This is a genomic window from Methyloceanibacter sp. (assembly GCF_050728395.1).
GTDB lineage: Bacteria > Pseudomonadota > Alphaproteobacteria > Rhizobiales > Methyloligellaceae > Methyloceanibacter.
In genome coordinates, this window is record NZ_JBOHJB010000014.1 from 1 (window position 1) to 46,338 (window position 46,338).

Annotated in this window: 38 protein-coding genes and 1 pseudogene; 21 read left to right on the plus strand and 18 right to left on the minus strand. The window is 63.9% G+C overall.

What is annotated here, in order from left to right; genetic code table 11:
• On the plus strand, positions 1-415 hold a 415-nt coding region (locus tag ACREC7_RS04125), incomplete at its 5' end, for a hypothetical protein (protein WP_431554427.1).
• Here the strand turns inward: ACREC7_RS04125 and radC are convergent.
• Positions 412-1,104 carry a RadC family protein gene (radC, locus tag ACREC7_RS04130; RefSeq protein WP_431554428.1) on the minus strand — a complete coding sequence of 231 codons (693 nt, stop codon included), beginning with the start codon at positions 1,102-1,104 and terminating at the stop codon, positions 412-414. The genes ACREC7_RS04125 and radC overlap by 4 nt on opposite strands.
• Before the next feature lie 10 nt (positions 1,105-1,114).
• Complete coding sequence (gene map, locus ACREC7_RS04135) at positions 1,115-1,939, minus strand: type I methionyl aminopeptidase (RefSeq protein WP_431554429.1); 825 nt, start codon at positions 1,937-1,939, stop codon at positions 1,115-1,117.
• Positions 1,940-2,150: 211 nt separating this feature from the next.
• Here map and ACREC7_RS04140 point away from each other — a divergent pair, with 211 nt between their 5' ends.
• Positions 2,151-2,930 carry a competence/damage-inducible protein A gene (locus ACREC7_RS04140; protein ID WP_431554430.1) on the plus strand — a complete coding sequence of 260 codons (780 nt, stop codon included), beginning with the start codon at positions 2,151-2,153 and terminating at the stop codon, positions 2,928-2,930.
• Between the two features lie 94 nt (positions 2,931-3,024).
• On the opposite strand, the gene ACREC7_RS04145 is transcribed toward ACREC7_RS04140, so the two are convergent.
• Both ACREC7_RS04145 and ACREC7_RS04150 read right to left on the minus strand, forming a co-directional pair.
• Positions 3,025-3,147, minus strand: a complete 123-nt coding sequence (locus ACREC7_RS04145) for a hypothetical protein (RefSeq protein ID WP_431554431.1) — start codon at positions 3,145-3,147, stop codon at positions 3,025-3,027.
• Positions 3,148-3,606: 459 nt separating this feature from the next.
• The gene (locus ACREC7_RS04150; protein WP_431554432.1) at positions 3,607-7,329 is read right to left on the minus strand and encodes a vitamin B12-dependent ribonucleotide reductase; all 3,723 of its coding nucleotides are present in this window, start codon (positions 7,327-7,329) and stop codon (positions 3,607-3,609) included.
• Positions 7,330-7,703: 374 nt separating this feature from the next.
• Here ACREC7_RS04150 and ACREC7_RS04155 point away from each other — a divergent pair, with 374 nt between their 5' ends.
• From ACREC7_RS04155 to ACREC7_RS04165, 3 genes are all read left to right on the plus strand, one after another.
• Complete coding sequence (locus tag ACREC7_RS04155; protein WP_431554433.1) at positions 7,704-8,093, plus strand: NADH:ubiquinone oxidoreductase subunit NDUFA12; 390 nt, start codon at positions 7,704-7,706, stop codon at positions 8,091-8,093.
• Positions 8,090-8,869, plus strand: a complete 780-nt coding sequence (locus ACREC7_RS04160) for a class I SAM-dependent methyltransferase (protein ID WP_431554434.1) — start codon at positions 8,090-8,092, stop codon at positions 8,867-8,869. The genes ACREC7_RS04155 and ACREC7_RS04160 overlap by 4 nt, the downstream gene beginning before the upstream one ends.
• Positions 8,870-8,983: 114 nt before the next feature.
• Positions 8,984-9,676, plus strand: a complete 693-nt coding sequence (locus ACREC7_RS04165) for a DUF2155 domain-containing protein (RefSeq protein ID WP_431554461.1) — start codon at positions 8,984-8,986, stop codon at positions 9,674-9,676.
• On the opposite strand, the pseudogene aat reads toward ACREC7_RS04165, so the two are convergent.
• The 7 genes and pseudogenes from aat to ACREC7_RS04200 form a co-directional block, all read right to left on the minus strand.
• A pseudogene (aat, locus tag ACREC7_RS04170) lies at positions 9,676-10,266 on the minus strand (leucyl/phenylalanyl-tRNA--protein transferase); the annotation flags it as partial. The gene ACREC7_RS04165 and the pseudogene aat overlap by 1 nt on opposite strands.
• A 30-nt stretch (positions 10,267-10,296) precedes the next feature.
• Positions 10,297-11,631 (minus strand): acetyl-CoA carboxylase biotin carboxylase subunit, encoded by a 1,335-nt coding sequence (accC, locus tag ACREC7_RS04175; protein WP_431554435.1) that lies wholly within the window; start codon positions 11,629-11,631, stop codon positions 10,297-10,299.
• A 13-nt stretch (positions 11,632-11,644) separates the two neighbouring features.
• The gene (locus ACREC7_RS04180; protein ID WP_431554436.1) at positions 11,645-12,121 is read right to left on the minus strand and encodes an acetyl-CoA carboxylase biotin carboxyl carrier protein; all 477 of its coding nucleotides are present in this window, start codon (positions 12,119-12,121) and stop codon (positions 11,645-11,647) included.
• The gene (gene aroQ / locus ACREC7_RS04185; RefSeq protein WP_431554437.1) at positions 12,121-12,573 is read right to left on the minus strand and encodes a type II 3-dehydroquinate dehydratase; all 453 of its coding nucleotides are present in this window, start codon (positions 12,571-12,573) and stop codon (positions 12,121-12,123) included. The genes ACREC7_RS04180 and aroQ overlap by 1 nt, the downstream gene beginning before the upstream one ends.
• A gap of 139 nt (positions 12,574-12,712) precedes the next feature.
• Entirely contained in the window at positions 12,713-13,525 is an 813-nt protein-coding gene (locus ACREC7_RS04190) for a DsbA family protein (RefSeq protein WP_431554438.1), read from the minus strand.
• 27 nt (positions 13,526-13,552) lie between these two features.
• Entirely contained in the window at positions 13,553-14,968 is a 1,416-nt protein-coding gene (locus tag ACREC7_RS04195) for a M48 family metalloprotease (RefSeq protein ID WP_431554439.1), read from the minus strand.
• Between the two features lie 216 nt (positions 14,969-15,184).
• Entirely contained in the window at positions 15,185-17,794 is a 2,610-nt protein-coding gene (locus tag ACREC7_RS04200; RefSeq protein ID WP_431554440.1) for a ribonuclease E/G, read from the minus strand.
• 623 nt (positions 17,795-18,417) lie between these two features.
• On the opposite strand from ACREC7_RS04200, the gene ACREC7_RS04205 reads away from it, so the two are divergent.
• From ACREC7_RS04205 to prfB, 3 genes are all read left to right on the plus strand, one after another.
• Complete coding sequence (locus ACREC7_RS04205; protein WP_431554441.1) at positions 18,418-19,653, plus strand: N-acetylmuramoyl-L-alanine amidase; 1,236 nt, start codon at positions 18,418-18,420, stop codon at positions 19,651-19,653.
• A gap of 250 nt (positions 19,654-19,903) precedes the next feature.
• Positions 19,904-22,423, plus strand: coding sequence for a penicillin-binding protein 1A (locus ACREC7_RS04210; RefSeq protein WP_431554462.1), 2,520 nt, complete (start codon positions 19,904-19,906; stop codon positions 22,421-22,423).
• Between the two features lie 78 nt (positions 22,424-22,501).
• Positions 22,502-23,618 (plus strand): peptide chain release factor 2 gene (gene prfB / locus ACREC7_RS04215; protein WP_431554442.1). Its coding sequence is split into 2 segments (ribosomal slippage): positions 22,502-22,570 and positions 22,572-23,618, totalling 1,116 coding nucleotides; the frame shifts between segments, so codons are not numbered across the junction.
• 26 nt (positions 23,619-23,644) lie between these two features.
• On the opposite strand, the gene ACREC7_RS04220 is transcribed toward prfB, so the two are convergent.
• Positions 23,645-24,181, minus strand: coding sequence for a bactofilin family protein (locus ACREC7_RS04220; protein WP_431554443.1), 537 nt, complete (start codon positions 24,179-24,181; stop codon positions 23,645-23,647).
• Positions 24,182-24,492: 311 nt separating this feature from the next.
• Between ACREC7_RS04220 and ACREC7_RS04225 the strand changes: the two genes are divergently transcribed.
• The gene (locus tag ACREC7_RS04225) at positions 24,493-28,347 is read left to right on the plus strand and encodes an AsmA-like C-terminal domain-containing protein (RefSeq protein WP_431554444.1); all 3,855 of its coding nucleotides are present in this window, start codon (positions 24,493-24,495) and stop codon (positions 28,345-28,347) included.
• Between the two features lie 15 nt (positions 28,348-28,362).
• On the opposite strand, the gene tyrS is transcribed toward ACREC7_RS04225, so the two are convergent.
• Positions 28,363-29,616, minus strand: a complete 1,254-nt coding sequence (gene tyrS, locus ACREC7_RS04230; RefSeq protein ID WP_431554445.1) for a tyrosine--tRNA ligase — start codon at positions 29,614-29,616, stop codon at positions 28,363-28,365.
• Positions 29,617-29,699: 83 nt separating this feature from the next.
• Between tyrS and ACREC7_RS04235 the strand changes: the two genes are divergently transcribed.
• On the plus strand, positions 29,700-30,518 hold the full coding sequence (locus ACREC7_RS04235) for an anhydro-N-acetylmuramic acid kinase (RefSeq protein ID WP_431554463.1): 819 nt from the start codon (positions 29,700-29,702) through the stop codon (positions 30,516-30,518).
• A 326-nt stretch (positions 30,519-30,844) separates the two neighbouring features.
• On the plus strand, positions 30,845-31,384 hold the full coding sequence (locus ACREC7_RS04240; protein WP_431554446.1) for a hypothetical protein: 540 nt from the start codon (positions 30,845-30,847) through the stop codon (positions 31,382-31,384).
• Positions 31,385-31,414: 30 nt separating this feature from the next.
• On the opposite strand, the gene ACREC7_RS04245 is transcribed toward ACREC7_RS04240, so the two are convergent.
• The gene (locus ACREC7_RS04245; RefSeq protein WP_431554447.1) at positions 31,415-32,080 is read right to left on the minus strand and encodes an alpha/beta hydrolase; all 666 of its coding nucleotides are present in this window, start codon (positions 32,078-32,080) and stop codon (positions 31,415-31,417) included.
• Between the two features lie 264 nt (positions 32,081-32,344).
• Here ACREC7_RS04245 and ACREC7_RS04250 point away from each other — a divergent pair, with 264 nt between their 5' ends.
• From ACREC7_RS04250 to ACREC7_RS04280, 7 genes are all read left to right on the plus strand, one after another.
• Positions 32,345-33,502 carry a cysteine desulfurase family protein gene (locus ACREC7_RS04250; protein WP_431554448.1) on the plus strand — a complete coding sequence of 386 codons (1,158 nt, stop codon included), beginning with the start codon at positions 32,345-32,347 and terminating at the stop codon, positions 33,500-33,502.
• A 24-nt stretch (positions 33,503-33,526) separates the two neighbouring features.
• Positions 33,527-34,999 carry a Fe-S cluster assembly protein SufB gene (gene sufB, locus ACREC7_RS04255; protein WP_431554449.1) on the plus strand — a complete coding sequence of 491 codons (1,473 nt, stop codon included), beginning with the start codon at positions 33,527-33,529 and terminating at the stop codon, positions 34,997-34,999.
• Positions 35,000-35,172: 173 nt separating this feature from the next.
• Positions 35,173-35,931: a Fe-S cluster assembly ATPase SufC gene (sufC, locus tag ACREC7_RS04260; protein WP_431554450.1), complete on the plus strand. Its 759-nt coding sequence runs from the start codon at positions 35,173-35,175 to the stop codon at positions 35,929-35,931.
• 9 nt (positions 35,932-35,940) lie between these two features.
• On the plus strand, positions 35,941-37,290 hold the full coding sequence (sufD, locus tag ACREC7_RS04265) for a Fe-S cluster assembly protein SufD (RefSeq protein WP_431554451.1): 1,350 nt from the start codon (positions 35,941-35,943) through the stop codon (positions 37,288-37,290).
• A 12-nt stretch (positions 37,291-37,302) separates the two neighbouring features.
• Positions 37,303-38,568, plus strand: coding sequence for a cysteine desulfurase (locus ACREC7_RS04270; protein ID WP_431554452.1), 1,266 nt, complete (start codon positions 37,303-37,305; stop codon positions 38,566-38,568).
• Between the two features lie 14 nt (positions 38,569-38,582).
• Positions 38,583-38,975, plus strand: a complete 393-nt coding sequence (locus ACREC7_RS04275) for an SUF system Fe-S cluster assembly protein (protein WP_431554453.1) — start codon at positions 38,583-38,585, stop codon at positions 38,973-38,975.
• Positions 38,976-39,014: 39 nt separating this feature from the next.
• On the plus strand, positions 39,015-39,383 hold the full coding sequence (locus tag ACREC7_RS04280) for a HesB/IscA family protein (protein ID WP_431554454.1): 369 nt from the start codon (positions 39,015-39,017) through the stop codon (positions 39,381-39,383).
• 190 nt (positions 39,384-39,573) lie between these two features.
• Here ACREC7_RS04280 and ACREC7_RS04285 read toward each other — a convergent pair whose 3' ends face one another.
• Positions 39,574-41,139, minus strand: coding sequence for a DEAD/DEAH box helicase (locus ACREC7_RS04285; RefSeq protein ID WP_431554455.1), 1,566 nt, complete (start codon positions 41,137-41,139; stop codon positions 39,574-39,576).
• A 197-nt stretch (positions 41,140-41,336) separates the two neighbouring features.
• Entirely contained in the window at positions 41,337-41,858 is a 522-nt protein-coding gene (locus ACREC7_RS04290) for a hypothetical protein (RefSeq protein ID WP_431554456.1), read from the minus strand.
• A 162-nt stretch (positions 41,859-42,020) separates the two neighbouring features.
• Between ACREC7_RS04290 and ACREC7_RS04295 the strand changes: the two genes are divergently transcribed.
• A complete protein-coding gene (locus tag ACREC7_RS04295) occupies positions 42,021-42,488 on the plus strand; it encodes a methyltransferase family protein (protein WP_431554457.1) in 468 nt (155 codons plus the stop codon).
• 124 nt (positions 42,489-42,612) lie between these two features.
• Here the strand turns inward: ACREC7_RS04295 and parE are convergent, their stop codons facing one another.
• On the minus strand, positions 42,613-44,667 hold the full coding sequence (parE, locus tag ACREC7_RS04300; RefSeq protein WP_431554458.1) for a DNA topoisomerase IV subunit B: 2,055 nt from the start codon (positions 44,665-44,667) through the stop codon (positions 42,613-42,615).
• A gap of 328 nt (positions 44,668-44,995) precedes the next feature.
• Here parE and ACREC7_RS04305 point away from each other — a divergent pair, with 328 nt between their 5' ends.
• On the plus strand, positions 44,996-45,550 hold the full coding sequence (locus ACREC7_RS04305; RefSeq protein ID WP_431554459.1) for a thioredoxin family protein: 555 nt from the start codon (positions 44,996-44,998) through the stop codon (positions 45,548-45,550).
• Positions 45,551-45,743: 193 nt separating this feature from the next.
• Positions 45,744-46,145 (plus strand): hypothetical protein, encoded by a 402-nt coding sequence (locus ACREC7_RS04310; protein ID WP_431554460.1) that lies wholly within the window; start codon positions 45,744-45,746, stop codon positions 46,143-46,145.
• A 70-nt stretch (positions 46,146-46,215) separates the two neighbouring features.
• Here ACREC7_RS04310 and ACREC7_RS04315 read toward each other — a convergent pair.
• Positions 46,216-46,338: hypothetical protein (locus tag ACREC7_RS04315; protein ID WP_431554464.1), on the minus strand; the 123-nt coding region annotated here is incomplete at its 5' end.

A 46,338-nucleotide genomic window follows, 5' to 3' on the forward strand; every position in this document is an offset into this window, starting at 1 on the left:
CCTGTACGCCCATATCGCCCACCTTGAGCAGACCTTGCTCAGCCTCAGCACCGACATCGTCGATCTCAGGCACGAGCTGAAAGAGAAGTTGAGCGCCGATGGCGTGTACAAGCTGCAATATGTGGGAAAGGGCAGTTGCCTCAACTTTGCCGACAACAACAAGCCGCCGACGATGGCGAGCTGCGATCACCCCGATTCTTGGAAGCTCTTGCGCGGAACGCAGTCGCCTGGGAAGGAAAGCGCCTCCCCCAAGGCACCGGCCTCGGCCGATCAATCGACTGGCAACGCGCCCGACGATTCAGACGACAAGCCGAAGCGGAAGGGCAAGTCAGCGGACAAGCAGAAGAAAAACTCGACCGAGCAGCCGCAGGGTGAAACGAGCGATCAGCCGAAGGGCGCGCCTCAGCCGAACTAGATCAGCCCGAGGCCGCGGAAGCTCGCATGGCCTTGCTTGCCGACGATGATGTGGTCATGCACCACGATGCCGAGATTTTTCGCCGACGAGACGATCTGCTTGGTCATCTCGATATCGGCGCGCGACGGCGTTGGGTCGCCTGAGGGGTGATTGTGCACGAGCACGATTGCGGTGGCCGACAGCTCGAGCGCCCGCTTCACCACTTCGCGCACATAGACCGGGGTGTGATCGACGGTGCCCTTCTGCTGCACCTCGTCGGCGATGATCTGGTTGCGCTTGTCAAGGAACAGGATGCGAAACTGCTCCTTGGCCTCGAAGCCCATCGAGGCGCGGCAATAGTCGAGCACCTGGCTCCAGGAGGCGAGCACCGGCCGCTCCAGCACCTCGCCGCGCACGAGCCTGAGCGCCGCCGCGCGCACGAGCTTGATCTCGGTGATCGCCGCCTGGCCGAGGCCAGGCACCTCCTTCAAGCGCTCCTCAGGCGCGTTCAGCGCCTCGGTGAAACTGCCGAAATGGGCAAGGATCGCCTTGGCGAGCGGCTTGGTGTCGCGCCGCGGCACCGCGCGGAACAGGATCAGCTCGAGCAGCTCGTAATCGGGAAGCGCATCGGCGCCGGCGTCGCGGAAGCGTCGCCGCAATCTCTCGCGATGGCCGAGATAATGTGGCTTGCCGGCGTCCTTGAAGCCCATTCAGGCCGCTCTATTGCCGAGTGAGTGGTGGCCGGTCCAAACCTTTGGGGGAGAGGGTGAACACCTGGCATCCCGTCTCCGTGACGCCGACCGTGTGCTCGAACTGCGCCGAAAGCGACCGGTCGCGGGTCACCGCGGTCCAGCCGTCGGACAGGATCTTCACTGGCGGCTTGCCAAGATTGATCATTGGCTCGATGGTGAAGAGCATGCCTGGCTTGAGCTGCAGACCCTCGCCAGGCTCGCCGTAATGCAGGATGTTGGGCCGGTCGTGGAACACGCGGCCCAAGCCATGGCCGCAGAAATCGCGCACCACGCTGCACCGCTCTGCCTCGGCGTAGGCCTGGATGGCGGCGCCGATATCGCCGGTGGTGGCGCCCGGCTTGACCGCGGCGACGCCGCGCATCAGCGCGTTGTAGGTAACTTCGAGCAGGCGCTCGGCGGCGCGCGAGATCTTGCCCACGCCGTACATGCGGCTCGAATCGCCGTGCCAGCCGTCGACGATGAAAGTCACGTCGATATTGAGGACGTCGCCCTCCTTCAGCACGCGCTGGCCTGGAATGCCGTGGCAGACCACGTGGTTCAGCGAGGTGCAGATCGATTTCGGAAAGCCGCGATAATTGAGCGGCGCAGGGATGGCGCCATGCGCCATGGCGAAGTCGAACACGAGCGCGTCGAGCGCCTCGGTGGTCACGCCGGGCTTGACCTCGTCGACGAGCAGGTCGAGCGCCTCGGCCACGAGCTGGCCGGCCTTCTGCATGCCGGCGAAGGCGTCGGGGCCATGCAGCTTGATCTTGGTGTCACGCGCCTGGGCGCGGGCGAATTCCAGGTTCGACATCCGGTCACGCTAAAGGAAATGAGTGATCACTTCACTTAAGGTGAAATGCGCCAATGTGCAACGGGGGGAGGTTGCCTATCCGCTGCCAAGGCACCATCGTCATGCCCCCATTGCCTGCCTTCGCCCAAGCCAAACTTTAGGGTAAGACGTGCATAGCCGCGCCGCCCCGGCCATGACGGGTAACAATAGGTAGCCAAGTTCTGCTGAGCTCATGAACAAGCCCGATTCCACCACCGACACCGTCACCGCCGCGCTGATCGTCATCGGCGAGGAGATCCTGTCGGGCCGCACCAGGGACGAGAACATCTCCCATATCGCCCGCTACCTCACTGAGATCGGCATTGCGCTTCAGGAGGTGAGGGTGGTGCGCGACGTGGAGGCCGAGATCGTCGCCGCCGTGAACGCGCTGCGCCCCCGTTACACCTACGTGTTCACCACCGGAGGCATCGGCCCGACCCACGACGACGTGACCACCGACGCCATCGCCTCGGCCTTCGGGGTTGGGGTGGAAATCGACCCCAGAGCGGTCGAGGCCATGCGCCGGGGTTATAGCGGGCTGGAGCTGACCCCGGCCAGACTGCGCATGGCCCGCATCCCCTACGGCGCCGACCTCGTCGACAACCCGGTCTCCAGGGCGCCGGGCTTCATGCTCGGCAATGTGATCGTGATGGCCGGCATACCGCGCATCATGCAGGTGATGCTCGATGCCGTGGCGCCGCGTCTGAAGAAGGGACGGCCGATGCGCTCCCGCTCGATCCGCATCGAAGCGCCGGAAGGCGACGTGGCGCCGGGGCTCGCGGCGATCCAGGCCGCGCACGCCGACGTGCAGATCGGCTCCTATCCGTTTTTCGAAAAGAGCAAGCTCGGCACCTACGTGGTGCTGCGCTCGGTGGATGATGCAGCACTCGACCGCGTGCATGGCGCGCTCAGCGAGCTGATCGCCAAAGAGCGCTTCAAGGCCTCTGAAAGCGAGGCTGACGGGAAGTCCTAAGGCTTTGGGATTGCGCCGATATTTGAGGCTCTTTAAGCCTCGCCCTTCGGCGATGGGCAGGCGCGGGAGCCGGTGGCCCCCGCGCCTTCACCAGTTACTTTCTCTTGGCGGTCTTGCGACGGGCGGTGCCCGTCTTCTTCGCCGTCGTCTTCTTTGCCGCGGCGGTCTTACGCGCGGGCTTCTTCTTCGCTGCAGGCTTCTTCTTTGCTACTGCCATAGTGCATCCCTCCTATCGGGCTGGCTGGTAGTTCACTCTAGCTACATCCACTCGTCGCTTCGCACGCATCGCATTCAAGACACGTGCATCGCGCACGAAGGAAAAGCTCTGCATTGTTCACGCACTTTCCTTCATAGGTCTTAACGCAGGGCTCATCGATAAGATCGTCGAGTCGCGTTCGGTGAGTGATTCGCGATCCGAATTTTTCCTATCGTAATATTTCGCATACTGCATCGCGCGTCGATGTACAACTATTTCTGCACGTCGAGCGCGAGCGCTCCGGTAACCATCCACGCGTGGAATCGACTGACGAGGACGCGCAAAGCGCGTCGATTTCATTTCGGTCGCGAACAAACCGATCGGCGATCGCATGGCGCAACGGACGTCGGCGCGGCAGACCTGCGGGCTGTGCGATTGCAGCAAAGGCGCGGCGATGCATGGCCGACAGCGTGTCTCCATCTAGCTGCACCCGCTCGTCGATCCGCAGGTATCGCATTTGAGACACGTGCCGTTGCGCACGAGCGTGAAGTTTCCGCACTCCTGGCAGGCTTCGCCTTCATAGCCTTTCACCCGCGCCTCGCTGATCAGATCGGATTCGCTGCGCTCGGCCAGCGCCTCGACGGCACGGGCCACACTCTGCGTGACCGCGGCGGTTTCAGCCGCACCGGATCCGGCCTCGAAGACATGGCCGGCGCCGGCCACGCGGGCGGTGGGCATGCGGCTCGAGCTCGCCAATTGCAGCTTGTCCTGGTCCCCGGCACGCTTGCGCACGAAGCCGCGGGAAACCCTGGTCTCGCCCTCAAGCTCGGCGGCCTCGCGCACCTTCTGATCCTCGCCAGAGCCGACGCCGGTATGGCCGTTCTCGTTGGGATTGACGTGCGCAAGCTCCTTCCGATCCAGATAGGAGATGGCGAGCTCCCGGAAAATATAGTCGAGGATCGAAGTCGCGTTCTTGATCGCCGCGTTGCCGCGCACGAGACCGGCCGGCTCGAAGCGCGTGAAGGTGAAGGCCTCGACAAACTCCTCGAGCGGCACGCCATATTGCAGGCCGACCGACACGGCGATGGCAAAATTGTTCATCAGCGACCGGAAGGCGGCACCCTCCTTGTGCATGTCGAGGAAGATCTCTCCCAGGCGGCCGTCTTTGTATTCTCCGGTGTGGAGATAGACCTTATGCCCGCCGACCACGGCCTTCTGGATGTAGCCGGTGCGACGGTCTGGTAGCTTCTCCCGCAGGCCACGCCGATCCTCACGTAAATGGCGCTCAAGCGCTGACTTCTCTGCCTCAAGCTCGGCCACGCGCTGGGTGAGACGTTCGGCCAAGACCATGGCGCGCTGGGCCTGAGGCTGGTCGGCGGTGATGGAGGCCAGAACCTCCTCCTGCTCGTCCTCCTCGTCGGCCAGAAGCTGGGCATTGAGTGGCTGCGACAGCTTGGAGCCGTCGCGGTAAAGCGCATTGGCCTTGAGCGCGAGCCGCCAGGAGAGGAGATAGGCCTCCTTGCAGTCCTCGACGCTAGCCTCGTTCGGCATGTTGATGGTCTTGGAGATTGCGCCAGAAACGAAGGGCTGGGCCGCCGCCATCATGCGGATGTGGCTTTCCACCGAGAGGTACCGCTTGCCCTTGCGGCCGCAAGGCGAGGCGCAGTCGAACACCGGCAGATGCTTGGGGTCGAGCCCAGGCGCGCCTTCGAGCGTCATGGCTCCGCAGGCATATTCGTTGGCGGCGTCGATCTCTCGCTTGGAGAAGCCGATCTCGGCCAGGAGGTCGAAATCCGGCTGGTCAAGGCGCTCGGGCGCGAGCCCAAGCTGGCCGGTCAGGAACGCTTCGCCGAGCGTCCATTTGTTGAAGGCGAATTTGATGTCGAAGGCGGTCGACACCGCCTTCTCTGCCGCGGCGATTTTCTCAGCCGTGAAGCCCTTTGCTGCCAGCGTCTCGTGATTGACGCCTGGGGCGCCGGCGAGCGTGCCGCGGCCGACGGCATAATCGACGATGCGCTTGATCGCGGCCTCGTCATAGCCGAGCACGGCCAAGCCTTCCGGCACCATGCGGTTGATGATCTTGAAATAGCCGCCGCCGGCGAGCTTCTTGAATTTGACCAGGGCGAAGTCTGGCTCGATGCCGGTCGTATCGCAATCCATGACGAGGCCGATGGTGCCGGTCGGCGCGATCACCGTGGCTTGCGCGTTGCGGTAGCCGTGCTCGCGACCGAGCTTGATGGCCCGCTCCCAAGCATGAACGGCGTGGGCGAGCAGCTTCGGATCAGGGCAGGAGGCGTGGTCGAGCGGCACCGGCACGGTCTTTAGGTCCTCATAGCCCCCGGCCTCGCCGCTTGCGGCGCGGGCGTGATTGCGCATGACGCGGAGCATGTGCTCGCGGTTCTGCTCAAAACCTGGGAACGGCCCAAGTTCGCGCGCCATGTGGGCGCTCGTTGCATAGGAGATGCCGGTCATGATGGCGCTGAGCGCCCCGCACAGCGCGCGCGCTTGCGGAGAGTCGTAAGGAATGCCTGAGGCCATCAAGAGGCCGCCGATATTGGCGTAGCCGAGGCCGAGCGTCCGGTACTCGTAGGAGAGCTGCGCGATGCGGCGCGAGGGGAACTGCGCCATGGTCACCGCGATCTCGAGCACGATCGTCCACAGCCTGATGGCGTGCTCGTAAGCCTCGACGTCGAAGCTGCCGTCGTCGTGCCGGAACGCCATCAGATTGAGCGAGGCGAGATTGCAGGCGGTGTCGTCGAGGAACATATACTCCGAGCAAGGATTGGAGGCCTTGATCGGGCCGGAGGCCGGGCAGGTATGCCAGTCGTTGATGGTGGTGTGGAACTGGATGCCTGGATCGGCGCAGGCCCAGGCGGCGCTGCCGATCTCCTCCCACAGTTCGCTGGCCTTCACCGTCTTGGCGATCTTGCCGTCCTTGCGGAAGGTGAGGTGCCAATCTTCGTCGGCCTCGACCGCGCGCAGGAACTCATCGGTGACGCGCACCGAGTTGTTCGAGTTCTGGCCAGAGACGGTGCGATAGGCCTCCGAATCCCAATCGGTGTCGTAGACCGGGACATGGATCGAGGTGTAGCCCTGGCGGGCGAACTGGATCACCCGGCGGATGGCATTGTCCGGCACCTTGGCCTTGCGCGCGGCCTTTACCTCGCGCTTCAGCGCCGGATTGCGTTTGGGATCGAAACAGCCGTCGCCGTCCGACTCGCAATTGACGCAAGCCTTGAGGATGGCGTTAAGCCGCTCCGACAGGATCTTGGAACCGGTGACGAGCGCCGCAACCTTCTGCTCCTCGATCACCTTCCAGTTGATGTAGCTCTCGATGTCGGGGTGGTCGATGTCCACCACCACCATTTTCGCCGCCCGCCGCGTGGTGCCGCCGGATTTGATGGCGCCGGCGGCGCGGTCGCCGATCTTGAGGAAGCTCATCAGCCCTGAGGACTTGCCTCCACCGGAGAGCGGCTCGTTCTCGCCGCGCAGCTTGGAGAAATTCGAGCCGGTGCCGGAGCCATATTTGAACAGGCGTGCCTCGCGCACCCAGAGGTCCATGATGCCGCCCTCGTTGACGAGGTCGTCCTCGATCGACTGGATGAAGCAGGCATGCGGCTGCGGGTGCTCGTAGGCCGACTCCGAAGCCTTGATCTCGCCGGTGGCGTAATCCGCGTAGTAATGGCCCTGGCTCGGACCGTCGATGCCATAGGCCCAGTGCAGCCCCGTGTTGAACCATTGCGGGCTGTTGGGGGCGCCCATCTGCTTGGCGAGCATGTAGCGGAGTTCGTCGAAGAAGGCGCGGGCGTCCTCTTCCGTGGTGAAATAGCCGGCCTTCCAGCCCCAATAGGTCCAGGTCCCTGCCATGCGGTCGAACACCTGGCGGGCGTCGGTCTCGCCGCCGAAGCGGGCATCCTCTGCAAGAGCGGCAAGGGCGTCCTGGTCGGGAACCGACCGCCACAGCCAGGAGGGGAGGGAGGTCTCCTCTATCCTCTCGGCGGCAGCCGGCACGCCGGCTTTACGAAAGTATTTCTGGGCAAGGATATCGGCGGCGACCTGGCTCCAATGCTCAGGCACCATGAGACTTTCGAGCTGGAACACCACCGAGCCGTCTGGATTGCGGATCTCGCTCGCGCTCTCCCGGAAGGGGATGGCGTCGTAGGGCGATTTTCCAGGCTCAGTGAAACGTCTTTCGATCCGCATTTTTGTCCAACCCCCCGCTTTCAGGTCCCCATTCTGAACCAGCGAACGTGAGGCGATTCGGCATCGTCATCAACATTCACATCAATATATAGGAAGCTACTGTTTAATTTCCACTAAATCCTGTGCGCTAACCTGGGGACGAGCTGTGAAAAAAGAGGCCTCCTCGGTTCCGCTTCTGACTCGCTACCGGCCCGCTCGATCAGCCAAGGGGGGCCACCCCAGAGCACTCACAAGAGCACTCTCATATAAGAAGAGTAGCGAGTGAGAAGAGTGGCGAGGCCATTCGTCTCAAGCGCCAATTGGGCCTCCCGTCTGGACAGAGGCTTGGGCTCCCGCCATAGTCCGGCCAACCTCAAGCGGCGCGATCATCCAGCATGAAACTCCTGACCGAGCTTTTCGCCTGGTGGACCGGCAACACGATCGGCACCAGGCTCTTCACCTGGCGCTGCGGCACCCGTGTGGGCGAGGACGGCTTCGGCAACGTCTACTACCAAACCGGGGACGGAAAGCGGCGCTGGGTAATCTATCGCGATCACTCCGAAGCCTCGCTCGTCCCACCGGAATGGCATGGCTGGCTGCATTACACGGTGGATGTGCTCCCGACCGAGGAAAGCTATAGGCCTCAGCCCTGGGAGCTACCCTATGTGCCGAACTTGACCGGCACGCCCGAGGCCTATCGGCCGCCCGGCAGCATTCTCAATCCCGACGCCGGCAAGGCGCCACTGCGCGACTACGAGCCTTGGCAGCCGGGGCCGCGGGAATGAGCGCTGTGCACATGACACCGCCGAAGCCGGTGCAACGCTGGTCGGCCGCCGACTATGCCGTAAAAGGCCGTTTCGTCTCCGAGCTTGCCCGTCCAGTGCTCGATCTGCTGGCGCCGAGGGAGGGCGAGCGCATCCTCGACCTTGGCTGCGGCGACGGCGTGCTGACGCAAGAGATTGCCGCGCGCGGCGCCGACGTGCTCGGCGCCGATTTGAGCGAGGAGCTGCTCGCTGCCGCTGCCGCCAAGGGCCTCAAGGTGCAAAAGGTGGACGGTCATGCGCTTCCCTTCAAGGACGAGTTCGACGCGGTGTTCACCAACGCGGCGCTGCACTGGATGCGCCGGCCAGAGCTCGTGATCGCCGGCGTCCACCGGGCGCTTTGCCCCCGCGGCCGCTTCGCCGGCGAATGTGGCGGCCATGGCAATGTGGCGGCCATCGCCACGGCCCTGCGCGCGGTGGGGGCGCTGCATGGCGGCGATCCGGACAAGGTCGCCCCGTGGTTCTTTCCCTCCGTTGCCGAATATCGCAGGCTGCTCGAGCAGGGCGGCTTTGCGGTCAAGACCATCATGCTCGTGCCGCGCCCGACCCCTCTCGAGATCGGCATCGGCGGATGGCTCGAAACCTTCGGCCGTTCCTTCTTCGAGCAGTTCGAGGAGCCTGAGCGGGCGGAGGTGTTCGCCGAGGTCATCGAGCTATTGCGCCCGGCGCTTTGCGATGCGGACGGGGTGTGGACGGCGGACCATATCAGGCTGCGTTTTGCCGCGGATCGGCTTGGGTGAGGGAAGGCCGCATTGTCCTCGCCACACCGATGCCAGATTCATGGCGGAGGCCTTGACCTGCCAGGGAGCGCCGGCGTGCGACGCGGGACCCGGTCCAGAGGGTGCTTGAGCATGATGCAACGGCCTGACGTGGCTTGCGCCCATTTTGCTCTGCTGTTCGGTCTTATCGCCGCGACCACCGTGCTTGGCGTGACCGCTGCGCGTGCCGAAACCATTCAGAACCAGACCGCCGTGTTTGCCGCTCTCGACAAGGTGACGGGGCGCATCTCGCATCTGGAGATTCCGATCAACGAGACGGTACAGTTCGGCGCGCTGAAAGTGACGCCGCGGGTTTGCGATAGCCGCCCGCCGACCGAGGCGCCTCATACCGCATCCTTCGTCGAGGTGGACGAGATCAAGCTCACCGGAGAGGTCGAGCGCATCTTTACCGGCTGGATGTTCGCCGATAGCCCCGGCCTTCACGCCGTGGAGCATCCGGTGTTCGACGTCTGGCTCACCAACTGCAAGACGAACGAGCCGGTCGCTCCTGCCGGAAGCGAGCAGAATGCTGCGGCGCCCGCCGCGCCTCCCGGCGAGGCACCGGCGGCTGAAGCGCCTGCGGCTGCGGCTCCCGAGGCGCCGGCGCCCGCCGCGGCAGAAGCGGCCCCGCCACCACCGCCCAAACCTGCTCCAGTGGCCAAACCAGCCTCGGCACCCGCGCCGGCCCCAGCCGCCGCGCCGGCTCCGGCAGCGGCAGCTCCTCCCAAAAAGCCGCCGCGGCCCAAGCCTGCTCCGCCGCCCTCGACGTTCCCCATCTTCGGACAGTAAAGCGCTGCTTCGAGCAGGCGCTGGAACTCCGCTCGCCCAACCTCGATCGCCCCGAAACGTGCGAGGTGGCCGGTCAGGAACTGCGTGTCGAGCAATTCGAAGCCGCCGAATTTGAGCCGGGCGACGAGATAGACGAGCGCGATCTTGCTTGCATCTCGTGCCTTGGAAAACATGCTTTCGCCGAAGAACGCCCGGCCGAGATGCACCCCGTAAAGGCCTCCGATCAGCTCGCCGCCGTCCCAGACTTCGACCGTATGGCAATGCCTCATGGCGAACAGCTCGGCATAAAGGTTGCGGATGCGCCGGTTGATCCAGGTGCTGCGCCGCCCGGCGCGCGGTGCCGCGCAACCGGCGATCACGCCGTCGAAATCGTTGTCGATCCTGACCTCGAAGCCGCCTTGCCTGATGGTGCGCGCAAGCCTTCGCGGCACATGCACGCGGTTAAGCGGCAGGATGCCGCGACGCTCGGGCTCGATCCAGTAGAGGGCGTTATCCTCGGCGCTTTCTGCCATGGGAAAGATACCGCAGGCATAGGCCTTGAGCAGCACCTGCGGCGTGATCTCGATCATGACGTCGTCGATTGAGGTCATGGGTTGTCTCGAGACGGGTCTGTCCAAACGTTACGCGAGATAATTCTCCAGCCAATGGATATCATATCGTCCATCGGCGATGTCAGGCTCGGCAATCAGAGCTTTGAACAGCGGGATTGTGGTGTCGATGCCGTCGACCACGAATTCGCCGAGTGCCCGCTTCAGCCGCATCAGGCACTCGTTGCGGGTGCGCGCGTGCACGATCAGCTTGCCGATCAGGCTGTCGTAATAAGGCGGGATGGTGTAGCCGGCATAGGCGCCTGAATCGACGCGCACCCCGAGCCCGCCAGGGGGATGGAAATGCGTGATCTTGCCCGGTGAGGGGCGGAAGGTGCGGGGGTCCTCGGCATTGATCCGGCATTCGATGGCATGGCCGTTGAAGCGGATGTCCTCCTGCTTGAGGGTCAACGGGGCTCCGGCGGCGATGCGGATCTGCTCGATGACGAGATCGATGCCGGTGATCATCTCGGTGACCGTATGCTCGACCTGGAGGCGGGTGTTCATCTCGATGAAGTAGAACTCACCGCCCTCGTAGAGGAACTCGACCGTGCCCACCCCGCGATAGCGAAGCTGGCGCATCGCGTGTGCCACAGTCTCGCCAATGCGCGCCCGCTCGCTGTCGTTGAGCGCTGGCGACAGCGCCTCCTCCCACAGCTTCTGATGCCGCCGTTGCAGCGAGCAGTCGCGCTCGCCAAGATGGATGGCGTTGCCGAGACCGTCGCCCAGCACCTGGACCTCGATGTGGCGGGGATGGGCGAGATATTTCTCGAGATACACGGTGTCGTCGGCGAAGCTCGTCTTGGCCTCGATACGCGCCGTGGCCAGCGCCGCATCGAGTTCTTCCTCGACATGGGCGACCTTCATGCCGCGGCCCCCGCCGCCGGCCGCAGCCTTGACCAGAACCGGATAGCCGATGTCATGGGCGATCTTCTTCGCCTGCTCGAGATCCGTGATTGAGCCCTGCGAGCCTGCAACGAGCGGCAGGCCGAGCTTCTTCGCGGTCTCCTTGGCCTCGATCTTGTTGCCCATGAGCCTGACATGCTCGGCGCTCGGGCCGATGAAGGTGATCTCGTGCTCTTCGAGGATCTCGGCGAAACGGGCATTCTCGGCGAGGAAGCCATAGCCAGGATGCACGGCGTCGGCGCCGGTAATCTCGCAGGCCGAGACGATATGGGGAATGTTGAGATAGCTGTCCTTGGCAGGAGGACCACCGATGCACACGCTCTCATCGGCAAGGCGCACATGCATGGCGTCGGCGTCGGCGGTCGAATGCACCGCTACGGTGGCGATGCCGAGCTCCTTGCAGGCACGTTCGATGCGAAGTGCGATCTCTCCCCGGTTGGCGATCAGGATCTTGTCGAACATGCGTAGGAAGCGCTTAGCCCTTCTCGATGACCGCGAGCGGCTCGGCAAATTCGACGGGCTGGCCGTCATCGACGAGGACGGCGAGCACGGTGCCGGCATGAGGGGCCGGGATGTGGTTCATGGTCTTCATGGCCTCGATGATAAGAATGGTCTGGCCCGCCGTAACCTTGGTGCCGGCTTCGACGAAAGGCGGGGCGCCGGGCTCTGGCGAACGATAGGCGGTGCCGACCATGGGAGAGTGCACCGTGCCGGGACGGTGATGCTCCTCCTTGCCGCCCCGCTCGCCAGCCTCGCGGGCCGCGTGGCCGGCATCGATGGAAAGAGCGCCGGCGCCGACCGTGATGGTGCGCGCCACGCGCACCCGCTTGCCTTCATGCTCGATTTCGATCTCGGTGAGACCTGTTTCCTCGAGCAGTCCGGCAAGTTCGCGGATGAGGTCCTTGTCGAAGGTCCCTTCCTTTTTGGTCACCGCCTTGCGCTCCTCGGCCATCAGCGAGCCTTCTTCGGTTCAAGCGAGGCAGCCAACGCCTCGATGGCAAGCTCGTAGCCGAGCGGCCCGAACCCGCAGATCACGCCTTTGGCGGCCTTCGAAATATAGGAATTGTGGCGAAAGCTCTCGCGCCGGAAGATGTTGGACAGGTGCACCTCCACGCAAGGAAGCTCGGTAGCGAGCAAAGCGTCGAGCATGGCGATCGAGCTATGGGTAAAGGCGCCGGCATTGACGATCAGCCCCGCAGCCTTCTCCTTTGCCTCCTGAATCCAGGCCACCAGCTCGCCCTCATGATTGCTCTGCCGGAAGTCGATGGCAAAGCCCAATTTGGCCGCTTTCCGCTCGCACCGCCCCCGCACATCCTCCAGGGTCTCGCTGCCATAGACCTGCGGCTCCCGCGACCCGAGCAGGTTCAGATTGGGACCGTTCAGGACGTAGATCGGTTTGGTCATGGCGTGAGATAGGCGGGCGGGTGAGCCGCTCCGGTTCGGTGCGAGAGTTTAGGAGCGCAAAGTCAGGCCGCGCCCCTTTAACAGCTTTTGCTAGGTCTAGCAAAAGCCGGAAACGCCCGGTTACCGCCAAGCGACGGCCTTAACAGGTGCTTGCGCAGCCCTTCTCCCTGACCTCGGCGACGTTCTTCTTGAGCTGATCGAAGAGATCGTCAGGGGCTCCGGGGATCACGCGATCCCCGATCAGGTAGAGCGGGGTGCCTTGCAGATTGAGCTTCTGGGCAAGGTCCTTGGCCTGGTCGAGCGCCTTCTTGACCTCAGGGTCCTCGGCGTCCTTCTGCAGCTTGTCGACATCGAGCCCAAGCTCCTTGGCGACCCGTAGGGCCTTCTCCTTGTCGGCCTTGCCAGGCTCCGAGAACAGCTTCTGATGCATCTCGAAATACTTGCCCTGCTTGTTGGAGGCGAGCGCAAGCTTGGCCGCCGCCTCGGAATCGTCGCCGAAGATCGGCAGCTCTTTCAGCACCAGGCGGATCTTGCCGTCGTCGTTGACGAGCTTGACCACGTCGGGCAGCGCGCGGCGGCAATATCCGCAGTTATAGTCGAAGAACTCAACGATGCTCACATCGCCGCTCGGATTGCCGGCAACGTGGGCCACCGGTGAGCGGAAGAGCGCGTCGGCATTGTCGGAGATCGCCTTTGTCTGCTGCGCCGCCTGCTCGGCGGCCTGGCGCTTGTCGAGCTCAGTGGTCATCTCGACGAGGATCTCGGGGTTCTTGGTGAGGTAGTCGCGCAAGATGCCTTCGACGCGGGCCTGGTCGGCCGCGACCGGCCCCGAAGCACCGGCAAGCTTGCCTGCCGGGCTGTAGCGCAGCACGAGATAGCTCGTACCGGCCGCTGTCACGGCGGCGACCGCTGCGGCCACGGCCACACTAAAGAAGACTTTTCTGAGGTTCATGCTTTTGGATCTCCGGGGGGAATTGGCTCATTCGGTGGTCGGCACCTGGAAGGCGAGTATATCATCGGCCCGAAGCCAGTTTGGCGTGCCGTCGACAAATCCGGCCTTGGCGCGCTTGGCTTGCTGCTTGGCGAGTTTCAGCCGCCCTTCATAGAAATAGGCCTCGGCCGACGCAAGCTCGGCTTGCGCCAGATATTGCTGCCTGGCGCCGGCTGCCTTGGCCGCGTCGCCCTTGCGGCCGTAAGCCAGCGCGAGCTGGCGGTAGCCGGTCGCCGAGGTCGTCTCGCGGGCAAGCGCAGTGCGCAAATTGGAAATGGCGTCGTCGACATTCTTCATGCCCGGCATAGCAAGCAGCGCCTGGGCCAGCAGGATGCGGATGAGCGGCTCGTCAGGCGCGAGCGCCACTGCCTGCCGCAGCGGCGGGACGGCATCGGCGACATTGCCGCTCTCGAACAGGAACTGCCCCTTGAGTTCGTAGAAATAGGGCCAGTCAGGCTTGGCGGCGATCAAAGCGTCGAGCTGGGGAAGCGCGGCCTCCACCCCCGATTTACGTTCGGTGGCGATGGCGCGCGCATAGGCCGCGGGAAGGGAGAGATCGGTCGGAGGGTAGCGATTGAACGTCGTCTCCGGCTGATCGAGAAAGCCGAACAGCTTGGCTTTCACGAGGTCATGCCGGACCTGAAGCTCGGGTGGGTCCTTGACGTCGAAATACGGGCTCGACTGGGCAAGCGTGCGAAGCTGGGCGAGGCGCTGCGGGGGCAGGGGGTGCGATTGCAGGTAGGGATTGATGCCCTGCACGCCGAACAGCTTTGAGTTCATGAACTCCAAGGTCTCAAGCAGGCCGCGGGCGGATTGGTGGGTGGCATTGAGAAAGGTGACGGCGGCCTGGTCGGCCGAGGACTCTTCGTCCTGGCGGTATGCGAGCACCATGCGCATCGCGGCGTCGGTTCCGCCATAGGCGGCGCCCATGCCGAGTTGCCCAAGCTCGCCGGCACCCGCAACCGCGCCAGCCGCCATGGCGGCAAGGCCGAGAAGCTGGAGCATCAACGCGGCTGACTTCGCGCGCGAGATCTGATTTCTGAGCCTGGCGAGATGACCGCCGGTGATATGGCCGCTCTCGTGCGCAATCACGCCGATGATCTGATTGGGTGTCTTCGCATCCATCAGCGCGCCGGCATGGATGAACATATTGTGCCCGTCGACGACGAAGGCATTGAAGGCGCGGTCGTTGATGATGTGAATGTCGACCGCCTGTCCGCTCAAGCCGGCGGCGTTGAGGATCGGCTTGGCGTAGGTCTTGATCAGCCCTTCGGTCTCGGCATCGCGGATCATGCCGGCGGCGTCCGCCGTGGTAGCGCTGACCAGCGAGACGATGAGGCCTCCGACGGCAGCGCGGCGAAGACTTTGCCAGGTGCTAGTGCGGGGGGCCGGAACAGGCATCATTTCGCTTGATGGTAATGTCTTGCCGGTCTGGGGCCAAGATGCTGGCTCACCCTCCAGCGTCGGGACGGCGCAAAAGGCCTGTCGCCTCAAACCATGCCTTTGCCGTAAACCGCTTGATTGGCGTTTGAATGCGGCGACAACGTGACAGTCTTGCCGCGTCTCACTTCAAGAAAGTGAGAGCGGGCGACCCTGCTGGACCGTGCCTCTTAGCGTGGGTTAACGCTGCCACCAGCCGCGGCGAGGCGGAGCCGAACCCTCTTTGCTGTCGCTTTCGACCTTGACTTCGGGCGGTGCCACGGGTCGCTCGGTGACCGGCACCGCATAGCTCGACTCGCTTTCGCGTGCCGGCAGCTCGACCCGTTCATGGTGCGACGCAGCCTCGGAGGCACGGCTTCCACCCCCGTTCTGCTGTGCGCGGGCTTCGCCCTCGGGACGGATGGCATCTCCAGGCTCGCGCTCCTCAGGCGACGCGACGCGCGTCTCGCCTTGCCGCTCGCCGCCTTCCGGACGTTGACCGCCTCGCCCACGACGGCCGCCACGCCGCCCTCTGCGGCGAGGTTTGCGATTCTGGGCGCCATTCTCAGAGGCTTGCGCCTCCATGGACTCTCGAGGCGCGCTCTCGCGCTCAGGCTCCTCCTCATCCATATCGGCGGCTTCGGCGTAGGCGGAACCGGCTTCAGCCGGCTCGAACTCCTGATCGCCCGGACCGCGCCGCTTGCGGCGGCGGCGGCGCGAGCGGCGCCGGTTCGGATCCGACTCGGCTTCCGCGGCGGAGGCAGGGGCAGGCACGGGCGCTGCCGTGGCATGGTGATGAGCCCAATCCATCTGCACCACCGCGCTCTCGCCGGCACCGATCTCCGACTCTGCCGATCGCTCGATGACGAATTGCGACACATGCAAATTCTCATCCGCGGTGACCGTGATGGGGATGCGGTAGCGCTGCTCGATATCCTTCAGATGCGAACGCTTCTGGTTGAGGATGTAGAGGGCGACGTCGACCGCGGTGGTGGCGACCAGCGGCACGACGCCGTCGGTGATGAGACGATCCTCTAGCGAGCGCAACACGTCGAGCGCGACGGACTCGACCGAGCGCACGATGCCGGTGCCCTGGCACATGGTGCAAGAGCTGGTCGAGCCTTCGAGCATGCCGGTGCGCAAGCGCTGGCGCGACATTTCGAGCAGGCCGAAATGGCTGATGCGTCCCACCTGGATGCGCGCGCGATCGTTGCGCAAGGATTCCTTCAGGCGCCGCTCGACCAGCCTGGAGTTGCGGCGCTCATCCATGTCGATGAAGTCGATGACGATGAGACCGGCAAGATCGCGCAAGCGGAGCTGGCGGGCGACTTCTTCGGCGGCTTCGAGATTGGTCTTGAGCGCGGTGTCCTCGATATTGTGCTCGCGCGTCGCCTTGCCGGAATTGACGTCGATGGCGACGAGCGCCTCGGTCTGGTTGATGACGATATAGCCGCCGGACTTGAGCACCACCTGCGGAGAGAACATGGCGCCAAGCTGGCGCTCCACCTGATAGCGGATGAAGACGGGCTCGGGCTCCTTGTAGGGCTTCACGTTCTTCGCGTGGCTCGGCATCAGCATGCGCATGAAGTCCTTTGCCTCGCGATAAGCGTCGTCGCCTGCGACCAGAACCTCGTCGATGTCCTTGTTGTACAGGTCGCGGATCGAGCGCTTGATCAGGCTGCCTTCCTCGTAGACGAGGCTCGGCGCCGTCGATTTCAGCGTCAGGTCGCGCACGGTCTCCCACAGCCGCAAGAGATAGTCGTAGTCGCGCTTGATCTCGGTCTTGGTCCGCTGCGCGCCGGCGGTGCGGATGATGAGGCCCATGCCCTCCGGCACTTCGAGCTCGCCCGCGATTTCGCGCAAGCGCTTGCGGTCGGTGGGATTGGTGATCTTGCGCGAGATGCCGCCGCCCCGCGCGGTGTTCGGCATCAGCACGGTGTAGCGGCCGGCGAGCGAGAGATAGGTGGTGAGCGCCGCGCCCTTGGTGCCACGCTCTTCCTTGACCACCTGGACGAGGATGATCTGCCTGCGGCGAATCACTTCTTGGATTTTGTAGGGGCGCCCGCGCCGGCGCCGCACGCGCTCCGGAACTTCTTCCAGCGCATCCTCCGAGCCGACCGATTCAACGGTCTCGGCCACAGCCTCGCCATTCGATTCGGCAGCGACGACGCGCTGGCCGACGATCTCGGCAGGATCGGCCTCGTCGTCCTCCTCGACCTCTTCGACGGTAGAGACAGTCCCGGCCATGTCGTCGGCCTCGACGTCGGCGCCGCGTTCTGCCGGCTCGGTGACTTCGTGCACGAGGTCGCTCGCCTCCATGGCGAGGCCACTGCCTTCCTCCTTGGTCTCGATCTCGGCTTCGGGCGCGCCTTCCGCTGTGGCGGAGGCTTCCGTGCCCTGGGCTTCTCCGCCTCGGCCTCGATGTTGCTGATCTGGCCGCCCGCGGCCGCGCCGGCCGCGCCTGCGCCGTCGTCCGGCAGCAGCCTCGTCCTCCGCCTCCTCGGCGTCTCGTGCCCGGCTCTGTTCTTGAGCCTCTTCCTCAAGCAGGGCCTGACGGTCGGCGACAGGGATCTGATAGTAGTCGGGATGAATTTCAGTGAAGGCGAGGAAGCCGTGGCGATTGCCGCCGTAATCCACGAAAGCCGCCTGGAGCGACGGCTCAACGCGCGTCACCTTGGCAAGATAGATATTGCCCCTTAGCTGCTTCTTGTTCGCTGATTCGTAATCAAATTCCTCGACGCGGTTGCCCTTCACCACGACGACCCGGGTCTCCTCCGGATGCGCCGCATCGATCAGCATTTTGCTTGGCATGTTGTTTGTTCTCCGCCGCGCTCGCCGGGGAGGGTGCGAAAGCCTGCCGCACCGAGGTAGAGCCCGAGCGCTGCGCGCGCTTTAGTTGAATAGACCATGATTCGCTGCGATGACGCATGGGAGGCCTCCCGCGGGGACCGACCTCGGTCGCCGGACAGGTGCCGGGCGAGAGCAAGAAAGCTCCGCCTTTTCCTATGGTTAGTTCTGTGCTTTGAACCTGCATCGCAAAACCTAACCCGCGATTGGCGCGAGTTCTGAGAAGCTTGGAGTGGCGGCCTTCTCTCACTCGGCCGCCGGCTTTCCGACGTCTTGGGCCGCTTCCCTTTTAAGGCCCTGACGCGCGAAACAAACGAAGTCCCGGGCCAGTATCGCTAGAGAGCGTCCAAGACGCCCGGGATGGCCCAATGGATAGGGCCTGTCCCTTATTACGGGGTAGGCGGGAGATTTGGCAAGCCTCCCTGTCAAATCGCCCCCAAAGCGTCACAAGCTTCGCTTAACCAACACGCTTTAAGATTCTGGTATCCATAAGGGATTTCCGGCTCAAATCGGGTGGGTCCGGGCTCCGGCCCGGATGTGCTGCATAAGTACCAGGCCCAAAGTCGGGCCGGGGCAGGCGAGGGAAGATGCGACCTGTGAGTGCCTTGCTGGGGGCTGTCCCTGCCTGGGCTGTTCTCCTTGCGATTCTGTGTGCGGGGGTCGGGTTTTCGATCCCGCAAGCCGACGCGCGCCCGCGGGAGGCCGTCGCCAAGGATGCGAGGCTGGCCGGCGACCGCGGCCGCACCCGTTTCATCGCCGACCTGTCCAAGAAGGTCGACGTCAACGTCTTTTCGCTTGCCGATCCCTACCGCGTCATCGTCGATCTGCCGGAGGTGAATTTCCAAATGCCGCCCGGTCTCGGCACCGAGAAGAGGGGGCTCGTCACCGGCTACCGTTATGGCCTGTTCGCACCGGGAAAATCGCGCATCGTCATCGACGTGAGCGGCCCATTTCTCGTCGACAAGGCGTTCGTGCTCGAGGCAAGGGCTGACCAGCCGGCCAGGGTCGTCGTCGATCTCGTCGCCACCGACCGCACGACCTTCCTCGCCAAGCTCCGCGCCGCGCGCTCGCCGATCGTTGGCTCGATTCCTCAGCCTAAGCCGCAGGCGCAAACCCCCGCGGCCAAGCCCGTGGTCATCCTCGACCCGGGCCATGGCGGCATCGATCCCGGTACGGCGAGCGCCGACGGCGTCACCGAAAAGGCAGTCGTGCTCGCCTTCGCCAAGACGCTGAGGCAAAAGCTCGAAGCCAAGGGAGATTACCAAGTTTACCTGACGCGGGAGGGCGATACCTTCCTTGCGCTGCGCGAGCGGGTCGAGTTTGCGCAAAGCAAGGGTGCGAATCTATTCGTGTCGATCCACGCCGATTCCTTCCCCAAGCATGCCGACGTAGCGAGCGGGGCCACGGTCTACACGTTGTCGGAGCGTGCTTCCGACGATGAGGCCAAGGAACTCGCCGCCAAGGAGAACTTCTCCGACGCCATCGCCGGCGTAGACCTGCCGGCCGACCGGGACGAGGTGGTGGCGAACATCCTGATCGATCTTGCCCAGCGCGAGACGCAGAATCGCTCGATCGTGTTCGCGAGATCCGTGGTGGGCGAGATGAGCGCCGCCGAGCTGCACCGAAAGTCATTGAAATCAGCCGGCTTTCGCGTGCTGAAATCGCCGGACGTGCCATCGGTGCTGCTCGAGCTTGGCTTCTTGAGCAATCCGGACGACGAGAAGAGACTCACCTCTGAAGCCTGGCGGGGCGCCATGGCCGACAAAGTTGGTGCGGCGATCGACGCCTATTTTGCCAAGCGCGTGGCGCGGATGCCGTTCTGAGCGTCATCGTCGCGTGTTGGGTCCCCTCGTCCGGCTACCCCCAAAAATCGACACGAAATCCGCAGTCGGCAGCGTTTTATTGCCATAATGTTGGCTAGGGTTGCCTCACTCCCCGCAGGCGACTAAAGATTGGGGACGGGACGGGATCAATATGGACATTACGGCTCCTATCCAGCCGCCCGAGCAAAGGCGGCGTCGCCGTCGCGGCGGCTTCTTGCTGCGCTTCTTCGGGTTCCTCTTCGCCGCAAGCATGATCGTTTTCGTGGCCGTGGCGGCTGCGGCGGCGTTCGTCTTGTGGAAGGTGTCGAAGGATCTGCCGGACTACGAAGTGCTCGCCAAATACGAGCCTCCGGTCATGACCCGCATTCACGCCAATGACGGCAACCTGATCGCCGAGTTTGCCCGCGAGCGGCGCATCTATGTGCCGTTCAGCGCCATCCCAGACCGCGTCACCGAAGCTTTCATCTCCGCCGAGGACAAGAATTTCTATCAGCATGGCGGCCTCGATATTCAGGGCATCCTGCGCGCCGCTGTGACCAATCTGTCGAGCGCGCAATCAGGCCGGCGCATGGTCGGCGCCTCGACCATCACCCAGCAGGTGGCCAAGAACTTTCTCTTGTCGAGCGACCAGACGATGGAGCGCAAGCTGAAGGAGGCGATCCTTGCCATCCGCATCGAGCGCGCCTTCACCAAGGAGCAGATCCTCGAGCTCTATCTGAACGAGATTTATCTCGGCGCCGGCGCCTACGGCGTCGCCGCCGCGGCCCAGACCTATTGGGACAAGTCGCTCAACGAGCTGTCGATCGCCGATTGCGCCTATCTCGCCACCCTTCCCAAGGCGCCGAGCAACTACAACCCGTTCCGCTATCCGGAGCGGGCCATCGAGCGCCGCAACTGGGTGGTCGACCGCATGGTCGAGAACGGCTTCGTCACCAAGGAGGACGGCGAGAAGGCCAAGGCCGAGCCGCTCGGCGTGCAGGTGCGCCAGACCGGCGCGAGATTAGCCGCGTCGGAATTCTTCGCCGAGGAAGTACGCCGCGACATCATCGATATCTTCGGTGAGGACAAGCTCTATGGCGGCGGCCTCTCGGTGCGCACCACCCTCGACCCCGGGCTGCAGAAGATCGCCCGCAAGACGCTGGTCGATGGGCTTGTCGCCTACGATCACCGGCATGGCTGGCGTGGCGTGGTGAAGAACGTCAGTCTCGAAGGCGACTGGGGCAAGACGCTCGCCGCCATCAATTTGTGGCCGGACATCGACCCGTGGCGGCTTGCCGTGGTGCTCGAGGCCAACAAGGACACCGCGAAGATCGGCTTGCGTCCGACCCGCACCTCGACCGGCGCGCTCTCCAAGGAGCGCGAGACCGGCACCATCCCGTTCAGCGAGGTGCAATGGGCGAGGCCCAAATTGAAGAACGGCATGGGCGGGAGCCCGCGCGTTCTGACCGACACGCTCAAGCCTGGCGACGTGATCTATGTCTCGCCGCGCGAGCCGACCGACAAGGTGCCTGACGTCACCGGACAATGGTCGCTCGAGCAGGTCCCTGCCGTCGGCGGAGCGATCGTGGCCATGGATCCCCATACCGGGCGCGTGCTTGCGCTCGTCGGCGGTTTCAGCTTCGCCGAAAGCCAGTTCGATCGTGCCGTGCAGGCGCGCCGCCAGCCAGGCTCCTCCTTCAAGCCGATCATCTATTCGACCGCGCTCGACAACGGCTACACGCCGGCGAGCATCATCGTCGACGGCCCGCTCTGCATCAGTCAGGGAGCTGGCATGCCGCAATGGTGCCCGAAGAACTATGAGGCCGGCTCCGCGGCCGGCCCCTCGACCTTGCGCTTCGGCATCGAGCATTCGCGCAACCTGATGACGGTCCGCCTGTCCAACGACATGGGCATGCCCATCATTGTCGAATACGCGCGGCGCTTCGGCGTGTACGACAATCTGATGCCGATGCTCTCGATGGCGCTCGGCGCCGGTGAAACCACGCTGATCCGCATGGTTGGCGCCTATGGCATCATCGCCAATGGCGGCAAGCAGGTGAAGCCGACGCTGATCGACCGCGTCCAGGACCGCTACGGCCGCACCATCTGGCAGCACGACGACCGCGAGTGCCCCGATTGCGCGGCAAGAGAATGGAGCGGCCAGCAAGAGCCGCAACTCGTCGACGACCGGCCGCAGATCATCGATCCGATGACGTCCTACCAGATGATCCACATCATGGAAGGCGTGGTCCAGCGCGGCACGGCGCAGAAGCTTAAAGTCCTGAACCGGCCGATCGCTGGCAAGACCGGCACCACCAACGACGAGAAGGATGCCTGGTTCATCGGCTTCACGCCTGACCTCGTGGTGGGCGCCTATATCGGCTTCGATAATCCTTCGCCGCTCGGCCATGGCGAGACCGGTGGCAATGTCTCCGCTCCCGTGGTCCGCGATTTCTTCAAGATCGCGCTTGCCGATCAGCCGCCAATTCCCTTCCGCGCCCCGGCCGGCATCAAGCTCGTGCGGGTCAATCTGAAGACCGGCTTGCCCGCAACCCCCGGCGACCCCAAGGCGATCATGGAGGCTTTCAAGCCGACCCAGGAGCCTTTGGGCGCGGTCGTCTCCGATGGCGAGGGGGCGGACGGACTTGCCGCCGAAGAGTACGGTCAGGCCGGACCGCAAGAGGCGTTCCCAGGAAGCGTAGCCGGGCAGGCACCAGGACCGCCGCCAGGGACGCCCCCGGCCCCCGGCAACGACCGGGCTTTGACATCGGGCACCGGCGGACTCTACTAGAGGCTGACATTTTTCGGACCCGTCGCCAGGACGGCGATCCTGGCGGCCGTTCCGCTATTTCGAAAACCAGAGGAAGAGATGCGTGCTGAAACCGAGGCCGTCGTCAACGACATCAAGCAGTCCTTGACCCTGCTCAGGAGGCATCTTTGACCCTGACCGGGTCAAGAGCCGGCTTGCCGATCTCGATGCGCTCGCCGAAGCGCCGAATTTCTGGAGCGACCCGGCGCGCGCGCAAGGCCTGATGCGCGAGCGTCAGCAGCTCGAAGCCGCGCTGTCGAGCTTCACCCGTATCGCCCGCGAGCTCGACGACAACATCGAGCTCGTCGAGCTTGGGGAGGAAGAAGGCGACGAGAGCGTGATCTCGGAAGCCGAGTCGGCGCTGAAGAAGCTCAGAGCCGAAGCGCATAAGCGCGAGGTCGAAGCGCTGCTCTCGGGCGAAGCCGATTCCAACGACAGCTATGTGGAGATCCACGCCGGCGCCGGCGGCACCGAGAGCCAGGATTGGGCGCAGATGCTCGAGCGCATGTATATGCGCTGGGCCGAGGGGCGCGACTACAAGGTCGAGATCATCGGCGAGCACCCCGGCGAAGAAGCCGGCGTCAAATCGGCCATCATCCTGATCAAGGGGGCCAACGCCTATGGCTGGCTGAAGACCGAGTCGGGCGTGCATCGGCTCGTGCGCATCTCGCCCTTCGATTCAAATGCCAGGAGGCACACGAGCTTTGCCTCGGTGTCGGTTTATCCCGCGGTCGACGACACCATCGCCATCGACATCGACGACAAGGACGTGCGCATCGACACCTACCGCTCGAGCGGCGCCGGCGGCCAGCACGTGAACACCACCGACAGCGCCGTGCGCATCACCCATCTGCCGACCGGCATCGTGGTGCAATGCCAGAACGAGCGGTCGCAGCACAAGAACCGCGCGACCGCCTGGGCCATGCTGCGGGCGCGGCTCTACGAGGCTGAGTTGAAGCGCCGGGAAGAGGAGGCGCAAGCCGCGGCGGCCGCCAAATCGGACATCGGCTTCGGCCACCAAATCCGCTCTTACGTGCTGCAGCCCTACCAGCTCGTGAAGGATCTGCGCACCGGGATGGAGAGCACCAACCCGTTGGCCGTGCTTGACGGCGATATCGACCGATTCATAGAAGCGGCGCTCGCCGAGCGTATCCACGCCGAGCAGCCGTCAACGTAACGACCTGCTGGTGGTGGCGTACGCCGCTATTCCGCCGCGCGCGGGGCAGCGCCAGCGGCGTTAGGCTCCGTCCGCGGCTTGTCGGCTGCCGCGGCGGGCTTGTCAGCCTTGGTCCCCAGCGGATCGTCGGTGCGGCGCGATTTGCCTTCGAAATACGCGCCCTGCTCGATGGCGAGGCTCTGGTGAAAGATGTCGCCTTCGACATGGGACTGCGCCTGTAGCGTCACCCGCAAGCCCCGGATCGAGCCGAGCACACGGCCGCGCACCACGACATCCTCGGCGAGCACACAGCCCGTGATCTGCGACTTATCGCCGAGCAAGAGCGAGCCGCATTGCACGTCGCCCTGGATTTCGCCGTCGACCTGGATCTCGCCTTTCGAGGTCACGTTGCCGGTGATCATCAGGTCTTCGCCGATGATGGACGGCACGAGCTTGCTGGGGCCGGGGCTCTTAGCATAGCTCGGCGAGCGCTCGCCGAACGGCGTCGTCTCGCTTGCCGGCCGGTCAGACATTTTCGTCAGAGGATCGCCGCCCATCTCCCGCTCCGGCTTCTTGGTAAACATGATGGTACCTCCTCAACACACGCAACCTTCCCCTTGCGCCGAAAGGAGAACGGCGCGTAGCCCAGCAAAAGAAAAATCGATTTCCCGCAGCGCGTATCAATGAGTTTGCCTGGCGATCGCAAGAAAGCCAGCAAGGAAGCCTTAACCAAGAATATCGTCTCCTCCACGGCTTGTCATGGGCGATCTCCCGGTCTCTTGGGCCGACCAAGGTCGAGCCTTGGCAGGGGCGTTTGCACGGCCATCGCCTTCCTTTGGTCGATTTTCGCGCCTCTTATGTCATTGACTCTGGGGGGATATCGAAAAAAGGGGCCATGAGCGAGCTTAGGCAGCGCTTGTTGCCCATAGCCAGGCAGCCGCTTGCGCTTGTGGGTCTCTTGCGCACGTTGTGCGCGAGCACGGGGGAGCGCGCCAAGGTCCTGGCCGATCAGCCGGCCGTTCGCCGCATCGCCACGCGGTTCAAGCTCTATACCGCGAACCTGCGCCGCACCGTCGAGCGCTGGAAGCGCGAGGCCGGAGCAGGCGCGACAAGCGAGCCGGTCGCAGGCGCGCTAGTCAAGATCTCCGAAGGAAGCAGAGCGCTGATGACGCTGCCCGCGCGGGGCAGGGCGCTCGTCAAGCTCGTGCCCGAGCCGGTGCAGCTCGAGCTCAGGAAAATCTCGACCGGCGGCGCCCATGTATGCCGCGAGATTTTCGCAGGGATCCTGGTCGTTGGGCTGATCGCCATCGTCGGCGGCTATGGCCGGCTAGCCCACGGTCCGATCTCGCTGCCGAGCCTCGTCCCCATGATCGAGAATGCAATCAACGGCGAGCTGTCAGACCTCCATGTCAAGATCGACGACGCGATCCTGCAACGCTCGCCCGAAGGTCCCGGCGTGCTGTTCCGTTTGCGCAACATCCGCCTGATCGACACCGACGGCTCGATCGTGGCGCAGGCGCCGCTCGCCGCCATCGGCATGAGCGGTGCTGCGCTGCTCTCCGGCCGCATCGCGCCGGGCAGCGTCGACTTCATCGGGCCGCGGCTGTTGTTCTATGCCTCGGACAACGGCCTGTCGCTCAGCTTCTATCGTCCCACGAGCAGCGACGTTGAGAAGTTCGTCAAGGGCGCCGTCCCCGGCGCCGCTCCGGCCGTTCCCGAAGTCCAGCCGGCAACCCCCCCGGAAAGCGTCATCGCCAAACCGTCCATGCCGACCAGCGCCGGACGTCAGCTCGACGTGACGCGGACCGTCGCCGATGTCTTCGAGCGGGCGCGCCGCGGCAACACCTCCTACCTCACCCGCTTCGGCGTCAAGGATGCGCAAGTAGTGCTGAGCCGGGAGGGAGGACAGACGCTCTGGCAGGTGCCGGACTTCTCCATTGACCTTCAACACAAGAACGAGCGCAGCATCCTTGTGGGCCAGGCCGATCTTGCGACCAGCAAAGGCAATTGGCAGCTCGAATTCCGCACTGAGCAGCGCCTCTTGCGCAAGAGTTTGAGCATCACCGCCCTGATCCAGGATCTCGTCCCCTCAGGACTGGCCGAGAACTTCCCTGCCGCTGCGGCGCTGAAGGCGCTCGACCTTCCGGTCTCCGGCGAGACCAGCGTCGAGCTCTCGACCTCCGGCCACTTCCGTTCCGGCGAAGCCGATCTCAAGCTCGAGCAGGGCTATATCACGCCGCCCTGGGATCCCGGCAACGCCATGCAGATCGACCAAGGCAATGTGCACGTGCGTTATGCGAAGAGGACCGGGGTGTTCGAAATCAAGCCCTCGACGCTCAAATGGGGGCAGAGCCAGGCCACGATCAGTGGCGAATTCAGCCCGGCGGGAGAGGACCACGGCGCGCCGAGCTGGACCTTCAAGGTCAGGGCGCACGACGCCGTGCTCGCCGCCGTGGAGTTCGGGCTGTCCCCGATCAAGGTCGATGAATGGTCGGCGGAAGGCAGCGTCACCCCCGATAAGGGGCGCGTCACGCTCTCCCGTTTCGTGATCCGTTCCGGCAGCTCCTCGATCGAGCTCGCCGGCAGTGTCGCCGATGCACCGGGCTCGCCGGAGGTGCATCTGACCGGCACGGTCAGTCCCATGCCCATCGACGTGCTCAAGCAGTTCTGGCCCAAATTCCTCGCCGGCGATGCGCGCAAATGGGTCATGCAAAATGTGCGTGGGGGCGAGGTGCTCGGCGGCAAGGTCGCCGTTTCGCTCGAGCCTGGCGAGCTTGCCCGCACGCTGGCCGGTGCCGAGCTCGCGCCTGAGGCCGTGAATGTGGAGCTCGATCTCGCCAACATGAACCTCACCTATATCGAAAAGCTGCCGCCAATCCTCACCGGCAACGCCAAGATGAGGCTGTCGGGACTCATTTTCTCCGTGGATATTCCGGAGGCGAAGATTGTGCTGCCGTCAGGTCAGGAGATTGCCCTCACTGAAGGCCGCTACTTCATCCCCGACCTGCGCCCAGACCCGCAACAGGCCCAGATCTCTTTCAAGGCGGCTAGCACCACCGCGACCGCGCTTGAGCTGCTCGACCATGAGCCTCTCGGCTACATGCAGGCAGTAGGCATGAAGCCCGACTCTTTTGGCGGAACGGCTACAGGAAGTTTCGTTCTCGACATGCCGATGCGCGAAGACCTCAAATTCACGGACGTCAAGATGCGCGGCGAGGCGCGCCTCGACCAGGTGGTCGCCGCCAACGTGGTAGGCAATCTCAACGTCGAGGGCGGCGCGATCGACGTGAACGTCACCGAGCAGGCGCTCGACGCGCGCGGTCAAATTCTGATCAAGGGCCTGCCGGCCGAGCTCGCCTGGCAGCGCATCTTCTACGAGCCAGAGGAGCGCCAGCCGCCGATCAGGATTAGCACGACGCTCGATGAGAATGCGCGCGAGGCTCTCGGGCTCAAGATCTCGCATTTGCTGCGCGGGCCGCTTCCCGTCACGCTGTCCGTCGGGCGCAATGCGCAAGGCGCCCAAGCCCTCAGCATGCAGGCGGACTTGACCCAAGCCCAGCTCATCTTCGGCAATATGGGCTGGACTAAGCCTCCGGGGCGCCGGGCCACCATGCAATTCGACGTGGCGCAAAGCGAAGACGGCTCAACCGATCTTACCAACCTCAAAATCCTCGGCGACGACATCGCCATCGACGGCTCGATCTCTCTGACCCCCGAGCAGCATCTCAAATCCTTCTACTTCTCCGACTTTTCCTTCGACCGGCTTACCCATGTCGAGATCAATGCCACGGTGCGCGACGGCAACGTGCTCGAAGTCGACGCCCATGGCCCGAGCTATAACGGCAAGCAATTCTTCCAATCTCTGTTCTCCGCTGGGCAGCTTGCCGAGGATTCCGATGCACCGGACCCGTTCAGCGTCGATCTGACGGCGCGGATCGGCACCGTGGCGGGCTTCTACGACTCGACCGCCACCGACGCCCAGGTCACGCTGCAAAAGCGGGCTGGGCGCCTCGTGGCGCTGGACGCCACCGCCAAGCTCAACGGCCGCATGCCGCTCGCCGTGAAGCTCGAGCAAGCGAATGGTGCGCGCATCATCCGCGCTGAGTCGCGCGACGCCGGCGCTGCCTTCCGCCTTATCGGTTTCTATCCCAAGGTCGAGGGCGGCGAAGCCTCGCTCGAGGTCAATCTCGATACGAGCGAGCCCGGAACGAAGACCGGCACCTTGTGGGTGCGCGACTTCACCGTGCTCGGCGATTCGGTGGTCAGCGACGTGCTCACCGATCCGCAATCTCAGGCCGCCTTGGGCAGCGAGCGCAAGAAGGAGGTGCGGCAAAGCCGTATCGGCTTCAGCCAGCTTCGCGCGCCGTTCTCGGTGGGCAAGGGACAGTTTCAGTTGAACGACGCCTACGTGAATGGGCCGCAGCTCGGCGCCACCATGCGCGGCCGCGTCGACTTCAAATCGCAGACGGTCAATCTCGGGGGCACCTATGTGCCCCTCTATGGTCTCAACTCGGCGCTCGGTGCGATTCCAATTCTTGGTGGCATCTTCGTCGGACGGCAGGGAGAAGGCGTCGTCGGCATCACCTTCGCCATCCAGGGGCAGCTCGACGACCCGAACGTGCTGGTCAATCCGATGTCGGTGGTGGCGCCGGGAATCTTCCGTCAGATCTTCGAGTTCAGAGGCGAGGGACAGAACGCCGCCTCGACCGCGACATCGCCCCCATCAGATTTCGGCGACCTCGCACACTAGGCCGGTCGGCCGCTTCTATACCGGGCGGATCAGCACGTGCCGCTTCTTGCCGAGCGACAGCTTGATCACGCCCTCTGGCGTGAGATCGGCGAGCGTCAACAGCCGCTTCTCGTCGGTGACCGTCGTGTCGTTCACCTTGAGGCCGCCTCCCTTGATCTGGCGGCGCGCTTCGCTGGTCGAGGACACGAAGCCAACATGGGTGTTGGCGGTCAACACGCCCCAGCCTTTCTCAAGCTCGGCCCGCGGCAGCTCGAAGGTGGGGAGCGTCTGCGAGATCGTGCCTTGCTCGAAAGTGGCGCGCGCCGTGGCTTCGGCCCGGTCAGCGGCCTCGCGCCCATGCAGCAATGAAGTGGCCTCGGTGGCCAGCACCTTCTTCGCATCGTTCAGCTCGGCCCCTTGCAGGCTCGCCAGCTGATCGACCTCGGACAACGGCACCTCGGTGAACAGCTTGAGAAAGCGGCCGACATCCGCATCCTCGGTGTTCCGCCAATATTGCCAATAGTCGTAGGGGCTCAGCATGTCGGGGTTGAGCCATACCGCGCCAGAGGCGGTCTTGCCCATCTTGGCGCCAGACGCCGTGGTGAGCAGCGCCGTGGTGAGCCCGAACAGCTCCACCCCGTCGGTACGGCGCCCAAGCTCGATGCCGTTGACGATGTTGCCCCATTGGTCCGATCCACCCATCTGCAGCCGGCACCCGAAGCGGCGGTAGAGTTCGACGAAGTCGTAGGCCTGCAGCACCATGTAGTTGAACTCGATGAAGGAAAGCGGCTGCTCGCGCTCGAGCCTGAGCTTCACCGAATCGTAGGAGAGCATGCGGTTGACGCTGAAATGGCGCCCGTAGTCGCGCAGGAAATCGATGTAGTTGAGCTCGTCGAGCCAGTCGGCATTGTTGACCATGAGCGCGTCGCTGCCGCTCGTCCCGAAGCTCACGAATTTGCCGAACACGGACTCGATGCCGCCGATATTGGCGGCGATCTCGGCATCGGTGAGGAGCTTGCGCGCCTCGTCCTTGCCGGAAGGATCGCCGACCTTGGTGGTGCCCCCGCCGATCAGTACGATCGGCTTGTGCCCGGCTTGCTGCAACTTGCGCAGCATCATGATCCCGAGCAGATTGCCGACATGCAGGCTCGGCGCGGTACAATCGAAGCCGATATAGCCGGTCATGCGCCCGGATCTAGCGAGCTGGTCGAGGCCGGCTTCGTCGGTCACTTGGTGGATATAGCCGCGGGCTTTAAGCTCGTTGAGGAACTCCGATTTGGTCGTGCTCATGATGGCTGCCCGGATGCGGATATCAGCGAGCCTGTATCAGGTTTAGGTGGGAATTGCACGGGAAGGAGAGAGGCTTGCACAGCGTGATGACGGTGATCGGGATGATGAGCGCTGCCGCGCTGGAAGGCATCGATGTCGCACTTGTGGCGACCGACGGCGAGCGCCGGCTGGAGCGCCGGCAAAGCCTGACCTTTCCCCTCAGTCCCGAGCAGCGGGAAGATCTGAACGAGGCCATTGCCAAAGGTCGTCTTGCCAAGATCGAGCAAGACCTGGTCGAGTTCTGCGCCGATGCGGTCAAGCATTTCCTTGAGAGCTTTGCGCTGACGCGTGACGCCATCGCCCTTATCGGACTTGAGACCGAGACGGCCGGCAGGATCGATTTTGGCGAAGCGTTGGCACGGGCGACCGGCATCGACGTCGTCTACGATTTCGCCTCGGCCGATATCGACGCCGGGGGTCAGGGAAGACCGCTCGACCCTGTCTATCACCGCGCCCTTGCCGAAGCTGCCGGGATCGAGCGCCCGCTCGTCGTGGTCGAAACCGGCACTCGCACTACCGTGACCTATATCGGCGAAGACGGAAGTCTGATGGCCTTCGACGTTGGCTCTCCCGTCACCGCCCGGGCCGTGGTCGACCTGACCGAGCGGCTTCCGGCCAGGCCTCTTGTCTGGCTCCTTGCCGGCGGGGCCGATGCGGCGTTGCTCGAGGCGCTCGGCGGTCTCCTCGGCGCGCCCATTCATCGCGCCGAAGAGATGGGATGGCCTGCCGACCATTTCGCTGCCGAGACCTTCGCCTATCTCGCCGTGCGATCGATGCGGAAGCTTCCCTTGAGCTTCCCGGGTACCACCGGCGTCAAGCAGCCGATCACCGGAGGGCGCCTGGCCCGCGCCCCCCGGTGCTAGGATTTCAACCCTTCACTTCTTGTGTCAGACGAAATAAGCGCCGATGACCGCGACTGATGCGTCTTTGATCGGCTCATAGTCGCTGGGCATAGGGTGCGGGGGGCTGTGTGATTTCCAACGAATCGAGGCCACCGCCAGCCAATATCAGGCCGCGGATTCGTTCGCGGTGCTGTAGCAAAACGATCGGCAGCACTGATATGTTTCGGCCGGCGCGTAGTGTTGTAAGAGCCCGCAGAGCCAATCCGTCCTTCGAGACCAGCCGACTCATGCAGCACTTAGGAGCGAGCGCCCTTCTTCCGATCGTGATCCTTTTCGGGGCGCCCAGTATGCAGGTCGACGCGGCGGACGCGCCGGCCTTTGCACGGTTGACATCAAATCAACCGGCGGTTCTTGAATGCGAATTTGACTACCGGTCGCCGCGCACCAAAGAAACATTCGCCGGACGGTTTCGGCTCACGCGCGGGGGCGAGGCGTTTCTCGTGGTGCAGCGGAACGGGGAGCCGCCAAATGAGTGTCGCCTTAGCCTGAGAGGCTTCTCTTTCCAAGAGCGCACCCACACCGGCAATACGGAGATCTCGGCGGCGCGATGGCGCGCCTGCGAGCCCCCTCTGTCCGAGGCTTCGCGCAAGCGCCTGAACGATTCCGTGAAGCTCTCTGCGCCGAGAGGGGCGCGGGAAGGCGAGATGGCGATTATCTATTTGGAAGGATTTTTGCCCTGTGCGTCCAAGGTTTGGGATGAGGACGGTATGAACGCCCTGAAGCAGGACCTGACGAGCGGCGTGATCGAACGCGAGAAGATTGGCAATGAAGCGGAGCCCCTAGATCTCCACGAAGAAAGACTTCGGCTTGAAAAGGAAGGATTCTGAGCTCGGGTTGCTGAATACAGGACCCGGTGATCAGGCTGCGGTTTCTCGCTTCTTCCTTTTGCCCAGCCGCTTGTCGAGATAGGTGTCGACCACTTCCATAAGACCGTCCATGCGGCCCTCGAAGAAATGGTTCGCGTCCGGAACGGTGGCATGGTCGATGACGATGCCCTTCTGGGTCTTGAGCCGGTCAACGAGCCCGCGCACCGACTCGGTCGGCACCACCCGGTCCTTGGCGCCGTTCACCATCAAGCCTGAGGAGGGGCACGGCGCTAAGAAGGTGAAGTCGTAGAGATTGGCGGGAGGCGCCACGGAGATGAAGCCTTCGACCTCGGGCCGGCGCATCAGGAGCTGCATGGCAATCCAGGCGCCGAACGACACGCCGCAGATCCAGCACGAGCCTGCGTCGGCGTTATAGGCTTGCATCCAGTCGAGCGCCGTGGCGGCATCGGCCAATTCGCCGGGGCCGTTGTCGAACAGCCCCTCGCTCCGCCCAACCCCGCGGAAGTTGAAGCGCAACACCGAGAACCCACGCCGCTGAAAAGCGTAATATAGGTGATAGACAACCTGGTTATTCATGGTGCCGCCGAACTGCGGATGCGGGTGCAGAATCAGCGCAACCGGCGAGTTCGGCCGGGGGTTGTGGTGGTAACGGGCTTCGATCCGACCGGCCGGGCCGTTGATATTCACCTCAGGCATGAAGTCTTGACCTCAAACGCAGCAATTTCGACGATGGGGAGAGGGGCGAGGAGCCTCGACAATGGCGGTCGCGCCGCCGCAAAACTTGACTCTGCCGCTCAGGAATCCTATACAAACATAAGATTTAGAATTGTTCCAAACAAGGACGCTCCGGCCTTTTGTGGTGATGGAGCGGTCCAAGCCTCGGGCCGCGCTTCATAGCATGCGCGATGGGGGCTCGTGCAAGCGCTAACGGCGGCCCTTTGGTCTGCGAGCTTCTGAGGCATGACGACGCGTTCCTATCTCGATTACAACGCTACCGCTCCGCTTCGGCCTGAGGTGCGCGAGGCCATGGTTGCCGCCCTGGACACTCATGGCAATCCCTCCTCGGTGCATGCCGAAGGCCGGGCGGCGAGGGCGCTCGTCGAATCCGCACGGGCGAAGGTTGCAATTCTGGCCGGCGCCAAGCCTGAGGACGTGATCTTCACCAGCGGCGGCAGCGAGGCGAATACGCTCGCGCTTGCCGCGCAAAGCGGCGAGGCCTGGCACTGTTACATCTCGGCGGTCGAGCATCCTTCGGTGCTCGCCGGAGGCAGGTTCTATCGCGAAAGCACAAGCCGGATTCCAGTGTCGGCCGATGGGGTTGTCGAGCTCGACGTGCTTGAGAAAGAGCTTGCCAAACACCATCTTGGAGGGTGGAGGCCGTTCGTTTCGCTGATGGCCGCCAACAACGAGACCGGCGCCATCCAGCCGGTTGCTGCGGCTGCTGAAATCGTCCATGCGGCGGGCGGTCTTATGCACACTGATGCGGTTCAGGTCGCCGGCAGGCTGCCGCTCGATTTCGGCGCGCTTGGCGCCGACATGATAACGCTTTCGGCGCACAAGATCGGCGGTCCCAAGGGCGTCGGCGCTCTCGTGCTGCGCGAAGGCGTCGCGGTCGAGCCCTTGATCAAGGGCGGAGGCCAGGAGCGGCGGCGCCGCGCCGGCACCGAGAATGTCGCCGGCATCGTCGGCTTCGGCGTCGCTGCTGAACTCGCCGCGGCGGAAGTAGATAGAGCGGCTGAGCTCGCCGCTCTCCGCGACGAGCTGGAGGGAAGAGCGCTTGAGGTCGAGCCGGACACGGTGGTGGTCTCGGGACGGGTGGCGCGGCTGCCGAATACGAGCTGCCTAGCGGTGCCCGGCACCAAGGCCGAAACCCTGGTCATCGGGCTCGATCTCGCCGGCGTCGCGGTGAGCGCCGGCAGCGCCTGCTCGTCGGGAAAGGTCGAGGCCTCGCATGTATTGAGTGCCATGGGGCTTCCGTCGGAGCTTGCCCAAGGCGCCATCCGGGTAAGCCTTGGTTTTGGCACCGTGAGTGCCGATATCGGGAGATTCATTGGTGCCTGGAGCGAGCTGGTCAAGCGGATGCGGCAGCACCAGGAGGCGGCCTTAACGGCCGCATGACAACAAGGACTTTGGAGTAGAGCCATGCCGGCAGTGCAAGAGACAGTCGCCCGCGTTCGCGAGATCGACGTCGACAAGTACAAATACGGCTTCTTCACCGACATCGAATCGGTCAAGGCCCCGAAAGGCCTCTCCGAGGACGTGGTCCGTTTCATCTCGGCGAAGAAGAAGGAGCCTGAGTGGCTGCTCGATTGGCGGCTTGAGGCCTATCGCCGTTGGGTCACCATGCAGGAGCCCACCTGGGCGAATGTGCATCACCCCAAGATCGATTATCAGGATCTCTATTACTATTCCGCGCCGAAGAGCACCGAAGGTCCTAAGAGCCTCGCCGAGGTCGATCCCGAGCTGCTCGAGACCTACGCCAAGCTCGGCATCCCGCTCAAAGAGCAGGAGCTGCTGGCTGGCGTGAAGGGAGCGCCGCGCGTCGCCGTCGATGCCGTGTTCGACTCGGTGTCCGTGGTCACGACCTTCAAGGAGGAGCTGGCCAAGGCCGGAGTCATCTTCTGCTCGATTTCCGAAGCGGTGCAGAACCACCCCGAACTCGTGAAGAAATATCTCGGCTCGGTCGTGCCCATCACCGACAATTTCTTCGCCACGCTCAACTCCGCGGTCTATTCCGACGGCAGCTTCGTCTATGTGCCGGAAGGCGTCCGTTGCCCGATGGAGCTCTCCACCTATTTCCGCATCAATGCGGAGCAGACCGGCCAGTTCGAGCGCACCCTGATCATCGCCGACAAGGGCGCCTATGTCAGCTACCTCGAAGGCTGCACCGCGCCGATGCGCGACGAGAACCAATTGCACGCCGCCGTGGTCGAGCTTATCGCGCTCGACGGCGCCGAGATCAAATATTCAACGGTGCAGAACTGGTATCCAGGCGACAAGCAGGGCAAAGGCGGCATCTACAATTTCGTCACCAAGCGCGGCGATTGCCGGGGCAAGAACTCGAAGATCTCCTGGACGCAGGTGGAGACCGGCTCGGCCATCACCTGGAAGTACCCGAGCTGCATCCTTCGCGGCGATGGTTCGCGCGGCGAGTTCTACTCGATCGCCATCTCCAACGGCTATCAGCAGGTCGATAGCGGCACCAAGATGATCCATCTCGGCAAGGACACGTCGAGCCGCATCATCTCCAAGGGCATCGCCGCGGGCCACTCCAACAACACCTATCGCGGGCTCGTCTCGGCGCACCGCCGGGCGACCAATGCGCGCAACTTCACCAATTGCGATTCGCTCCTCATCGGCGACAAATGCGGCGCGCACACCGTGCCCTATATCGAAGCCAAGAACGCGTCGGCCACCTTCGAGCACGAGGCGACCACCTCGAAGATCTCAGATGACCAGCTGTTCTACTGCCTCTCCCGCGGCCTTTCGCCTGAGGAGGCTGTGGCCCTGATCGTCAACGGCTTTGTCCGCGACGTGCTCCAGCATCTCCCCATGGAGTTCATGGCCGAGACGCAGAAGCTCATCGGCATCTCGCTGGAGGGCAGTGTCGGATAGTCAAGCCACAAACATCACGTCATGCCCGGGCTTGACCCGGTCATCCATGCCGTTCCGTCTCGGCGAGTTGAAGCGCCAATGGAATGGATTGCCGGGTCAAGCCCGGCAATGACGAGCGTGAAGAGGCCGAGTCAAAACCTGAGTCAACGCCAAAGAGTTAGAGAAGAATCCTAATGCTTGAGATCAAGAACCTTCACGTCAATGTCGATGGCCGCGAGATCCTCAAAGGCCTCGACCTCGAACTGCCCAAGGGCCAGGTCCATGCCATCATGGGCCCTAACGGCTCCGGCAAGTCGACACTCGCTTATGTGCTTGCCGGCAAGCAGGACTACGAGGTCACCGCCGGCACGGTCACTTGGAACGGCCAGGACCTGCTCGCCATGGACCCGAGCGATCGCGCTGCTGCCGGCGTCTTTCTCGCCTTCCAATATCCGATGGAGATCCCCGGCGTCGCCACCATGACCTTCCTGCGTGCGGCCGCCAACGCCGTGCGCAAGGCGCGCGGGGAGCCTGAATTTTCCACGCCGGACTTCCTCCGCTTCGTGCGGGAGAAGGCTGCGGAGCTGAAGATCGACCCGGAGATGCTGCGCCGGCCGCTCAACGTCGGCTTCTCCGGCGGCGAGAAGAAGCGTAACGAGATCCTGCAAATGTCGCTGCTCGATCCGTCGCTCTGCGTCCTGGACGAGACCGATTCAGGCCTCGACATTGATGCGGTGCGCATCGTGGCCGAGGGCGTCAACGCGCTGCGCAGCCCCGAACGCGCCATGCTGGTGATCACCCACTATCAGCGGCTGCTCGACTACATCGTGCCTGACCGGGTGCATGTTCTGTCAGACGGCCGCGTGGCGCGCTCCGGCGGCCCTGAGCTTGCGCTCGAGCTTGAGGAGTCGGGCTACGCAGAGTTCGGCGATGCTGCCGACGCGGCGGCGTAAGGGGACGGCATGGAGCTTCCGGTCAAGCAGTTCCAGACGCGCGCCGAGCAAGCCTTCGTCGACTTGTTCAACGCGGCCGAGCAGGGGCTGCCCGGCGCCAGCAACCCTTGGGTCGCCGATCTGCGCGCCAAGGCGATCGACGCCTATGCCGCGCTCGGGCTGCCGCACCGCCGGGTCGAGGCCTGGAAATACACCGACTTGCGCTCCCGCCTCACCGAGGCTCTGCCGCTCGCGCGTGCGACCGGCGCCGCCGTCACCGAAGCTGAGCTTGAGAAAGCGCTCGGAGCCGAGATCGCAGGGCTACCGGCCTACCGGCTGGTCATCGTCGAAGGCGAGCTCAGGGCCGAGCTGTCAGATCTTGTCGGGCTGAAGTCGGCCGGCGCCGAAGTCGTCTCCATCACCGAGGCCTTGCACAAGCCTCCGCGCTGGCTCAAGGCCGCGCTCGGCAAGATCAACCCTCAGGACCGCGATCCGGTCGTGGCCTTGAACCTCGCATTGATGAGCGGCGGCGTCGGCTTGCGCCTCGGGAAGGGCGTCACCCTCGACAAGCCGGTCCACCTCATCCACATCGATGGCGGCGAGCCTGTGAGCGTGGTCACGCGCAACGTCGTCCTCGTCGAGGACGGCGCTTCGCTCGATCTCCTGGAGAGCTACGCAAGCCTTGGCGGCCGTGAAATCCAACGCAACGCGGTGACCGAGGTCGAAATCGGCGACCGAGCTGGCCTCAACCACGTCAAGCTCCAGCGCGAAGAGGAGGCGGCCTTCCACCTCGTGACCTGGCTGGTGAAGATCGACGCCGACGCCAACTACAAGGCCTTTCAGTTCTCGACCGGAGCGGCGCTGTCGCGCAGCCAGATCTATGCGGCCTTCACCGGCGAGGGGTCGTCCCTCGACGTGTCGGGCGCGCTTCTGATGCGCGATCACCAGCACTGCGACACGACCCTGCTCGTCGAGCACCGCGTGCCGCGCTGCACGAGCCGCGAGCTGTTCAAGGCCGTGCTCGACAACGAGGCACGTGGCGTGTTCCAGGGTAAGATCGTCGTGTCGCCCGGCGCGCAGAAGACCGACGGTAAGCAGATGGCCCAGGCGCTATTGTTGTCCGAGACGGCGGAGTTCGACTCAAAGCCTGAGCTTGAGATCTTTGCCGACGACGTGGTGTGCGGCCACGGCTCGACCTCGGGCCAGATCGATGAGGATCTGCTGTTCTACCTCGAGGCTCGCGGTATTCCCGAGGACCAGGCCCGCGCGCTTCTGATCCAGGCTTTTGTCGGCGAGGCGGTCGAGCGCATCGAGCATGAGGGCCTGAGAGAGGCGCTTGCCAAGGCGTCGGCCGAATGGCTCGGCGTTAGCTTCGATTGACGGCGGATGACCATGACGATCTTGCCGAAATCCCTAGCCGAGCCAAGCGCAAGACCCGTTGCCTATGACGTCGATGCCATCCGCGCCGACTTCCCGATCCTGACGCAGAAGATCCATGGGCGCCCTCTCGTCTATCTCGACAACGGCGCCTCGGCGCAAAAGCCGAGGCTGGTGCTCGACACCATCGAGCGCGCCTATAGCGAGGAATACGCCAACGTCCATCGCGGCCTGCACTACCTAAGCAACCTGTCCACCGCGAATTTCGAGAAGGCGCGCGAGACGGTGCGCCGCTTCATCAATGCGCGCTCCGACGCCGAGATCATCTTCACCCGCAACGCCACGGAAGCCATCAACCTGGTGGCGAGCTCCTATGGCGGCCCGCATATCGGCGAGGGTGACGAGATCGTGCTCTCCATCATGGAGCACCATTCCAACATCGTGCCCTGGTATTTCCTGAAGGAGCGGCAGGGCGCGGTCCTGAAATGGGCGCCGATCTCCGACGACGGCGAGCTGTTGCTCGACAAATTCGAGGCGCTGCTCACCCCGCGCACCAAGATGGTCGCCATCACCCATATGTCGAACGTGCTCGGCACCATCGTGCCGATCAAGGAGGTGGTGCGCATGGCGCACGCCCGCGGCATTCCGGTGCTGGTCGACGGCGCCCAAGGGGCCGTACATCTCCCTGTCGACGTTCAGGACCTCGACGTCGATTTCTATGCTTTCACCGGCCACAAGCTCTACGGCCCGACCGGAATCGGCGTGCTCTACGGCAAAAAGCAGCTGCTCGAAGCCATGCGGCCCTATCAGGGTGGTGGCGAGATGATCGGCACGGTGACCACCGAGCGCATCACCTATGCGCCACCGCCCCACCGCTTCGAAGCGGGCACGCCGGCCATCGTGCAGGCGATCGGGCTCGGCTCGGCAATCGACTATGTTGAAAGCGTCGGGCGCGAGGCCATCAAGGCGCATGAGGATAAGCTGCTTGCCTATGCCATGGAGCGCCTCGGCGAGATCAACTGGCTCCGCATCTTCGGCCGCGCCAAGCCCAAGGGCTCGATCATCTCCTTCGAGATGCAAGGCGCCCACCCCCACGACGTAAGCACGATCCTCGACCGTTATGGGGTGGCCATTAGGGCCGGAACCCATTGCGCCGAGCCGCTGCTCGCACGATATGGCGTTACCTCGACTGCACGGGCCTCCTTCGCCATGTATAATACCGTCGAAGAGGTGGACCGGCTGGTCGAGGCGCTTGCCAAGGCGCATGATATGTTCGCTTGAGGCGAATGACGCAAATGACTGAAAAGAGTCAAGAGAACGAGGAGAGAGCAGCAGACGCCGAGGCGCCCGCAGAGGCGGCTCCTGCCGCGCCTGCGCCGGAGCACGACCAGCTCAAGGACGACCTCGTTGCCGCGCTCAAGACCGTGTTCGACCCGGAGATCCCCGTGGATATCTACGAGCTTGGCCTCATCTACCGGCTCCACGCCGACGAAGAGCGCAATATCGAGGTGGACATGACCTTGACCGCGCCTGGCTGCCCCGTTGCCGGCGATATGCCCGGCTGGGTGGAGAACGCCGTGGCCTCGGTTCCCGGCGTCGGGCAGGTTAAGGTCAAGCTCGTGTTCGATCCGCCCTGGGACCCGAGCCGCATGTCGGACGAGGCGCGTCTTGCGCTGAACATGTTCTGAGGCTTGAACCTCACCCCGATCTATCCCAAGTTGAGACTCATGACCCTACCGAAACTCATGACCCTGACCGATGCCGCCGCCGAGCGCATCCGCGCGCTCATATCGGCCTCGGGCAAAGACGCTACCGGCCTGCGCATCGGCGTGAAGAAGGGCGGTTGCGCCGGCATGGAATACACGATGAGCTATGCCGAGACGAAGGCGCCGCATGACGAGGTGGTCGAGGACAAGGGCGTGCGCATCCTCATCGACCCGACCGCGGTGATGTTCCTGCTCGGTACCGAGATGGACTACCGCGCCGACCGCATGAGCTCTGGCTTCGTGTTCAACAATCCAAACCAGACCGGCTCTTGCGGCTGTGGCGAATCCGTGTCGCTCACCCCTGCTGCTCAAACCGGCCACCGGGAATAGCGCCCCACCCGGCGATCCGGCTTTCAGCCGGCTCGCCACCCTCCCAGTCGAGGGGAGAGATGGAGCACGTGGCCGCTCTCCCGTAGTCCCATACCTCCCCCTTGTGGGGAGGTCGGCGCGAGACGGACTTGTCCGGCGCGCGCCGGGTGGGGGCCTTGAGCTTCAGCTTAAATGAGCGGGAATTCTACGCCTAGTCCAGCGGACGCACGGAGCGCGTCATGAAGGCTGGCACATGCTCGCCCATGCCGCGCACGCCGCCGCGCGAGGGCTGCGGGGGCTTAGGCGGCGGCCGATGGCCGGTATGATGGGATTGCGGCTTCGGTGCAGGCGAGTGATGGGAATGAGCCTGCGCCGCTTTTGGCGCCGAAGTCTCGGGTTGCTTGGCGTGAGCGGCCTGTTGCGGCTGCTGCTCTCGTCTTTGCTGATTTTGCTGATGGGGGGGATGATGGGGCTGGTTGGGTTTGCCGGCTTTGTGCGTGGGCGAGCCCCCATGCTCCTTGCGCTGGCTCTCGGGCCGTCCTTGCGGGCTCGCCTGCGCGGAGCCGGCCCGATTGCGGCTCGATCGCGAGCCTCGCCGGTTGCGCCCGTTCGAACGGCCCCGCTCATCGCGCGCTTGGGCGATCTCCGCTGAGCTCGGCTCGCCATCGATCCAGGGAATGTCCTGGCGAAGCAGCCTCTCGATCGCCTTGATCGCCTTGATCTCTTTTGGCGTCACCAGAGTGGCGGCGAAGCCTTCTCGCCCGGCACGTCCCGTGCGCCCGATGCGGTGGACATAATCCTCGGGATGAATCGGAACGTCGTAGTTGAAGATGTGGCTGACGTCGGGGATGTCGAGGCCGCGGGCGGCAACGTCGCTCGCGGCAAGGAAGGTGATGGTGCCGTTGCGGAAAGCGTCTAGCGTTGCCGTGCGCTGATGCTGGTCCATGTCGCCATGCAGCGCGCCGACGTTGAAGCCGTGGCGCTGGAGCGAGCGGTGGACGATGCCGACGTCCTTCTTGCGATTGCAGAAGATGATGGCGTTCTTGACGTTAATTTCCCGCATCAGCGCTCGCAGCGCTTCGCGTTTGCCTGCGGCGTCGTCAGGGGCCTTTTTCAGCCGCTGCACGATCGTCGTGGCGGCGGGAGCTTGCGGCGCGATTTCGATGCGTTCAGGACGATGCAGGAAGTTGTCGACGAGGCGCTGGATCTCCGCCGGCATGGTCGCCGAGAAGAACAACGTTTGCCGGGTGAACGGGAGGAGTTTGCAGATGCGCTCGACATCAGGGATGAAGCCCATGTCTAGCATGCGGTCGGCTTCGTCGATGACCAGGATCTCGATGCCGTTGAGCAGAAGCTTGCCGCGGGTGAAATGGTCGAGCAGGCGCCCAGGCGTGGCGATCACCACGTCGGCGCCGCGATCGAGCTTGCGATCCTGATCCTCGTAGGACACCCCGCCGATCAACAGCGCCACGGTGAGGTTATGATTCTTGCCGAGGATTTCGAAATGCTCGGCGACCTGCGCCGCAAGCTCGCGCGTCGGGGCGAGGATCAGCGAGCGCGGCATGCGGGCTCGCGCCCGGCCTCGCTCGAGCCGCGTCAGCATGGGCAGCACGAAGGACGCCGTCTTGCCGGTGCCGGTCTGGGCGATGCCGAGCACGTCGCGACCTGCGACGGCGTGCGGTACGGCTTGTGCTTGGATGGGGGTCGGCGTCTCGAAGCCCGCCGCGGTAACGGCGGATAAAACTTTTGAACTCAGTCCAAGTTGTGAAAAGCTCATGAATTAGCAAAACAAGCGCGGGCCCGAAGCACCACGCGCGTTCTTTCATTTTTAATCGCGCAATTATTTGCTGCAACGATTCGTGCAGCCTGCGCAAGACATCTACCAAAGCAATGAGGTCTTATACCCTGCAATGCTTGCTGCTCAAATAGGGGGCGGGCGCAACATGCGCAAGAGGCAAATGGCCGCCCCGCCGTCTAATCATCCTTTGGAACATTGGTCGGGGCCGCTGCCGGCGGTGCAGCCGGGCTTTTCGCCGGCGCCTTGGCCATGGTGTATTTGCCCGGCGCGGTGCCCTTGACGTACAGGCTGATGTCCTTGTCCTCCTCGAAATCGTACGAGCTCACGATGATGGTGATCTCGTTGTCCTTGGTCTCTTCACCCTCGATCTCGATCGAAGCATTGCCGAGCTTCTGATCGTTGACCTCCTTGAGCGGAGCCGTCGCGACGACCTTGGGGACAGGGTCGGTTTCCGATAGCGCGAGCCACTGCAAATACACGCGCGCCCCGAAAGATTGCTCGCTCCCGGTCATGACCACGATGGCGCGATAGAAACCTCCTTGCTTGCCTTCCGACCAGGAGCCGCCGGTGACGACGTCGGCAACCTCCGGCGGAAGGGTCTCGACGATCTTGGCGTCATCGTCGGCCGCCGCGGCCGAGGCCGGCGGGATAAGCGCAACGGCAAGGAACGCGGTGGCGCGCAACATAGATTTGAGCATGAGGAACCCCCTGACTTGATCTGACGCGCCGCCTGAACCGGGCTCGCCACGCTGATTTTAGAGTATTGCACCTCATTGTGACAGACTATCACGGCTCTTGCGGATCGCCCGTAAGCGGCGGAAAACGATGCTATCGCGCTCTTGGGGAGGCGCCGGCAGGACATGCGGGACTATGCCGATGTGGTGGTGAAGCCGCCGATTCTGTTCGCGGGCGCCGTCCTTCTTGGCTGTCTCTTGAGCTGGATCGTTCCGCTCGGGCCCGGGCTTGGCTCGGCGAATATTAGCGCCCTTGCCGCCGGGGGCGCGCTTGCGCTGATCGGTATTTCCCTTGGTGCTCTTTCGGTGCGGGAATTCCGGAGGGCGGGCACGAGCCTGGTGCCAGGCGAGCCTTCCACCGTCCTGCTTGACGGTGGCCCATACCGGTTTACGCGGAACCCGATCTATATCGCCTTCGTGATCCTCTATTTCGGCCTCGCCATCATGTTGACCAGCGCCTGGATGCTCGTGCTTCTCATTCCGGTGCTGCTCATCTTGCAGCGCGGGGTGGTCGAGCGCGAGGAAGCCTACCTTGAGGCAAAGTTTGGCGAGGCCTACCGCAAATACCAGGCACGCGTTCCGCGGTGGCTGTGATGGGTGGGGCCTCATGCTTCGAGACGCGCTCTCCGAGCGCTCCTCAGCATGAGGAGAAGACCTCACCCTGAGGAAGCGCGCAGCGCCGTCTCGAAGGGTGAGCCGGAGGCGCTACGAAGCAGACTCAAATATCCAGCTCGTCGGGCTTGGCGAACTCTGCGCGCTCCTGGATGAATTGGAATCGCGCCTCCGGCTTGTTGCCCATGAGCTGCTCGACCACCTTGCCGGTGGCAGCGCGCTCGTTCTCGACGATCTCGACGCGGAGCAGCGTGCGAACGCTGCGGTCCATGGTGGTCTCTTTGAGCTGCTTCGGCAGCATCTCGCCCAAGCCCTTGAAACGGGAAACGTCGACCTTGCCTCTGCCGTTGAACTCCGACTTGAGAAGCTCGGCCTTGTGCGCGTCGTCGCGGGCGTAAGCCGTCTTGGCGCCCTGGCTCAGCCGGTATAGCGGCGGCACGGCGAGATAGAGATGCCCGTTTTCGATCAGCCCGCGCATCTCCTGGTAGAAGAAAGTGATGAGCAGCGAAGCGATGTGGGCGCCGTCGACATCGGCATCGGTCATGATCACGACCTTCTCGTAGCGAAGGTCCTGGTCGCGATATTGCGTGCCCGTGCCGCAGCCAAGCGCCTGCACCAGGTCGGCAATGAGCTGATTGTCGGCGAGCTTGGTCGAGCTTGCGCTTGCCACGTTGAGGATCTTGCCGCGCAAGGGGAGCACCGCCTGGCTCGCCCGGTCTCGCGCCTGCTTGGCGGAGCCGCCGGCTGAATCGCCCTCGACAATGAAGATCTCGGTGCCTTCCGCCGCGCTCAACGCACAATCGGCGAGCTTGCCGGGGAGTCGCAGGCGCCTGGTCGCCGTCTGCCGGCCGACCTCTTTTTCCTTCTTGCGGCGAAGCCGTTCCTCCGAGCGGTCGATCACCCAGTCGAGCAGGCGATTGGCTTGCGGCGGATTGCCGGTGAGCCAATGGTCGAAGGCGTCGCGCACGGTCGTCTCGACGATGCGGGTCGCTTCCTGGCTCGCGAGCCGGTCCTTGGTCTGCCCCTGGAACTCGGGCTCGCGGATGAAGAGCGACAATAGCGCGCCGGCCGTGGACAGAATGTCCTCTGCCGTCAGTTGCGCGCTCCGCTTGTTGCCGATGAGCTCGCCATAGGCGCGCAAGCCTTTGACCAGGGCCGAGCGCAAGCCTGCCTCGTGGGTGCCGCCGTCAGGCGTGGGGACGGTGTTGCAGTATGAGTTGAGGAAGCCGTCCTCGCCGGCGACCCAGGCGATGGCCCATTCCACCGCGCCATGGCCCTCGCGCTTGTTGCTCTTGCCGGTGAAGACCTCCTTGGTGACGGTCTCCTGGCCATCGATACGGTCGGCGAGAAAGTCCTTGAGGCCTCCGGGGAAATGGAGCACGGCGCTCTGCGGCGTGCCCTTGTCGCCAGTGAGGAAAGAAGCGGTGCAAGACCAGCGGATCTCGACGCCGCCAAAGAGATAGGACTTGGATCGCGACATGCGGAACAGCCGCGCGGGCGCAAACGCCACGCCCTTGCCGAAGATCTTTGGGTCAGGCTTGAAGCGGACCGTGGTGCCGCGGCGGTTCTTGACCGCACCGAGCGCCTTCAGCGGGCCATCGGGGGCTCCGCGCGTATAGGTCTGGCGATAGAGCTTCTGCCCGCGCGCCACCTCGACTTCGAGGTACTCCGACAGGGCGTTCACCACCGAGACGCCGACGCCGTGCAGGCCGCCGCTCGTGTCATAGACCTTCGAGTTGAATTTGCCGCCCGAATGCAGCGTGGTCATGATGACTTCGAGCGCCGATTTCTTCTTGAACTTGGGATGCGGATCGACGGGGATGCCGCGTCCATTGTCGGTGACGCTCAAGAAGCCGTCTTCCTCGAAGCTCACCTCGATGCGGGTGGCGTGGCCGGCGACCGCCTCATCCATGGCGTTGTCGAGCACCTCGGCGAACAGATGATGCAGCGCCTTCTCGTCGGTGCCGCCGATATACATGCCGGGGCGCCGGCGCACGGGCTCGAGGCCTTCAAGCACCTCGATGTCGGCGGCGGTATAGGCGTCGTCCGGCGGCGCACCGTTCCGCTTCGCCTTGGCTGGCTTGGCGGCGGCGATCGGCTTCTTCTTCAGCTCGTCCTCGAGCTTGGCGAAGAGGTCGCGTGATGTTGCGGTTTTGCGCAATCGAGCTCGCCCGGCCACGACAAACGAATCTCTTGTTGAATGGGACTCACCCTAGCTCGCACGCATAAGCGGCTTTTTCAAGGGTGTGCGATCCAGGCTCCTCATGCTGAGCACCGCCCGAAGGGCGCGTCTCGAAGCATGAGCGGTAACCCTTCGAGACGGGCCTTCGGCCCTCCTCAGGGTGAGGGAAAGACAGTCAGGCGATCTTGCGGCGGCGGCGGCCCTGTTGCGGAACGTGTCGGAATTCGCCATATGCGGAAGCAGGACCGTTTCGCGGGCCGCAAAGACGAGGGCCCGGTCGTGACCGATTTCTGCAAGGATAACGAGCGTGGCTGAACAGGCACCGATCTGCAATTTCGGCTGGAAAGCGCCGCCGTTTTCGCTTCCCGCCGTTGACGGCAAGACCGTGAGCCTCGCCGATCTGCGCGGCAAGCACGGCACGCTGGTGATGTTCATCTGCAATCACTGTCCTTACGTGAAGGCGGTGATCGACCGCATCGTGCGTGATGCCAACGAGCTCAAGTCCTACGGCATAAACACCGTCGCCATTTCCTCCAACGACGCCGGTCACTACCCCGAGGACTCCTTCGACAATATGAAGCGGTTCGCGAAAGCGCACGGCTTCACCTTCCCCTATCTCTACGACGAGAGCCAGGCGGTGGCGCGCGCCTATGACGCGGTGTGCACGCCCGACTTCTTCGGCTTCAACGGGAAGCTCGAGCTGCACTATCGCGGGCGCCTCGATGCGAGCCGGAGAGAGGCAGGCCCGGCCGACGCACGCCGTGAGTTGTTCGAGGCGATGAAGCAAGTCGCCGAGACCGGGAAGGGCCCGCGCGAGCAAACCGCATCCATGGGCTGCTCGATCAAGTGGAAGGCGGCCTGAGCCGGTCCTCACTAATCGCTGTCGTCGCCCGGCTTGACCGGGCGATCCAGTAATCCACGGAGCCCGCGAGGGTACTCGATGCCCGCCTTCGCGGGCAGGACAGTGTGTTTAACCTCGCGTTAAGCCTAACCCTTTCCCGTTTCTTTACCAGCGCCTCCCTAGACTTTGCCTCGAATGCAAGGGGGAGTCCGGCATGACGATCATGCGCTACGCCATTCTGGTCACGCTCGCCATAGCCTCGCTATGCGCCATGGTCAGTGCTGGCGCCGACAACGGCCAGAGGTTCCTGGTCGACGCCGGCCAGAGCTCCGCAAGTCCGCAGGATTTCTTCCTGTGGGTGCTTGCCGGCATCGCCGTGCTCACCACCGTTTCACTCTGCCGGTTCGTGGTGTTCGGCATCCCGACATTGCTCGGCGATTGGTACACGAGCAACAAGCAGTGGCTCGGCACGCTCCTGCTTCTGGCCCTGATGTCGGGCGCGTTCTATCTGACGAAGGGGAAAGTTTCAGAGACGGGGGAGCCCAGGCAGGGACCTTCGATCGCTGATCCCGCGTCCTACGGGGGTTACGCGGCAAGCGATCAGAAGGTCGAGTAGACCGGGCGGAAAGTGGGGCGGCCAAGACACTGGCCGCCCCATTCGCTTTGGTCCACCCAAGGACCGCGCGTCAAACGCTGTAATACATGTCGAACTCGATCGGGTGCGGCATCATCTCGAACCGCTCCACCTCTTCCATCCGCAGCTCCAGATAGGCGTCGATGGCGTCGTCGGTGAAGACATTGCCCTTCTT

Coding starts and splice junctions, on each gene's coding strand:
- ACREC7_RS04165 (WP_431554461.1), top strand. CDS start 8,984: ATGCAACGGCCTGACGTGGCTTGCGCCCATTTTGCTCTGCTGTTCGGT.
- sufD (WP_431554451.1), top strand. CDS start 35,941: ATGGAGCTTCCGGTCAAGCAGTTCCAGACGCGCGCCGAGCAAGCCTTC.
- ACREC7_RS04160 (WP_431554434.1), top strand. CDS start 8,090: ATGAGCGCTGTGCACATGACACCGCCGAAGCCGGTGCAACGCTGGTCG.
- ACREC7_RS04210 (WP_431554462.1), top strand. CDS start 19,904: ATGATCGTTTTCGTGGCCGTGGCGGCTGCGGCGGCGTTCGTCTTGTGG.
- ACREC7_RS04200 (WP_431554440.1), bottom strand. CDS start 17,794: ATGCCAAGCAAAATGCTGATCGATGCGGCGCATCCGGAGGAGACCCGG.
- sufC (WP_431554450.1), top strand. CDS start 35,173: ATGCTTGAGATCAAGAACCTTCACGTCAATGTCGATGGCCGCGAGATC.
- ACREC7_RS04155 (WP_431554433.1), top strand. CDS start 7,704: ATGAAACTCCTGACCGAGCTTTTCGCCTGGTGGACCGGCAACACGATC.
- ACREC7_RS04285 (WP_431554455.1), bottom strand. CDS start 41,139: ATGAGCTTTTCACAACTTGGACTGAGTTCAAAAGTTTTATCCGCCGTT.
- ACREC7_RS04240 (WP_431554446.1), top strand. CDS start 30,845: ATGCAGGTCGACGCGGCGGACGCGCCGGCCTTTGCACGGTTGACATCA.
- ACREC7_RS04295 (WP_431554457.1), top strand. CDS start 42,021: ATGCGGGACTATGCCGATGTGGTGGTGAAGCCGCCGATTCTGTTCGCG.
- tyrS (WP_431554445.1), bottom strand. CDS start 29,616: ATGAGCACGACCAAATCGGAGTTCCTCAACGAGCTTAAAGCCCGCGGC.
- ACREC7_RS04180 (WP_431554436.1), bottom strand. CDS start 12,121: ATGGCCGAGGAGCGCAAGGCGGTGACCAAAAAGGAAGGGACCTTCGAC.
- ACREC7_RS04205 (WP_431554441.1), top strand. CDS start 18,418: ATGCGACCTGTGAGTGCCTTGCTGGGGGCTGTCCCTGCCTGGGCTGTT.
- ACREC7_RS04145 (WP_431554431.1), bottom strand. CDS start 3,147: ATGGCAGTAGCAAAGAAGAAGCCTGCAGCGAAGAAGAAGCCCGCGCGT.
- ACREC7_RS04275 (WP_431554453.1), top strand. CDS start 38,583: ATGACTGAAAAGAGTCAAGAGAACGAGGAGAGAGCAGCAGACGCCGAG.
- accC (WP_431554435.1), bottom strand. CDS start 11,631: ATGTTCGACAAGATCCTGATCGCCAACCGGGGAGAGATCGCACTTCGC.
- aroQ (WP_431554437.1), bottom strand. CDS start 12,573: ATGACCAAACCGATCTACGTCCTGAACGGTCCCAATCTGAACCTGCTC.
- ACREC7_RS04250 (WP_431554448.1), top strand. CDS start 32,345: ATGACGACGCGTTCCTATCTCGATTACAACGCTACCGCTCCGCTTCGG.
- radC (WP_431554428.1), bottom strand. CDS start 1,104: ATGGGCTTCAAGGACGCCGGCAAGCCACATTATCTCGGCCATCGCGAG.
- map (WP_431554429.1), bottom strand. CDS start 1,939: ATGTCGAACCTGGAATTCGCCCGCGCCCAGGCGCGTGACACCAAGATC.
- ACREC7_RS04220 (WP_431554443.1), bottom strand. CDS start 24,181: ATGTTTACCAAGAAGCCGGAGCGGGAGATGGGCGGCGATCCTCTGACG.
- ACREC7_RS04150 (WP_431554432.1), bottom strand. CDS start 7,329: ATGCGGATCGAAAGACGTTTCACTGAGCCTGGAAAATCGCCCTACGAC.
- ACREC7_RS04190 (WP_431554438.1), bottom strand. CDS start 13,525: ATGAACCTCAGAAAAGTCTTCTTTAGTGTGGCCGTGGCCGCAGCGGTC.
- sufB (WP_431554449.1), top strand. CDS start 33,527: ATGCCGGCAGTGCAAGAGACAGTCGCCCGCGTTCGCGAGATCGACGTC.
- ACREC7_RS04140 (WP_431554430.1), top strand. CDS start 2,151: ATGAACAAGCCCGATTCCACCACCGACACCGTCACCGCCGCGCTGATC.
- ACREC7_RS04290 (WP_431554456.1), bottom strand. CDS start 41,858: ATGCTCAAATCTATGTTGCGCGCCACCGCGTTCCTTGCCGTTGCGCTT.
- ACREC7_RS04245 (WP_431554447.1), bottom strand. CDS start 32,080: ATGCCTGAGGTGAATATCAACGGCCCGGCCGGTCGGATCGAAGCCCGT.
- ACREC7_RS04280 (WP_431554454.1), top strand. CDS start 39,015: ATGACCCTACCGAAACTCATGACCCTGACCGATGCCGCCGCCGAGCGC.
- ACREC7_RS04195 (WP_431554439.1), bottom strand. CDS start 14,968: ATGATGCCTGTTCCGGCCCCCCGCACTAGCACCTGGCAAAGTCTTCGC.
- ACREC7_RS04310 (WP_431554460.1), top strand. CDS start 45,744: ATGACGATCATGCGCTACGCCATTCTGGTCACGCTCGCCATAGCCTCG.
- ACREC7_RS04225 (WP_431554444.1), top strand. CDS start 24,493: ATGAGCGAGCTTAGGCAGCGCTTGTTGCCCATAGCCAGGCAGCCGCTT.
- ACREC7_RS04270 (WP_431554452.1), top strand. CDS start 37,303: ATGACGATCTTGCCGAAATCCCTAGCCGAGCCAAGCGCAAGACCCGTT.